51 protein-coding genes and 1 pseudogene are annotated in these 50,686 nt (G+C 74.4%); 28 read left to right on the top strand and 24 right to left on the bottom strand.

Annotation, left to right across the window (positions count from 1 at the left end):
- Positions 1-83: 83 nt before the first annotated feature.
- Complete coding sequence (locus WHI96_RS24330; RefSeq protein ID WP_345646842.1) at positions 84-1,625, bottom strand: SulP family inorganic anion transporter; 1,542 nt, start codon at positions 1,623-1,625, stop codon at positions 84-86.
- Between the two features lie 207 nt (positions 1,626-1,832).
- Here WHI96_RS24330 and WHI96_RS24325 point away from each other — a divergent pair, with 207 nt between their 5' ends.
- A complete protein-coding gene (locus WHI96_RS24325; RefSeq protein ID WP_349302447.1) occupies positions 1,833-3,218 on the top strand; it encodes a glycosyltransferase family 2 protein in 1,386 nt (461 codons plus the stop codon).
- Between the two features lie 4 nt (positions 3,219-3,222).
- On the opposite strand, the gene WHI96_RS24320 is transcribed toward WHI96_RS24325, so the two are convergent.
- Positions 3,223-3,453 carry an acyl-CoA dehydrogenase family protein gene (locus WHI96_RS24320; protein WP_345643468.1) on the bottom strand — a complete coding sequence of 77 codons (231 nt, stop codon included), beginning with the start codon at positions 3,451-3,453 and terminating at the stop codon, positions 3,223-3,225.
- 149 nt (positions 3,454-3,602) lie between these two features.
- On the opposite strand from WHI96_RS24320, the gene WHI96_RS24315 reads away from it, so the two are divergent.
- A complete protein-coding gene (locus WHI96_RS24315) occupies positions 3,603-4,019 on the top strand; it encodes a hypothetical protein (protein WP_345643465.1) in 417 nt (138 codons plus the stop codon).
- Here WHI96_RS24315 and WHI96_RS24310 read toward each other — a convergent pair.
- Positions 4,004-4,291: a DUF1540 domain-containing protein gene (locus tag WHI96_RS24310; protein WP_062399966.1), complete on the bottom strand. Its 288-nt coding sequence runs from the start codon at positions 4,289-4,291 to the stop codon at positions 4,004-4,006. The two genes, WHI96_RS24315 and WHI96_RS24310, sit on opposite strands and share 16 nt — an antisense overlap.
- Before the next feature lie 324 nt (positions 4,292-4,615).
- Here WHI96_RS24310 and WHI96_RS24305 point away from each other — a divergent pair, with 324 nt between their 5' ends.
- Positions 4,616-5,422 carry an SGNH/GDSL hydrolase family protein gene (locus WHI96_RS24305; protein WP_345643461.1) on the top strand — a complete coding sequence of 269 codons (807 nt, stop codon included), beginning with the start codon at positions 4,616-4,618 and terminating at the stop codon, positions 5,420-5,422.
- Positions 5,423-5,432: 10 nt separating this feature from the next.
- Here WHI96_RS24305 and bla read toward each other — a convergent pair whose 3' ends face one another.
- On the bottom strand, positions 5,433-6,338 hold the full coding sequence (gene bla / locus WHI96_RS24300; protein ID WP_345643458.1) for a class A beta-lactamase: 906 nt from the start codon (positions 6,336-6,338) through the stop codon (positions 5,433-5,435).
- Between the two features lie 83 nt (positions 6,339-6,421).
- Between bla and WHI96_RS24295 the strand changes: the two genes are divergently transcribed.
- Positions 6,422-7,291 carry a LysR family transcriptional regulator gene (locus tag WHI96_RS24295; RefSeq protein WP_345643455.1) on the top strand — a complete coding sequence of 290 codons (870 nt, stop codon included), beginning with the start codon at positions 6,422-6,424 and terminating at the stop codon, positions 7,289-7,291.
- Positions 7,288-8,187, top strand: a complete 900-nt coding sequence (locus WHI96_RS24290; RefSeq protein WP_345643453.1) for a serine hydrolase — start codon at positions 7,288-7,290, stop codon at positions 8,185-8,187. Before WHI96_RS24295 ends, WHI96_RS24290 begins: the two co-directional genes overlap by 4 nt.
- A gap of 6 nt (positions 8,188-8,193) precedes the next feature.
- Here the strand turns inward: WHI96_RS24290 and WHI96_RS24285 are convergent, their stop codons facing one another.
- On the bottom strand, positions 8,194-9,423 hold the full coding sequence (locus tag WHI96_RS24285; RefSeq protein ID WP_345643451.1) for an amidohydrolase: 1,230 nt from the start codon (positions 9,421-9,423) through the stop codon (positions 8,194-8,196).
- 177 nt (positions 9,424-9,600) lie between these two features.
- Between WHI96_RS24285 and WHI96_RS24280 the strand changes: the two genes are divergently transcribed.
- The 5 genes from WHI96_RS24280 to WHI96_RS24260 all read left to right on the top strand — a co-directional run bounded on the left by WHI96_RS24280 (position 9,601) and on the right by WHI96_RS24260 (position 15,119).
- Positions 9,601-10,794, top strand: coding sequence for a hypothetical protein (locus WHI96_RS24280; protein ID WP_345643449.1), 1,194 nt, complete (start codon positions 9,601-9,603; stop codon positions 10,792-10,794).
- A 49-nt stretch (positions 10,795-10,843) separates the two neighbouring features.
- On the top strand, positions 10,844-12,637 hold the full coding sequence (locus WHI96_RS24275; RefSeq protein ID WP_345643447.1) for a lipopolysaccharide biosynthesis protein: 1,794 nt from the start codon (positions 10,844-10,846) through the stop codon (positions 12,635-12,637).
- A 186-nt stretch (positions 12,638-12,823) separates the two neighbouring features.
- Positions 12,824-13,669, top strand: coding sequence for a 3-hydroxybutyryl-CoA dehydrogenase (locus tag WHI96_RS24270; RefSeq protein WP_345643445.1), 846 nt, complete (start codon positions 12,824-12,826; stop codon positions 13,667-13,669).
- A gap of 128 nt (positions 13,670-13,797) precedes the next feature.
- Positions 13,798-14,181 carry a hypothetical protein gene (locus WHI96_RS24265; protein ID WP_345643442.1) on the top strand — a complete coding sequence of 128 codons (384 nt, stop codon included), beginning with the start codon at positions 13,798-13,800 and terminating at the stop codon, positions 14,179-14,181.
- Positions 14,145-15,119 carry a molybdopterin-dependent oxidoreductase gene (locus tag WHI96_RS24260; protein WP_345643439.1) on the top strand — a complete coding sequence of 325 codons (975 nt, stop codon included), beginning with the start codon at positions 14,145-14,147 and terminating at the stop codon, positions 15,117-15,119. Before WHI96_RS24265 ends, WHI96_RS24260 begins: the two co-directional genes overlap by 37 nt.
- Here WHI96_RS24260 and WHI96_RS24255 read toward each other — a convergent pair.
- A complete protein-coding gene (locus WHI96_RS24255; protein WP_345643436.1) occupies positions 15,046-16,119 on the bottom strand; it encodes a tartrate dehydrogenase in 1,074 nt (357 codons plus the stop codon). The genes WHI96_RS24260 and WHI96_RS24255 overlap by 74 nt on opposite strands.
- A 104-nt stretch (positions 16,120-16,223) precedes the next feature.
- Here WHI96_RS24255 and WHI96_RS24250 point away from each other — a divergent pair, with 104 nt between their 5' ends.
- Complete coding sequence (locus WHI96_RS24250) at positions 16,224-17,162, top strand: LysR family transcriptional regulator (RefSeq protein ID WP_345643434.1); 939 nt, start codon at positions 16,224-16,226, stop codon at positions 17,160-17,162.
- On the opposite strand, the gene WHI96_RS24245 is transcribed toward WHI96_RS24250, so the two are convergent.
- Genes WHI96_RS24245 through WHI96_RS24235 form a run of 3 tightly spaced genes read right to left on the bottom strand, consistent with a single transcriptional unit; the run spans position 17,119 to position 19,290 of the window.
- The gene (locus WHI96_RS24245; protein WP_345643432.1) at positions 17,119-17,823 is read right to left on the bottom strand and encodes a YwaF family protein; all 705 of its coding nucleotides are present in this window, start codon (positions 17,821-17,823) and stop codon (positions 17,119-17,121) included. The two genes, WHI96_RS24250 and WHI96_RS24245, sit on opposite strands and share 44 nt — an antisense overlap.
- Positions 17,824-17,830: 7 nt before the next feature.
- Entirely contained in the window at positions 17,831-18,298 is a 468-nt protein-coding gene (locus WHI96_RS24240; RefSeq protein ID WP_345643429.1) for a cupin domain-containing protein, read from the bottom strand.
- 14 nt (positions 18,299-18,312) lie between these two features.
- On the bottom strand, positions 18,313-19,290 hold the full coding sequence (locus WHI96_RS24235; protein ID WP_345643426.1) for a DUF808 domain-containing protein: 978 nt from the start codon (positions 19,288-19,290) through the stop codon (positions 18,313-18,315).
- A gap of 133 nt (positions 19,291-19,423) precedes the next feature.
- Here WHI96_RS24235 and WHI96_RS24230 point away from each other — a divergent pair, with 133 nt between their 5' ends.
- Positions 19,424-20,680, top strand: coding sequence for a cytochrome P450 family protein (locus tag WHI96_RS24230; protein ID WP_345643424.1), 1,257 nt, complete (start codon positions 19,424-19,426; stop codon positions 20,678-20,680).
- Positions 20,681-20,683: 3 nt separating this feature from the next.
- Here WHI96_RS24230 and WHI96_RS24225 read toward each other — a convergent pair whose 3' ends face one another.
- The 4 genes from WHI96_RS24225 to WHI96_RS24210 all read right to left on the bottom strand — a co-directional run bounded on the left by WHI96_RS24225 (position 20,684) and on the right by WHI96_RS24210 (position 23,944).
- A complete protein-coding gene (locus WHI96_RS24225; protein WP_345643421.1) occupies positions 20,684-21,517 on the bottom strand; it encodes an ABC transporter permease in 834 nt (277 codons plus the stop codon).
- Positions 21,514-22,464, bottom strand: coding sequence for an ATP-binding cassette domain-containing protein (locus WHI96_RS24220; protein ID WP_345643418.1), 951 nt, complete (start codon positions 22,462-22,464; stop codon positions 21,514-21,516). Before WHI96_RS24220 ends, WHI96_RS24225 begins: the two co-directional genes overlap by 4 nt.
- 51 nt (positions 22,465-22,515) lie before the next feature.
- The gene (locus WHI96_RS24215) at positions 22,516-23,361 is read right to left on the bottom strand and encodes a DUF4097 family beta strand repeat-containing protein (protein WP_345643415.1); all 846 of its coding nucleotides are present in this window, start codon (positions 23,359-23,361) and stop codon (positions 22,516-22,518) included.
- A gap of 67 nt (positions 23,362-23,428) precedes the next feature.
- Entirely contained in the window at positions 23,429-23,944 is a 516-nt protein-coding gene (locus WHI96_RS24210) for a hypothetical protein (RefSeq protein ID WP_345643411.1), read from the bottom strand.
- Positions 23,945-24,084: 140 nt separating this feature from the next.
- Between WHI96_RS24210 and WHI96_RS24205 the strand changes: the two genes are divergently transcribed.
- The 3 genes from WHI96_RS24205 to WHI96_RS24195 all read left to right on the top strand — a co-directional run bounded on the left by WHI96_RS24205 (position 24,085) and on the right by WHI96_RS24195 (position 27,070).
- The gene (locus tag WHI96_RS24205; RefSeq protein WP_345643408.1) at positions 24,085-25,284 is read left to right on the top strand and encodes a cytochrome P450 family protein; all 1,200 of its coding nucleotides are present in this window, start codon (positions 24,085-24,087) and stop codon (positions 25,282-25,284) included.
- Positions 25,285-25,339: 55 nt separating this feature from the next.
- Positions 25,340-26,590 carry a PQQ-dependent sugar dehydrogenase gene (locus WHI96_RS24200; protein WP_345643405.1) on the top strand — a complete coding sequence of 417 codons (1,251 nt, stop codon included), beginning with the start codon at positions 25,340-25,342 and terminating at the stop codon, positions 26,588-26,590.
- Positions 26,591-26,800: 210 nt separating this feature from the next.
- On the top strand, positions 26,801-27,070 hold the full coding sequence (locus WHI96_RS24195) for a hypothetical protein (RefSeq protein ID WP_345643402.1): 270 nt from the start codon (positions 26,801-26,803) through the stop codon (positions 27,068-27,070).
- Between the two features lie 85 nt (positions 27,071-27,155).
- On the opposite strand, the gene WHI96_RS24190 is transcribed toward WHI96_RS24195, so the two are convergent.
- The 4 genes from WHI96_RS24190 to WHI96_RS24175 are packed head-to-tail and all read right to left on the bottom strand — an operon-like array spanning position 27,156 to position 30,143.
- Positions 27,156-28,163, bottom strand: coding sequence for a MerR family transcriptional regulator (locus tag WHI96_RS24190; protein ID WP_345643399.1), 1,008 nt, complete (start codon positions 28,161-28,163; stop codon positions 27,156-27,158).
- Entirely contained in the window at positions 28,157-28,816 is a 660-nt protein-coding gene (locus tag WHI96_RS24185; RefSeq protein WP_345643396.1) for a HEAT repeat domain-containing protein, read from the bottom strand. Before WHI96_RS24185 ends, WHI96_RS24190 begins: the two co-directional genes overlap by 7 nt.
- A 53-nt stretch (positions 28,817-28,869) precedes the next feature.
- The gene (locus WHI96_RS24180; RefSeq protein WP_345643393.1) at positions 28,870-29,454 is read right to left on the bottom strand and encodes a hypothetical protein; all 585 of its coding nucleotides are present in this window, start codon (positions 29,452-29,454) and stop codon (positions 28,870-28,872) included.
- On the bottom strand, positions 29,448-30,143 hold the full coding sequence (locus WHI96_RS24175; RefSeq protein ID WP_345643391.1) for a haloacid dehalogenase type II: 696 nt from the start codon (positions 30,141-30,143) through the stop codon (positions 29,448-29,450). Before WHI96_RS24175 ends, WHI96_RS24180 begins: the two co-directional genes overlap by 7 nt.
- A gap of 93 nt (positions 30,144-30,236) precedes the next feature.
- Here WHI96_RS24175 and WHI96_RS24170 point away from each other — a divergent pair, with 93 nt between their 5' ends.
- The 3 genes from WHI96_RS24170 to WHI96_RS24160 all read left to right on the top strand — a co-directional run bounded on the left by WHI96_RS24170 (position 30,237) and on the right by WHI96_RS24160 (position 32,523).
- Positions 30,237-30,779, top strand: coding sequence for a CGNR zinc finger domain-containing protein (locus tag WHI96_RS24170; RefSeq protein ID WP_345643388.1), 543 nt, complete (start codon positions 30,237-30,239; stop codon positions 30,777-30,779).
- Between the two features lie 459 nt (positions 30,780-31,238).
- Positions 31,239-31,700 (top strand): DUF5994 family protein, encoded by a 462-nt coding sequence (locus WHI96_RS24165; RefSeq protein WP_345643385.1) that lies wholly within the window; start codon positions 31,239-31,241, stop codon positions 31,698-31,700.
- 31 nt (positions 31,701-31,731) lie between these two features.
- Positions 31,732-32,523, top strand: coding sequence for a GAF and ANTAR domain-containing protein (locus tag WHI96_RS24160; protein ID WP_345643382.1), 792 nt, complete (start codon positions 31,732-31,734; stop codon positions 32,521-32,523).
- Here WHI96_RS24160 and WHI96_RS24155 read toward each other — a convergent pair.
- Positions 32,465-32,743: a sigma-70 family RNA polymerase sigma factor gene (locus WHI96_RS24155; protein WP_345643379.1), complete on the bottom strand. Its 279-nt coding sequence runs from the start codon at positions 32,741-32,743 to the stop codon at positions 32,465-32,467. The genes WHI96_RS24160 and WHI96_RS24155 overlap by 59 nt on opposite strands.
- A 245-nt stretch (positions 32,744-32,988) precedes the next feature.
- Between WHI96_RS24155 and WHI96_RS24150 the strand changes: the two genes are divergently transcribed.
- Positions 32,989-34,335 carry a PP2C family protein-serine/threonine phosphatase gene (locus WHI96_RS24150; RefSeq protein ID WP_345643376.1) on the top strand — a complete coding sequence of 449 codons (1,347 nt, stop codon included), beginning with the start codon at positions 32,989-32,991 and terminating at the stop codon, positions 34,333-34,335.
- Here WHI96_RS24150 and WHI96_RS24145 read toward each other — a convergent pair.
- The 3 genes from WHI96_RS24145 to WHI96_RS24135 all read right to left on the bottom strand — a co-directional run bounded on the left by WHI96_RS24145 (position 34,328) and on the right by WHI96_RS24135 (position 37,062).
- Complete coding sequence (locus tag WHI96_RS24145) at positions 34,328-35,371, bottom strand: isopenicillin N synthase family dioxygenase (RefSeq protein ID WP_345643374.1); 1,044 nt, start codon at positions 35,369-35,371, stop codon at positions 34,328-34,330. The genes WHI96_RS24150 and WHI96_RS24145 overlap by 8 nt on opposite strands.
- Before the next feature lie 111 nt (positions 35,372-35,482).
- Positions 35,483-36,157, bottom strand: a complete 675-nt coding sequence (locus WHI96_RS24140) for a class F sortase (protein WP_345643371.1) — start codon at positions 36,155-36,157, stop codon at positions 35,483-35,485.
- Between the two features lie 104 nt (positions 36,158-36,261).
- Positions 36,262-37,062, bottom strand: coding sequence for a GVDTG sorting domain-containing protein (locus WHI96_RS24135; protein ID WP_345643368.1), 801 nt, complete (start codon positions 37,060-37,062; stop codon positions 36,262-36,264).
- Positions 37,063-37,670: 608 nt separating this feature from the next.
- On the opposite strand from WHI96_RS24135, the gene WHI96_RS24130 reads away from it, so the two are divergent.
- The 5 genes from WHI96_RS24130 (at position 37,671) to WHI96_RS24110 (ending at position 43,631) form a co-directional block, all read left to right on the top strand.
- On the top strand, positions 37,671-38,324 hold the full coding sequence (locus tag WHI96_RS24130) for a helix-turn-helix domain-containing protein (RefSeq protein WP_345643365.1): 654 nt from the start codon (positions 37,671-37,673) through the stop codon (positions 38,322-38,324).
- A 419-nt stretch (positions 38,325-38,743) separates the two neighbouring features.
- Positions 38,744-40,114 carry a GDSL-type esterase/lipase family protein gene (locus WHI96_RS24125; protein WP_345643363.1) on the top strand — a complete coding sequence of 457 codons (1,371 nt, stop codon included), beginning with the start codon at positions 38,744-38,746 and terminating at the stop codon, positions 40,112-40,114.
- Positions 40,115-40,301: 187 nt separating this feature from the next.
- Positions 40,302-41,471: a serine hydrolase domain-containing protein gene (locus tag WHI96_RS24120; protein WP_345643360.1), complete on the top strand. Its 1,170-nt coding sequence runs from the start codon at positions 40,302-40,304 to the stop codon at positions 41,469-41,471.
- Between the two features lie 27 nt (positions 41,472-41,498).
- Positions 41,499-42,458 (top strand): alpha/beta hydrolase, encoded by a 960-nt coding sequence (locus tag WHI96_RS24115; RefSeq protein WP_345643357.1) that lies wholly within the window; start codon positions 41,499-41,501, stop codon positions 42,456-42,458.
- Between the two features lie 75 nt (positions 42,459-42,533).
- On the top strand, positions 42,534-43,631 hold the full coding sequence (locus tag WHI96_RS24110; protein ID WP_345643354.1) for a CdaR family protein: 1,098 nt from the start codon (positions 42,534-42,536) through the stop codon (positions 43,629-43,631).
- A gap of 199 nt (positions 43,632-43,830) precedes the next feature.
- On the opposite strand, the gene WHI96_RS24105 is transcribed toward WHI96_RS24110, so the two are convergent.
- Entirely contained in the window at positions 43,831-44,721 is an 891-nt protein-coding gene (locus WHI96_RS24105) for a LysR family transcriptional regulator (protein WP_345643352.1), read from the bottom strand.
- Positions 44,722-44,836: 115 nt separating this feature from the next.
- On the opposite strand from WHI96_RS24105, the gene WHI96_RS24100 reads away from it, so the two are divergent.
- Both WHI96_RS24100 and WHI96_RS27940 read left to right on the top strand, forming a co-directional pair.
- Complete coding sequence (locus WHI96_RS24100) at positions 44,837-46,144, top strand: APC family permease (protein ID WP_345643350.1); 1,308 nt, start codon at positions 44,837-44,839, stop codon at positions 46,142-46,144.
- A 44-nt stretch (positions 46,145-46,188) separates the two neighbouring features.
- A pseudogene (locus WHI96_RS27940) lies at positions 46,189-46,554 on the top strand (YqcI/YcgG family protein); the annotation flags it as partial.
- Positions 46,555-46,730: 176 nt separating this feature from the next.
- Here the strand turns inward: WHI96_RS27940 and WHI96_RS24095 are convergent.
- Positions 46,731-47,843, bottom strand: a complete 1,113-nt coding sequence (locus tag WHI96_RS24095; protein ID WP_345643347.1) for an AAA family ATPase — start codon at positions 47,841-47,843, stop codon at positions 46,731-46,733.
- Positions 47,844-48,613: 770 nt separating this feature from the next.
- On the bottom strand, positions 48,614-49,012 hold the full coding sequence (locus WHI96_RS24090) for a group I truncated hemoglobin (protein ID WP_345643344.1): 399 nt from the start codon (positions 49,010-49,012) through the stop codon (positions 48,614-48,616).
- 281 nt (positions 49,013-49,293) lie between these two features.
- On the opposite strand from WHI96_RS24090, the gene WHI96_RS24085 reads away from it, so the two are divergent.
- Both WHI96_RS24085 and WHI96_RS24080 read left to right on the top strand, forming a co-directional pair.
- On the top strand, positions 49,294-49,479 hold the full coding sequence (locus WHI96_RS24085) for a hypothetical protein (protein ID WP_345643342.1): 186 nt from the start codon (positions 49,294-49,296) through the stop codon (positions 49,477-49,479).
- A 156-nt stretch (positions 49,480-49,635) separates the two neighbouring features.
- Complete coding sequence (locus WHI96_RS24080) at positions 49,636-50,625, top strand: ferritin-like domain-containing protein (RefSeq protein WP_425571564.1); 990 nt, start codon at positions 49,636-49,638, stop codon at positions 50,623-50,625.
- Positions 50,626-50,686: the final 61 nt, after the last annotated feature.

Below are 50,686 nucleotides of genomic sequence, written 5' to 3'. Positions count from 1 at the left end.
GCATACCGTCCGACGAGGGCAACAACGGCTCGAGCCTGGCCCACTGGGCATCGGTCAGGACCGCGCGACGCGACACCTGATGATCATCGCGCAGTCCCGAGCGGCCGAGTTAGGAGACACGCCCTAGGCCCCGGTGGTCGGTGATCGCCGCCCAGGTGTCCGGCGAGCCGCTCGTGGCGGTCGCGGCTGTCGTCGTTCATCCCGGTGACGACGAGCGTGCGGCCGGACCGCGCGTAGCGGCGCCGCAGGTCGTCGAGGACGGCGACGGTCGAGGCGTCCCACACGTGCGCGCCGGACAGGTCGACGGTCACCTCCGCCGGGTCCGCGTCGGGGGCGAACGCCGTGCCCAGCTCGCTGCTGGAGGCGAAGAACAGCTGGCCGGTGACGCGGTAGACGACCGCCCCGCCGTCGCCGAGGGTGCGGTCCACCCGGACCAGCCGTGACACCCGGTTCGCGAACAGCACCGAGGCGACGAGCACGCCGGCGCCCACGCCGAAGGCCAGGTTGTGGGTGCCGACGGTGACCACGACGGTCGTCAGCATCACCGCCGTCTCGCTGCGCGGCATCCGGCGCAGCGTCGCCGGGCGGATGCTGTGCCAGTCGAACGTCCCGACCGACACCATGACCATCACCGCGACCAGGGCGGCCATCGGGACCAGCGCGACGACGTCGCCGAGGGCGACCACGAGGACCAGCAGGAACGAGCCCGCGAGGAACGTGGACAGCCGGGTCCGGGCCCCGGACGCCTTCACGTTGATCATCGTCTGGCCGATCATCGCGCAGCCGCCCATGCCGCCGGTGAAGCCGGTGACGATGTTCGCGACGCCCTGGCCCCACGACTCGCGGGTCGTGTCCGAGCCGGTCTGCGTGATGTCGTCGACCAGGCGCGCGGTCATCAGCGACTCGATCAGCCCGACCAGGGCGACGCCGAGCGCGTACGGCGCGACGATCCGCAGCGTCTCCCACGTCAGCGGCACCGCGGGGAGGTGCGGGAGCGGCACCGTGTCCGGCAGCGCGCCCTGGTCGCCGACGGTCGGCACGGCGACCGCGGCCGTCACCGTGACCACGGTCAGCCCGACGATGGCGACCAGCGGTGCCGGGACGACGCGGGTCGGCCGCGGCAGCCCGACGATGACCACCAGGCCCACGGCGACCAGCGGGTAGACCGCCCAGGGCACGCCGACCAGCTGGGGCACCTGCGAGGTGAAGATCAGGATCGCGAGTGCGTTGACGAAGCCGACCATCACGCTGCGTGGCAGGAAGCGCATCAGCCGCGCGACGCCGGCGGCGGCCAGCGCGATCTGCAGCACTCCGCCCAGCACGACCGCGGCGAACAGGTACTCGACGCCGTACTCCCGCGACAGCGGGGCCACGACCAGCGCGATCGCGCCGGTCGCGGCCGAGATCATCGCGGGTCGCCCACCGCAGACCGCGATGACCACGGCCATCGTGAACGAGGCGTACAGGCCGACCCGGGGGTCCACCCCGGCGATGATCGAGAACGCGATGGCCTCGGGGATCAGGGCGAGCGCGACGACGAGTCCGGCGAGCACCTCGGTGCGCACCAGGCGGGGTGTCCAGCGCGCACGCAGCGTGGCGAGGTCGGGCAGGGCGGAGCGGAGCACGATACGACGGTCGCTTTCACGTCGGGGGAGGGGCGGGGCCGCGGACCACGACGGCGGGAGCGCGCGAACGGCCAGACCGTACCCTCACGTGACGGGAGGGTCGGCGGTGCGATGCCCGGAACCCGTTCGGGGTGGTGCGCCCCACACTCCGTTGTCCCACAGGTCGATCTCAGCGTCGTCACAGCGACGGTGAGCACGATGGGGTCCATGGCGATGACTCCCGACGTTCCGACCTGGGTGGGTGAGCTCGACCGGCTCACCCCGGCCCGCGACCTCGAGGTCGACCGGCGGTTCGCCGCCGCACGGCTGCTGGTCACCGTCGGTGGCACCCCGCAGGGTCAGGTCACCGTGCCGCTGCGCGCCGGGCGTGCGACCGCCGCGGAGCTCGCGCTCGCCGTCGCCGCGCTGCCCGCGGCCGGCACCGTCGCCGTCGCGCCGTCCGCGGCCGACCCGGTGACGGTGGTGATCGCGACCCGCAACCGGCCCGAGTCGCTGGCCCGCTGCCTGCGCGCGGTGCTCGCCTCCGACCACCCGGCGCTGTCGGTCGTCGTCGTCGACAACGACCCGGACGACGAGCGGACCGAGCTGGCCGTGCGGGCCGCGGGCTCCGACCGGGTCCGCTACGTCCGCGAGCCCCGCCGGGGCGCGTCGGTCGGGCGCAACCGGGGTCTGGCCGAGGCCCGCACCGAGATCGTCGCCTTCACCGACGACGACACCGAGGTCGACCCCGCCTGGGCCTCGCGCATCGCCGGCGCCTTCGCCACCGACCCCGAGCTCGCCTGCGTCTCCGGCCCGGTGCTCGCCGCCCGCCTGGGCAGCCCCGAGGAGCGCGCCGCCGACGTCGCCCTGGCCTGGAACAAGGGCTTCACCCCGCGCCGGTTCACCCTCGCCGAACCCCCCGCGGACTCCCCGATCTTCCCGTTCGCCCCCGGGCTGTTCGGCATCGGCGCGAACCTCGCCGTGCGCGCCGGGGCCGCCCGCGCCGTCGGCGGCTTCGACGAGGCCATGGGCCCGGGCACCCCCACCCACGGCGGCGAGGACTGCGAGTTCCTCGTCCGCATGATCCTGGCCGGCCACGTGCTCGGCTACGCCCCGGGCGCCTACCTGTGGCACCACCACCGCCCCGACCAGGCCGCGCTGCGCAAGCAGATGGAGGGCTACGCCGTCGGACTGGGCAGCTTCCTGGCCAAGGTGGCGCTGTCCCCGCAGGGCCGGTCGGTCGCGCTGCGCCGGCTCCCGGCGGCCGTCGCCCGGCTGCGCCACATCTCCGACCGCGAGGCCGGGGCCGGCGACGCGATGCCCGACAGCGGGCTGCTGGATCGCGGCGGGCGGATCGCCCGCGGCGGCTGGGCCTACCTGCAGCGGTCCCGCGAGGTGCGGCGCAACGGTGGCGCGGTGCCGCCGATGCTGCTGCCCGCGCGCTCGGCGCTCGTCCCGGCGCACATCCGCCGCGCCGCCGAGGCCGCGCGGGTCCGGGCCGGGGCCGGCGCCCCCGTCGGCCCGTCGGCCGTCCCGGCCCCGCGTCCCGACCGGCAGGCCGAGGCCGCCGACGACCGCGGGGTCGCGGAGCTCGCCCGGAACTCCGCGGCCTGAGCCGCTACGGCCCGTAGGACTTCCCGATGACGTCGCGCTGGATCTCGCTGGTCCCGTCGTACGCCGTCGGGACGACGCCCTGGCGGAGCAGCCGCTCCATGCCGTACTCGGTGGCGTAGCCGTAGCCGCCGAGCATCTGCATCCCCTCCCGGGACAGGTGCTCGGCGAGCCCGGTGGCCGCCGGCTCGGTGGCGTTGTCGGTGATGCGGTGGCGCATCGCCTGGAAGCTCCCCACGGGGCGGCCGGACTGCGCCGCGCCGGCCCGAGCACGAGCCCGGCCAGGATCATCCGCTCAGCGCGAGTTGCGTGAGACCTACCGCAGAACCTTCACCTGACCGCGGTCGTCGGTTAGCCTCGCCTCAGTACCGGTGAGGGAGGGCTTCCATGTCTCTGCGTCTGCCGACCGGCAGCATCACGGTGCTGCTCGGGCCGTCGGTGCAGCGCCGCCGCACGATGAACCGGCTGGACGACGCGAGCGGCCGGTGTGCCGACGGGCACGACGCCGTGGTCCGCAGGCTGGGAGCCCGCGCGACCGAGTCGGCGGCGGACCGGCTGGCCACCGTCGACGCGGCCCGCCGGGGCCCCACCGCGATGGTCCTCGCCGACCGCCTGACCGACGGTCTCGACGCGCAGGACCGCAGCACGGTGCTGTCCGCGCTGCGGGCGGTCGCTGCGGACGGGGTCGCCGTCCTCGTCGACGACATCGACCCCGTCGCGGCCCTCGCCGTCGCCGACGGCGCGCTGCGCGTCGACGAGCGTGGCGAGGTCCGGGCGGAGGAGCTGGCCTACTTGGCCTCGTAGGTGAGGCAGTCGGCGGCGTCGGCTCCCGCGCCGATGTTCACCGACGACGCGGTGCACTCGAGCTTCTCGTTGAACCGACAGTCCGAACGGTGGCAGGCACCGACGAGACCGTTGCCGCTGCCGCCGCGGAACGAGATCTCGACGAAGGTGCCGCAGTGGGCGTGCTCACCGGAGATCGTGATCGCCCCCGCGCCGCAGCTGGAGTCGGAGTTGTAGGAGCAGCTGGTGGCGGAGCACTGCTGAACCTGGGGCATGTCCTGGGCCGTGGTCATGGCGCTCAGGTTGTCGGGGTCGGGCGGTGCGCGCCAGGCAACACAGGCTCGCCTGACCGGGGGTGCGGGCCGCCTCATTTGCGCCCTCCACCTGGGCGGTCGGTGCGGCAAACGCGGTGCGCATGTGTCGCGAATCACATTGCGCGCCCGTCGGACGGGTGATCCACGGCGGTCACGGAGGTGGCCGGCCGGTGACGACACCCGTCCGTCGTGCGGGGCCCGCCGGGTACGAGGGCGATGCCGGAGCCGTGCGCGGCCGCCGACCGGCGGTGGGCGATGATCCCCCCGCCGGACCCGGTGGACCCGGGCGGAGAGGGAGGCGACGTGGACGAGGACCTGATGGGCCGGCTCATCCGGTTCGCCGACCTGACCGCCTGGCCGGCGTTCGCGGCGTTCGGGGTGCAGGAGGAGTCGATCGACCGGCTGCTCGCGACGACCGCGGGCCTGGACACGTCGGCCGTCGCCGGGGTGCGGGCCGGGCTCGCCGGGCGGGTCCGCGCCGCGGCGCGGGCACTGCGGAACGAGCCGCCGGTCGCGGACGGCCTGCACCGCATGGCGCTGCGCCCCGGCGAGCGGATCGTGGTCGTCGGCGACTCCCTGTCCGCCGACCGCCTGAGCTGGGCACGGCTGTTCGCCGAGCTGGTCCCGATGGTCGAACCGGAGGCCTCGGTCGAGGTGCTCGCGCTCTCCGGCCGGACCAGCTCCGAGGCGCTCGCGCTCGGCCCGGTCCTGGTCTCCCGGGTGCCGACCCGGGTGCTGGTCATGCTGGGCACCAACGACATCCGCCGGGAGGGCGCGACCACCGGGATCCGGATGGTGTCGATCAGCGAGACGGCACGGAACCTGCGGGCGCTGCGCCTGCTGCTGGAGACCGAGAGCGGCGCCCGGGTGCGGTTCGTCGTCCCGCCGCCGGTCGACCCCGGACGGGTGGCCGCCACCCGCGAGCTCACCGGCGAGTGGTGGGACCCGGCCGACGTCCCCGGGCTCGTCGCGACGGTCCGGGAGGTCGACCCGGATGCGGTCGACCTGTCCCGGATGCCGATCCGGCCCGACTTCTGGGAGGACGACGGCCTGCACCCCAGCCCGATCGGGCAGGTCGCGATCCTGCGGGCGGTGCTGGCCCGGATCTGACCCGGCACGCTCAGCCGCGCAGCGCGGCGATCGCCGCCCGGGCCGCGGCGGCGACCGCGGCCTCCCCGCGCGCCCTGTCGGCCGGGTCGGCCGGGACCGTGAGGACCGTCAGGACCAGCGGTGCGCCGTCCGGCGGGTACAGCACCCCGGAGTCGTTGCGCTCCCCGAGCGGCCCGGAGCCGGTCTTGTCGCCGACGGTCCAGCCGGCCGGGACCGCCGCGCGGATCTGCCGGTCGCCGGTGGTGTTCGCCCGCAGCCAGCCGGTCAGCCGGTCACGCTGCGCGGGCGGCAGCGCGTCGCCGAGGACCAGCGTGCGCAGCGTGGACGCCAGCGCGGCCGGGGTCGAGGTGTCGCGCTCGCCGTCGCGGTCGTTCAGCGCGGTCTCGGCCCGGTCGGACCGGGTGACGGTGTCCCCGGTCGTGCGCAGCCACGCGGTCAGCTCGGCGGGAGAGCCGACCTCGCGCAGCAGCAGGTTGTGCGCGGTGTTGTCCGAGACGGTGACGGCGGCCTCGCACAGCTGTGCCACCGTCATCCCCGTCGCCAGGTTCCGGGTGGTGACGGGCGCGTACTCCAGCAGGTCCGCGCGCCCGTAGCGGACCGGGCGGTCGAGCAGGCCGGGCGCGGACAGCGAGCGGTGCAGCACGAACCCGGCCATCAGTGCCTTGCTCACCGAGCACATCAGGAAGCGGTCGCCGTCGCGGTGCCCGGCCGCCGCACCGGTGCCGGTGTCGAGCACGTGCACCCCGATCGTGCGGGCGTACTCGCGCTCGACGTCGGCCATCGCGGGGATCGGCGCCGGCCCGGTGCCCGGGCCCGCCGGGGCGGGCGCCGCGGGTGCGGCCGGTGCGCAGCCGGTCAGCGCGGCGCCGCCCAGTGCGGCACCGGCCAGGAGCAGGGAGCGACGGGTGATCCTCATGGGCGCACCGTGTCGCATCCGAACCGATAGCGCGAATACGATCGTCCTTCGCGTGTGATAGCCGTTCGATATGGGGCGAGCCGGTGGACCTGCTGCGGCACCTGACGTTCTTCGTCGCCGTCGCCGAGGAGCGGCACTTCGGGCGGGCCGCCGCCCGGCTCGACATGACGCAGCCGCCGCTGTCCCAGGGGCTGCGACGGCTGGAGGCCCGGCTCGGCACCCCGCTGTTCGACCGCGGACCCGGCGGCGTCTCCCCGACGGCGGCCGGTCGCGACCTGCTGCCCCGCGCCCGTGCCCTGCTGGAGGACGCCGAGGCGCTCGGCCGGGCCGCCGCCCGGCACGCGGAGGCGGCCCGGGTGCTGCGGCTCGGCGTCGTCGCCGACCTCGGCCCGGCCGCCACCGCCCGGCTGGCGGTCCGCGCCGCCGCCGCGACCGGCCTGCGGGTCGCGCCCACCGTGGCGGCCACCGTCGCGCTGGTCGACGCGGTGTCGGACGGGACGGTGGACGTCGCCGTCGTCGCGCACCCGACGGTGCTGGAGTCGGCGCGGGCCGGGCCGGTCGTCGCGCTGCCGACCGCGGTCCTGCTGCCCGCAGGCCACCCCGCCGCGGCCGGGCCGGGACCGGTGGTGCTGCGCACCCTGCGCGGGACGGCGCCGGCCACGGCGCCGCGGGCGCACGCCCCGGCCGCCCACGACCTGCTGCTCGACACCCTCGACGCCCGCGGGTGCCCGGCCGGCCCGGCCGACGCGGCGTCCCCGGCGGAGGCGCTGGCGCTGGTCGCCACCGGTGCCGCGTTCCTCCTCACCGCCGATCCCGACCTCGCCGGCGACGGCGTGGTCCGCAGGCCGGTGGCGGGCGAGCCGGTGCCCTACCGGGTCCGGGTGGTGCACCGCGACGGCGTCCCGGACGGCCTGGTCGGGGCGCTCGCCGACGCGCTGCGGGAGGGTGCGTGACCCCGGCCGCCGATGTCCGCGCGGTGTTCCGTGACGCCGGGGTGCGCGGCTGGCTGCACGCCCGCCCGGTCACCGGCGACGGGACCCGCCCGACGGCGCGCGAGGTCGGCGTCGGCGCGCACGTGCCGGTCGTGATGGCCTCGGTCTACAAGGTGTTCGTGCTGGTCGCGTACTGCCGGGCGGTCGACGCCGGCACGATCGACCCGCGCGAGCCCGTCGTCGTCCCGGTGCGGCGCACGCCCGGGATCACCGGGATCTCCGCGTTGGCCGACCCGGTCACGATGAGCTGGCGCGACCTGGTCACCTCGATGGTGACGGCCTCGGACAACGCCGCGGCCGACGTCGTCCACACCCGGGTGGGGCGCGACCGGGTGGCCGCGCTGCCCGCCGAGCTGGGGCTCACCGGCACCCGGATCCGGGGCGGCACCGACGACGTGTTCGCCGACCTGCTCGCCGACACCGGCACCGACGACGTCGCCGCGGCCTTCGGGGTGCTCGCCGACAACGACGTGCCGGTGCGGACCCGCGCCCTCAGCCCGGTCTACGGCTCCTCCACCACGGCGGCGGACACCACCGAGCTGCTCGGGCTGCTGTGGCGCGGCGAGCTCGCCTCGGACGGGTCCACCGCGTTCGCCCGCCGGGTGCTCGGCGCCCAGATCTGGCCGCACCGGCTGCGCGCCGGGTTCCCCGCGGCCGCGGCGGTGGCGGGCAAGACCGGCACGGTCGGCGCGGTCCGCAACGAGGTCGGCGTGGTGACCTACCCGGGGGAGCACCCGGTCGCCGTCGCCGTCTACACCCACGCCGCGCGCAGCGACGCCGCCGTCCCGCGTGCGGACGCGGCGATCGGGACCGCCGCGCGGGTCGCGGTGCACGCGCTGCGCGCCCCCGCCCTCTGACCCCGGTCAGCCGGCCGGCAGCCACTCCCGCGCCGCCGCGACCAGCGCCGCGACACCGACCGACAGCGTCGGCTCGACCACCGGCGCGTAGCGGGGGGAGTGGTTCGACGGCAGTGACGCGGTCCGCTCCCGGATCTCGGCGACGGTGCCCGCGCCCTCGAACGCGGCCGGGTCGGCCCCGCCGAGCAGCCAGTACACGCACGGCGCCCCGGCGGCGACGGCGAAGCGGCCCACGTCCTCGCTGCCGGTGACCGGCCCCGGGTCGACGACCGGGAGCGGGGTGACCGCGGCCAGCGCGGCCCGGGTGCGCTCCGCGGCGTCGGCGTCGTTGACGACCGGCGGGAAGGACTCCAGCAGCCGGACCTCGGGGTCGGTCGGCGCCCCGGAGGCCGCGGCCTCGCCGCGCACGGTGCGCTCGATCCCGGCGAGCACCCGGTCCCGGACCTCCCGGGTGTAGGACCGCACGGTCAGGCCCAGCTCGGCGGAGTCGGGGATGACGTTCTCCTTCGTGCCCGCCCGCAGCATGCCGACGCTGAGCACGGCGGTCTCGGTCGCGGCCACCTCCCGCGGCACGACGGTGTGCAGGCGCAGCACCGTCGCGGCGGCGAGCAGCACCGGGTCGACCGTCGTCTCCGGGCGCGAGCCGTGCCCGCCGGAGCCGTGCAGCGTCACCCGCACGGTGTCGCTGCCCGCGAACGCCGGGCCGGCGGCGAGGGCCAGCAGCCCCGCGGGCAGCGGCGCGACGTGCTGGCCCAGCACGACGTCCGGGGTGCCGAAGCGGGCGAACAGACCGTCGTCGAGCATCGCGTCGGCGCCGGCGCCGAACTCCTCGGCGGGCTGGAACACCACCAGCAGCGTGCCCCGCCAGGTGTCGCGGGCGGCGGCCAGCTCGGCGGCGGCACCCACCAGGCAGGTGACGTGCACGTCGTGCCCGCAGGCGTGGGCGACGGCGGTCTCCTCCCCGTCGCGGCCGGTGGCGCGGACGGTGCTGGCGTAGTCCAGGCCGGTCTCCTCGGCGACCGGCAGCGCGTCCATGTCGGCCCGCAGCAGCGCGGTCGGGCCGTCACCGTTGCGGAGGACCCCGACCACACCGGTGCGTCCGACCCCCTCGGTGAGGTCGTAGCCGGCGTCGCGCAGCCGGGCCGCGGCGATGCCCGCGGTGCGGGTCTCGGCGAAGGACAGCTCGGGGTGACGGTGCAGGTCGCGGTACAGGTCGGCGAGTTCGGCGCTGCTCACACGAGTGAACCTAGGCGGCAGGTGCCGGGCCCGGCTGGCCCGGACGAGGTCCCTCCGATGCCGTCACACGGACCGGTGGAACCGCCATCCGGACGACAACCGTAGGACCGGTCGGGTTAACCGCTTGTTCAGGAAGTCCTATCATTCGCTCATGGCGCAACCTTTCGGGACGAGCCGGTGACCCTCGAGCAGGTCCGGCCCACCGCACGGGCCGCGACGGACCGCTGGCGCGGTCTGGCCGTGTTCGTCGTGCGGTCGGCGGCGGCGCCCCTGCTCGACGAGGCCGTCGCCGGTGTCGCCCGCGGTCTGGAGATCCTCGACGTCGTCGTCCTGGACGACGCGCAGGTCGCCCGGGTCCGCGGTGCGCTGCCCGCCCCGTCGCCGCGCCCGGTCCCGGCGGGCGCGCCGTACGCCCTGATCGTCGCCTGCGACGTCGTCGCCCCGGTCGGGACGTCGGGCGTGCGGGCGGTCGCCGACCGGGTCCTCGCCGTCCTGGACTACACCGACAAGCGGGTCCTGCGCCGCGTCCCGCCGCGGGACCACTACCTGCCGGTACAGGCGTCGTCGTCGCCGGAGCACGCCCTCGCCCTGCTCGACGCGCTCGGCGACCCGGGGATCCTGCACCGCATCGCGGGACCGGTCGAGGACCTCGGCCACCGCTGCGCGATGCCCTTCCCGGTCGTGCGGATGCTCGGCGGCACCTCGCCCGGGTTCCGCGCCCGCGTCGCACTGGTCCACCACCCGGTGCACGGGCCGTCGGTGTGCAAGGTGTTCCGGCCGGGGGCGCACGAGGCCTACGACCGCGAGCTGCGCGCCCGCCTCGACCTCGGCGACCTGCCCGAGGTCCCGGAGCTGCTCGAGCACGGCCCGAACTGGCTGCTCACCCCGTTCTACGGCGACACCGGCCGGCACGTCGTCCGCCGGCTGCCCGGCGAGCTCGCCCAGCTGCGCCCGGAGGTCGTGCGGACGCTGCTGCGGTTCTGCCGCGACCTGCACGAGCGCGGCCGCTTCGTCCTCGACCTGTCCCCGCACAACCTCGTGTGGGACGAGCGCGCCGGGCTCAAGGTCCTCGACCTGGAGTTCGTCCTCGACTACCCGGGCGAGCCGCCGGCGTGGTCGGACTGCTGGAGCCTGCGCGGCGTGCCGCCGGCCTACCGCACCTCGGTCGAGGGGCTGCCCGACCTGGTGCTGACCCGTGGGGTCGGGAACTCGGTGTTCCACCCGGCGATCTCCGGGATGCGCCGCGCCCGGCTGCTCGCCGACCCCCGCCGCGGCGAGGCCGCGCACAGCGGAGCCACCCAGCTCGCCTGGTTCAGCGCCCTCGGTACCGTCGGACGGTTGCATCCCGCACTCCGCGGGAAGCGGCACTGACGACGCGCTCCCCGACGCGCCGACCCGCCCCGACGACCGGAGGACCCGCGTGACCGGACCCGGTGGCGACCTGCCCGACGACCCGACCCGGCCGCTGCGGCCCGTCCCCCCGGAGCCCGCACCGGCGTCCGGCCCGGGTGGGACGGGTCGGTCGGCATCGTCCGGGTCGTCGCTGACCGCGCGGACCGCGCGCGGGTTCGCGTGGGCGTTCACCGGCACCGTCGGACAGGCGGTGCTGCAGATCGGCGCGACCGTCGCGCTGGCCCGGCTGCTCACCCCGGAGGAGTTCGGTGCGGCCGCGGCCGCGCTGCTGATCGTCGGGCTGACCCAGCTGGTGACCCAGCTCGGGGTCGCCGCCTCCCTGGTGCACCGCAAGGACCTCGACGACCGCGACGTGACGGCGGCGTTCTGGTTCTCGGTGCTGGTCGCGGCGGTGTTCGCCGCGGTGCTGGCCCTCGGCTCGCCGGTGATCAGCCCGCTCGTCGGGCTCCCGGCCGACTCCGCGCTGCTGCCGCTGCTGTCGATCGCGCTGCTGTTCGCCGGGGCCTCGGCGACCCCGCTCGGCCTGCTCCAGCGCGACCTGCGGTTCCGCTCGATGGCCACGGTCGACCTGCTCGCGGCGGGCCCGGCGCTGATCGGGGTCGGCGTCGCCCTGGCCGCGGCCGGGTTCGGCGCCTCCGCGCTCGCGTTCGGCGAGATCGCCGCCGCCGTCGCCAAGTGCGCCGGCTACCTCGCGCTGACCCGGCCGCGGTTGCGCCCCGAGGGACCCACCGCGAGCTGGGGCCGGCTGCGGCCGCTGCTCGGCTACGGCGCCGGGTTCTCCATCGCCCAGCTCGGCAACTGGTTCGCGCTCAACGCCGACAAGCTCGTCGTCGCCAACGCGCTGGGCACCGGCCCGCTCGGTGTCTACGGCCGCGCCTACAACCTGCTCTCCGAACCCGCGAACATCATCGGCGGCGCCGCCGACAAGGCACTGTTCCCGGCGATGGCCCGGGTCCGCGACGACGGCACCCGCCTGCGCGCCGCCTACGTGCGCAGCGCGAGCCTCGTCGCGCTGGTCACCGCCCCGGCCGCGGTGCTGCTCTGCGTGCTCGCCCCCGAGGTCGTCCGGGTGCTGCTCGGGGCGCAGTGGGGCGCCGTCGTGCCGCTGGTGCAGCTGTTCGCGCTGGTCCTGCTGCCGCGCACCTCGTACAAGATCAGCACCTCGCTGACCAGGGCCACCGGCGCCGTCTACCGGGCGGCCTGGCGGCAGTGGTTCTACGCCGGCTACGTCGTCGTGCTCACCGTGACCGGCGGGCTGCTGTGGGGCCTGGTCGGCGTGGCGGCCGGGGCGTCGCTGGCGATCGTCGTCCACTTCCTGGTGATGCTGCAGTTCTCCGCGCGGGTCTCGCCCGGTCTGATGGGCGCGGTGCTGCGGATGTACCTCAGGCACGTCCCGGCGCTGGTGCTGACCGTGGCCGCGACCTGGGGCGTGGCCCTGCTGGTCCGCCCGCTCGGGATCGACCTGGTGACCCTGGCCGCCGCGGCCCTGGCCGGCGGGATCGCGTCGGTCGGGACGCTGGTCGTGCTGCGCGGCCGGTTCGCCGCCGAGCTGGCGGTGCTGCGCAGCCTGCGCGGGGGCGGCGTGCCGCGTGGCCCCGCCGCCCCGGACGCACCCACCGGGTCGCCGGTGGTCACCGGTGGCCCCGGCGGGCACGACAGCGCCGCCCGTGGTCCCGTCGGCGCCGGTCCGGCGGTGACCGGGGGCCACCGTCGCCTCCCCGACGACGCCACCGTGCAGCTGCCCGCCGTCGGTCGCGGGGACGCACCCCGCGCCGTGGGGCACCCGGCCGACCGTCGCTGAGCCGGCGGCCTGTGCCGGCGCGGGGCGACGTCCGGGACCACCGTACGCGTGCGCGGCCGCCGCACCGGCGGAGTGAGGCCGGGCACCCGTCGTCGCGCCGGGTTGTGCCCGCCCCCCGCCGACGGAAGTCTCGATGTTCGACCGCGTCCCGGAGATCCCGGGACGCGCAGAGGGAACGAGGTGCTCATGGAGCGCGTAGGCGTCGTCGGCTGCGGTCAGATGGGATCCGGGATCGCGGAGTGCGCGGCCCGGGCCGGGTACGGGGTGCGGGTCGTCGAGACCTCCGCCGCCGCGGTGGAGGCGGGCCGGGCCCGCCTGGAGTCGTCGCTGGCCCGGGCGGAGAAGCGCGGCCGGATCGACTCCGCCGAGGAGGTCCTGACCCGCCTGGAGGTCGTCGAGGGGCTGGACGCGCTGGCCGACCGGGAGCTCGTCGTCGAGGCGATCGCCGAGGACGAGGCGCTCAAGACCGGCATCTTCCGGGAGCTGGACCGGCTCGTCACCGACACCGGCGCGGTGCTGGCGTCGAACACGTCGTCCATCCCGATCATGAAGCTGGCGGTGGCGACGAAGCGACCCGAGCAGGTCGTCGGCATCCACTTCTTCAACCCGGTGCCGGTGCTGTCGCTGGTCGAGCTCGTCCCGAGCCTGATGACCTCCGAGGACACCCTGACCCGGGCGCGGAGCTTCGTCTCCGACGGTCTGGGCAAGAAGGCGATCGACTGCCAGGACCGCGCCGGCTTCGTCGTCAACGCGCTGCTGGTGCCGTTCCTGCTGTCGGCGATCCGGATGATGGAGTCCGGCTTCGCCACCGCCGAGGACATCGACGAGGGCCTGGTCCGCGGCTGTGCGCACCCGCAGGGCCCGCTCGCGCTGTCCGACCTGATCGGCCTGGACACCGTGCAGGCCGTCGCGGAGTCGATGTACGCGGAGTTCAAGGAGCCGCTGTACGCGCCGCCGCCGCTGCTGGCCCGCATGGTCGACGCCGGCCTGCTCGGCAAGAAGACCGGGCGCGGCTTCCACACCTACGCCTGACCGGGCGTCCCGGGGGGCGCGACTGTGCTCCCCGGGACACCGTCAGTGCTCCCCGTGCCACGACCGGCGCGCGGCGGGCGACCAGTCTCGTGGGCGACGCCATCCCACCACGAGGCGAGGGGGCACCCATGACCGCGACGCACGAGGCCCCGGCCACGCCGCTGACCGAGAAGGTGGTCGAGGCCGCCTGTCCCCAGGACTGTCCCGACACCTGCGCGATGCTGGTGACCGTCGACGGCGCGGGGACGGCGACCTCGGTCGTCGGCGACCCGGACCATCCGTACACCGACGGCGGCCTCTGCGTGAAGGTCGACAACTACCTCGACCGCGTCCACGACCCGGGCCGCGTGCTGTTCCCGATGCGCCGGACCGGTCCCAAGGGCAGCGGCCGTTTCGAGCGGATCACCTGGGACGAGGCCGTCACCGAGATCGCCACCCGGTTCACAACGCCGACGAGCACGGCCCCGAGGCGATCATGCCGGTCAACTACCTGGGCACCCAGGGCATCCTGAACGGCCTCAACGTCGGCGACCCCTTCTTCGCGAAGGCGGAGGGGAACGGCGCGAAGGTCGTGGTCGTCGACCCGATCCGCACCCGCACCGCGGCCGCCGCCGACCAGCACATCGCGATCCGCCCCGGCACCGACGGCGCGCTCGCGCCGGCCACGGCGCACGTGATCATCGCCGAGGGCCTCCCCGCGAGGAACGCCTGCCGGGTGCGTGGACCGACCTGCGCCGCCCCGAGCTCGCGCACGTCGACCGTGCGGGCGCTGCGCGCGGCGGGCAGCAGGGTCTGCGGGTTCATCGCGCCGGACCCCGCGGGACGGGGTAGGACGGGCGGCATGCCGCTCCCGGACCCCGCGCCGACCGAACCCGTGCTGTCCCCGGGGCTGCCGGACGCCGTGCCGCCGGACACCGTGCCGCCGGGCACCGTGCCGCCGGACACCGTGCCGCCGGGCACCGTGCTGCCGGACACCGTGCCGCCGGGCACCGTGCTGCCGGGCACCGTGCTGCTCTGGGACGCCGACGAGGTCGCCGACCCGCCCGCGGAGCCCTGCTGCCTGGCCGGGACCGCGGCGGGCGACCGGGCCGTGGTTTACCGGACCGGGCCGGGCGGCGGCGTCATGGCGCTGTTCGCGTTCACCGGTCCCGCCGAGCCGCACCCCGGCGGACGGCACGCGGCGGGCGTCGTCGTGCCGGTCGGACGGTCGGTGCCGCGGGCCGAGCTGCTGGCGGACCCGGTGCTCGCGCCGGTGTTCCGGCACCTGCGCGGCCGTCGCAGGCTGCCGCCCGACGCGGCCCGTCGCCTGGTCGCGCTCCTCGCGGGCCGAGCCGCGACGCCCGGCCGCCGGGGCGCGCCGGCCGGGACGGACGGGCTCATCCCCGCACGACCTCGGCGATCGCCGCCCCCAGCTCGGCGGTCGTCGCGGTGCCGCCCAGGTCCGGGGTGACGGTCGCGCCGCCCCGCCCGACGACGTCCTCGACCGCGGCCAGCACGGCCGCCGCGGCCTCGTGCTCGCCGAGGTGCTCCAGCATCATCGACCCGCACCAGATCTGGCCGACCGGGTTCGCGACGCCCTTCCCGGCGATGTCCGGTGCGGACCCGTGCACCGGCTCGAACAGGCTCGGGAACTCCCGTTCCGGGTTGATGTTCGCGCTCGGCGCGATGCCGATCGTCCCGGTGCAGGCCGGCCCGAGGTCGGACAGGATGTCGCCGAACAGGTTGCTGGCGACCACGACGTCGAACCGCTCCGGGCTCATCACGAACCGCGCCGCGAGGATGTCGATGTGGGAGGAGTCGACGTCGACGTCGGGATACTGCGCCGCCATCGCCGCGACCCGCTCGTCCCAGTACGGCATGGTGATCGCGATGCCGTTGGACTTCGTCGCCGAGGTCAGGTGCCGGTTCGGGTGGCGCCGCGCGAGCTCGAAGGCGTAGCGCAGGATCCGGTCGACGCCGGTGCGCGTCATGACGGTCTCCTGGATGACGACCTCGCGGTCGGTGCCGGAGAACATCCGCCCGCCCACCGACGAGTACTCGCCCTCGGTGTTCTCCCGGACGATCAGCATGTCGATGTCGCCGGGGGAGCGGCCGACGAGCGGGGCGGCGACGCCGGGCAGCAGCCGGGCCGGGCGCAGGTTGACGTACTGGTCGAAGCGGCGGCGGAACTGCAGCAGGCTGCCCCACAGCGACACGTGGTCGGGCAGCACCTCGGGCCAGCCGACGGCGCCGAAGAACAACGCGTCGAAGCCGCGCAGCTGCTCGAACCAGTCCTCGGGCAGCATCGTGCCGTGCTCGAGCCAGTGGTCGGCGCTCGCGAAGCCGAACTCGGTGAACTCCAGCCCGATCCCGAACCGCTCCGCGGCCGCGGTCAGCACGCGGACGCCCTCCGGGACGACCTCCTTGCCGATCCCGTCGCCCGGGATGACGGCGATGCGGTGCGCGGTCATGTCGTGTCCTCCTCGACTCGGTTGCTTCTATCCTGATCGGCGAACCGGGCGCGGTGAACCGTCGTCCGGGCCGGACAGTCTTTCCGCAGGGGAAAGGAGCAGGTGTGGAGCTGCCCGAGTTCGACGACCTGCGCTTCTTCGCCGGGGTCGCCGCCGCGGGCACGCTGACCGAGGTGGCGCGCCAGTGGGGCGTGTCGGTGTCGGCGGTCAGCAAGCGGCTCGCCCGCATGGAACGACGCCTGGGCGTCCGCCTGGTCAACCGGTCGACCCGGCGTCTCACCCTGACCGACGAGGGCCGCCGCTACGCCGAGGGCGCCCGCGACGTGCTGGGCCGGATCGACGACCTGGAGGACGAGATCGGCCGTCGTCGCTCGGGGCTGCACGGGCGGATCGCGGTGCACTCGTCGATGGGGTTCGGCCGGGCGCACGTCGCGCCGCTGCTCGGCACGTTCGAGGCGGCCAACCCGGACCTGCGCATCGACCTGGAGCTGTCGCACCTGCCGGTCGCGGTCGGCGGCTCGGGCTACGACTTCGCGGTGCGCGTCGGACCGCTGCCCGACTCGCGGCTGCACGCCCGGGTGCTGCACCGCAACCGTCGCGTGGTGTGCGCGGCGCCGTCCTACCTGGGCCGCCGCGGCGCCCCGCGCACCCCCGCCGACCTGGCCGGACACGACTGCATCGTGATCCGGGAGAACGACACCGCGTACGCCCACTGGCGCTTCGGGACCGACGCCGACGCCGCCGGGGTCCGCGTGACGGGCGCGATGACCTGCAACGACGGCGAGGTCGCGACGGCGTGGTGCCGGGCCGGGCGCGGGCTGGTGATGCGCTCGCTGTGGCAGGTCGCGCCACTGCTCGCGTCGGGGGAGCTGGTGCAGGTGCTGGCGGACATCCCGACGCCGTCGGCGGACCTGCTGGCGGTGCACGGGGCCGACCCGCCCCGGCGGGTCCGCGCGGTGCTCGACCACCTCGTCGACGGGCTGGCGGAGCGGCTGCCGGTCAGGCCGGTTCCCGCTCCCGCCGCCGCGTCCACGGCCACGTGATCACCGCCCACCCCACCGCGACCAGCACGAACTCGACGACCAGGTAGACCGGCCACGGACCCAGCAGGTCCAGCGCGGAGGCGTTGGTCGGCTTGTGGGCGAGGAAGCCGTAGTTGGTGCCCGCCGCCAGGTTGAACGGCAGCACCACCGCCGCCCAGGCGACCGTCGCCGCCAGCGTCACGCCCATCCCGCGCCAGGTCGGCCGCACCCCGGCACCCCAGGTCAGGTACACCGCGGCCCAGGTCACCAGCAGGTGCAGCGCCCAGAAGTGCAGGAACGCGACGTGCGGGAAGTCGGGGGCGTCGGTGGCCGGGGTGAGCAGCGCCTGCGGGGTGAGCGTGAGACCCCAGTAGTAGAGCGGCGCGCACGCCCACCAGCGCCGCGTCCACAGGGCGACCGCGGCGGTGACCCAGGACAGGTCCGACAGCTGCAACGGCAGCGAGATGTGGACGTCGAAGGTCTGCGGGGTCAGCAGCCGCAGCTGCAGCGGGACCAGCAGCACGACGACCACGACGGCGAACGCCCGCGAGACGCGCAGCTCGGCGGGGGTGCCGCGCAGCCGTCGTCCCAGGGCCACCAGCGCGACGGCGCCGAGGACCCCGACGGTCAGCGCGGCCCAGTGGGTCGCGCCGTAGGGCACGAAGACGCCGGTGTCTCCCATCGCCCGATCATGACGGACCGGGCAGCGCCGCGAGCAACCGCCACAGCGGGCGCTGCACCGCGTCGGGGATCCCCGCGAGGGAGAAGTCCAGGTCGTGGTCGACGTTGAGCCGCGCGAGCCGGCGCAGCGGCGGCAGCCGCCCGGCCGTCGCCAGGATCCGGAACTGCTCCTCCAGGGACCCGGCGGGGGTCTCGACGGTGCGCACGCGCACCGGGCCGTCGCTCCCGTTGGAGAACGAGTGCGTGACGCCGGGCGGCACCACGATCCCCTCGCCCGGGTGCAGCAGGCTGGTCCAGCCCCCGACCCGTACCCGCAGGACGCCCTCGAGCACGGTGAACGACTCGGTGGCGCCCCGGTGCCGGTGCGGCGGGGGACCGGCCACCCCGGGCGGGACGACGGCCTCGAACTCGAAGGCCGGTGCGCCGCTGTGCAGCACGTCGATGGTCTCGCCGGACGGCATCTCGATGCGGCTCACGGCGGCCTCCCGGATCAGGCGCCGGCGGTCCCGGCGGTGTCGGCGGTGTCGTTCTTCTTCTTCCGCTTCGGGATCAGGTGGGCCACGGCGACGATGACCGCGCCGACCACGACCCCGAGGATCGCCGAGCCGACGGTGTTGGTGAGCCAGCCCAGGAACCCGCCCAGCGCACCGGTCGCGCCGGCGACGGCCACCTCCAGATGGTGCACCAGGTCGTAGATCGGGGAGAAGCCCAGCTCGTCCATCCCGACGAGCAGGATGTGCCCGCCGACCCACAGCATCGCCGCGACCCCGACGACCGACAGCGTCGTCAGCACGATCGGCATGGCCTTCACCAGCCCGCGCCCGAACGACGCGACGGGCCCGGAGCCGCGCTTGGCCAGGGCCAGGCCGGCGTCGTCCATCTTCACGATGAGCGCGACCGCGCCGTAGACGAGCGCGGTGATCGTGACGGCGACGACGGCCAGGATGACCGCGCGGGACACGATGCCCTCGCCGGCCACCTCGTTCAGCGCGATCACCATGATCTCGGCGGACAGGATGAAGTCGGTGCGCACGGCGCCGGAGACGACCCGGCGCTCGTTCTCCCCCGGGTCCGCGGCGACCTTCTCGTCGCGCTCCTCGGGGTGCTCGGCGTGCCCGGCGAAGTACTCCCAGAGCTTCTCCGCGCCCTCGTAGGCCAGGTAGCAGCCGCCGACCATCAGGATCGGGGTCAGCAGCCACGGCGCGAACTGGGACAGGATCAGCGCGACCGGCAGGATGAACACGATCTTGTTGATCAGCGAGCCCTTGGCGATCCGCCAGATGATCGACAGCTCGCGCTCGGGCTTGAGGCCCTGGACGTAGCGGGGGGTGACCGCGGCGTCGTCGACGACCACACCCGCGGCCTTGGCCCCGGCGCGCCCGGCCGCACCGGCGACGTCGTCGAGGGAGGCCGTCGTGAGGCGCACCAGCGCCGCGACGTCGTCGAGCAGGGCGAACAGTCCGCTCACCGGGTCACCGTCCGTTGCATGGCCGAATCCGTGCGCACGCGAGGAGCTTACGGGGCGAGCGGGACGAACGGGACCGAACCCGCACGATCGCGGGGCTTGACCATGCCGCGACGGCACGGTGTCGACTGTCCGCATGGCTGAGGACACCACCACCGCGCCGGACACCGTGGACCCGTCGGACCCGGTCGCAGCCTTCTCCGGGATACGGGAGGTCGCCGCGGCCGTCGAGATCCCGCTGGAGGTGCCCGGGATGCCCACCCAGCAGGGGCTGATGGTCACCCGGCACGCCGAGGTCCGCGCGATGCTCACCGACGACCGCTTCCGGCACGACGCCGCCGCGGTGCCGGAGGCGGAGAACTTCCTGCGCAACGCCCAGACCGGCCTGATCGGGCTGCCCGAGGACCTGGAGCTGCTCCGCCGTCCGATGCTGGGCCGCGACGGCGAGGACCACGCGCGGCTGCGCCGGCTGGTGTCGCGCGCGTTCACGGTGCGCCGGGTGAACGGGCTGCGCCCCCGGGTCGGGGCGATCGTGGACGGCCTGCTCGACGACGTCGCCGCGGCCGGTGCCGACGGCACCCCGGTCGACCTGGTGGAGGCGCTGGCCTACCCGGTGCCGATCGCGGTCATCTGCGAGCTCGTCGGCGTGCCGGAGGCCGACCGGGACCGCTGGCGGGAGTTCGCCCGGCTGCTCGTCCAGCCCGACCCCGGGCGGATGCCCGACGTCGCCCGGGGGATGGTCGCGCACGTCCGGGACCTGATCGAGGCCCGTCGCCGGGAGCCGGCCGACGACCTGCTGTCCGGGCTGGTCGCGGCGCACGACGAGGACGGCGACCGGCTCTCGGAGCAGGAGCTCGTCGACATGACGGTGAACCTGACCGTCGCCGGGTTCGAGACGACCGCGCACGTGCTGGCCAAGGGCACCCTCGCGCTGCTCAGCCGCCCGGACGAGCTCGCCGCGCTGCGGGCCGACCCGCAGCTGTGGCCGACGGCGGTGCACGAGCTGGTCCGCACCTGCGGCCCGATCCCGGCCGGGGCCCCGCGCTACGCGGCCGAGGACCTGGAGATCGCCGGGACGCCGGTGCCCGCCGGGACCGCGGTGCTGCCCGGCCTGCTGCCGGCGAACTTCGACCCGCGCGTCGTCGACCGGCCCGACGAGCTGGACGTACGCCGCGACCCCGGCCGCGGTGAGGGGCACCTCGGGTTCGGGCACGGCGCGCACTACTGCCTCGGCGCCGCGCTGGCCCGCCAGGAGGTCGAGGTCGTGCTGTCGGCGCTGGTCACGCGCTTCCCGGGGCTCCGGCTCGCCGAACCGGCGGACGGCCCGTCGCGGCTGGGTTTCGAGCGGCTGCCCGCCCTGCCCGTCCACGTCGACCGTCCGCCGGGGGGCTGACGCTCAGCGCGCCGCGCGGGCCTCGTAGAGCCGGCGCGACCACAGCAGGCTCCCGACGGTGATCACCACGCACCAGCCGACGGCGAGCGCGGCGTCGGTGCCGAGCCCCGCCCCGCTGCCGGGCCCGGCGCCGAGCAGCCCGCGCAGGGTGTCGATGACCGGGGTGAACGGCTGGTAGGCGGCGAACCAGCGCAGCCCGGCCGGCAGCGAGTCCACGGGCACGAACCCGCTGCCCAGGAACGGCAGCAGCACCAGGAACATCGGTGTGTTGCTGGCCGTCTCCACGCTGCGCGCGGCCAGACCGAACGCGACGGTGAGCCAGGTCAGCGCGAGCGTGAGCAGCGCCAGCAGACCGGCGACGCCCAGCCACGCGAGCGGGCCCGCGCCGCTGCGGAACCCGAGCAGCAGCGCCACGCCGAGCACCACCACCAGGCCGGCCGCGGTCTGGACGAACGCGCCGCCCACATGCCCGGTGAGCACGCTGGACCGGGCGATCGCCATCGTCCGGAACCGGGCGACGACCCCCTCGGTCATGTCGGTGGCGACGCCGATCGCGGTGCCGAGCGCGACGCTCGCGACGGTCATCAGCAGCACGGCCGGAGTGATGAAGGCCAGGTAGGCGTCGCGGCCACCGCCCGGACCGGCCAGGCCGGCGCCCATCGTGGCGCCGAAGACGAACACGAACAGCAGCAGGAACACGATCGGCTGGCCGATCAGCATGATCGTCAGCGACGGGTAGCGGCGCAGGTGCCGGACCCGGCGGCGCAGCATCGTCGCCGAGTCGGCGACCAGCCGGGGACGGTCGAGGGTCGCGGTGTCCGTGACGGGGGCGCTCATGACGCGGCCACCTCCGGGGTGCTCGGGTGGCCGGTGAGGGCCAGGAAGACGTCGTCGAGGTCGGGTGTGTGGGTGGTCAGCTCCTCGGGCTCCACCCCGGTCCCGGCGAGGCGGTCCAGCAGGTCCCGCAGGTCGCGGGCCCCGGCGGCGGGCAGCTGCAGGGTCACCGCGGCCGGGTCGGCGACCGCGGCGGGCAGCACGGAGCGGGCGGCGGCGAGGGCGCCGTCGTCGGCGAAGCGCAGGCGCACGTGCCCGCCGGGGACCCGCGCCTTGAGCTGCGCCGGGGTGCCGCGGGCGACGAGCCGGCCCCCGTCCAGGACGGCGACGGAGTCGGCGAGCTGGTCGGCCTCCTCCAGGTACTGCGTGGTCAGCAGCACGGTCACGCCGCGGCCGACGAGGTCGCGCACGGCGTCCCACAGGTCGCGGCGGCTGCGCGGGTCCAGCCCGGTGGTCGGCTCGTCGAGGAACAGCACGGCGGGGTCGGCGACGAGGGTCATGGCCAGGTCGAGGCGGCGCCGCATCCCGCCGGAGTAGGTCCCGGCCCGCCGGTCCGCGACGTCGGCGAGGCCGAAGCGGTCGAGCAGCTCCCGGGTGCGGGCGCGGCCGGCGTCGCGGGGCAGGTGGTGCAGGTCGGCCATCAGTCGCAGGTTCTCCGCACCGGTGAGCAGGCCGTCGACGGCGGAGAACTGGCCGGTCACCCCGATCGCGGCGCGGACGCCGTCGGGATCGGTCGCCGGGTCGCGCCCGGCGATGCGGATGCGTCCGGAGTCCGGTGGCAGCAGCGTGGACAGGATCCGGACCAGCGTCGTCTTGCCGGCGCCGTTGGGGCCGAGCAGTGCGAGCACCGTCCCGGCGGGGACGTCGAGGTCGATGCCGCGGAGCACGGCGTGGTCGCCGTAGGACTTGTGGAGGGCGGCGACGGCGATCGCGGGCGGGGGTGTGGGCACGGTGGTTCCTCTCGGGGACGGGCTCGTGGGTGGGATCGCGGACGGCGCGGGTCAGGCGCGGCGGACGACGATGTCGCCCTCGCGGGACCGGGCGTGCACGGCGACGGTGTCGACGCCGTCGCCGTCCGGGGCCTCGCGCGGTGCGAGGTCGTTGCCGACCCGGCCGGTGGTGTCGAGGTCGAGCCAGGCGGCGCTGCCCTGCGCGACGCCGATCTCCAGCCGGCCGTGCGTGCTGGTCAGCGACACCTCGCCGCGGTGGACGCGGCCGAGCCGCACGGCGCCGTAGGCGGTGCGCACGCGGGCGCCCGCGCCGAGCTCGTCGACGTCGATGGGGCCGTGCGTGCCGGTCAGCTCGGCGTCGCCGGTCAGCTCGTCGGCGCGGATGCCGCCGTGCTTGCTGCTCAGCGTCGCGGTGCCGCCGACGCGGTGGATCTGCATGCCGCCGTGGTCGGAGCGGACCGTGGCGTCCCCGGTGACGGTGCCGCCGATCCGGACGTGGCCGAAGCCGGTGCTCAGGTCGGCGGAGGCGGCGTCGTCGACGCGGACGTCGCCGAAGCGGGTGCGGGCCTCGCAGGCCCCGAGCGGGCCCTCGACGACGATCCCGCCGTAGGTGGTGGCGGCGGTCAGCGCCGACCCGGCGGGCAGGGCGATCCCGACCTCGATCGAGCGGCCGGGGGTGCGCGGGGTGAGCTTCTGCAGCAGCCCGAGCGGCGGGCCGGTGACGCGCAGCTCCCGCCCGGTCAGCTCGACCCGGACCCGGTCGGCGTGGGCGCGGTCGGCGTCGGAGCTACGGACCTCGACGACGGTGTCGGTGCGGTCCGACGCGGTCACCCGCAGCTCGCCGATGGCGAGGTCGACGATCGCGGTGACGGGCTCGGGGGTGTCGTAGGTGGGCACGGGGCATCGCCTCCTCGGCGTCGCGGTGACGCCGTGGGTCAGGGGTGGGTGGCAGGGGTCGGGTGGCTCAGCCGAACCAGCCGACGCGGCCGCGGCGGGCGGCGTCGGGACGGTCGGGCGCGACGGCGGGGCGGTCCAGGGCGGCCGCGGCCACACGGGTCAGCCAGGTGTTCACGCTGAGGCCGTCCCGCCCGGCGGCCTCCTCGATCCGGGTCTTGAGGGTCTCCGGCGGCCGGAAGTTGATCCGGGCGACCGGCCCGGACTCGCCGTCTGCGCCCGCCGGTGCCGATGGCGCCACGGGTGGCGCCGCGGTCGTCGCCGGGGGTGCCGACGGTGCGGCCGATCCTGCGGTGACGACGAACTCGGGGTCGCTGCCGCGCAGTCGCACGTGCACCGACCCCGGTGCGAGCTCGAGGGTGATCTCGTCGGCCGCCGCGGCCAGCGCCTCGAGCAGGACCAGGCGGGTCGTCGACGTCAGGGGCGTGAGCAGCCGTTCCGCGGCCGCCCGCGTGTCCTCGCCCGCGGCCTCGCCCAGTGCGGCGAACTCGGTGCGCAGGCGGTCGACATATCCGTCCAACTCCATGGCGCAACGATGGCGCACGATGGCGCCACTGTCAAGCGTGTGGCGCCACGGAGGGCGACCGGCGCTGTGGGGCTTGACCCTGCCGCGACGGCACGGTGTCCGATGGACCGGACCTGCTGACACCGTCGGAGGAGTACGTCGTGGACCGCACCACCTGCCCGGTCGCCGCCTTCGGGCGCCTGCGCGAACAGGGACCCGTCGTCGCGATGCCGGAGTCGCCGATGGGCCCCGCGTCGCTCGTCACCCGGCACGACGACGTGCACGCCCTGCTGCTCGACCCGCGGTTCCGCAACGACCCCACCGGGGTGCCCGGTGCCGGGGACGTCATGGGTCCGCTCCTGACGGGGCTCGGGCTGCCGCCGGAGCTCGGCCACCTCGGCCGGGGCCTGCTCGTCCGTGACGGCGCCGACCACGCCCGGCTGCGCCGGCTCGTCTCGCGGGCGTTCACCGTGCGCCGGGTCGCCGCGCTGCGCCCGCGGGTGGAGCAGCTCACCGCCGAGCTGCTCGACGACGTCGCGGCCGCCGGTGCCGACGGCAGCCCGGTGGACCTGCTGCCCACGGTGTTCCGCGCGCTCCCGATCGCGGTGATCTGCGAGCTCGTCGGCGTCCCGGTGGAGCAGCGCGGACTCTGGCGGGAGCTGGCCGGGCTGCTCGTCGCGCCCGACCCGGAGCGGATGCCCGACGTGGCGCACGCCGTCGTCGCACAGATCCACGAGCTCGTCGCGGCCCGGCGGGCCGACCCGCGCGACGACCTGGTCGACGTGCTCGTCGCGGTGCACGACGACGGCGACCGGCTCACCGCCGACGAGCTGGACGTCCTGCTGTTCGACCTGGTCGTCGCCGGGTTCGAGACGACCGCGCACGTGCTGTCCCGGGCGGCGCTGGCCCTGCTGACCCGCCCCGACCAGCTCGCGACGCTGCGCGCCGAGCCGTGGCGGTGGCCCACCGCGGTGCACGAGATCGTGCGGACCTGCGGCGCCGTCCCGGTGAGCACGCCCCGGTACGCGAGCACCGACGTCGTCGTCGGCGACACCCGGATCGCGATGGGGGAGTCGGTGACGGCCGGGCTGGTCACCGCGAACTTCGACCCGCGCCGGCACGACCGGCCCGACGAGCTCGACGTCACCCGGGACCCGGGCCGCGGCGAGGGGCACCTCGGGTTCGGCCAGGGCGCCCACTACTGCCTGGGGGCCGCGCTGGCCCGCCAGGAGATCGAGGTGGCGCTGCACGCGCTGGTCGAGCGGTTCCCCGCGCTGCGGCTCGCCACACCGGCCGACGGGCCGTCGGACCTGGGGTTCGAGCGTCTCGGGTCGCTCGAGGTGCGGGTCGACGCGCCCTGACCGCCGGTGTTGCGCGACCACACCCGTGCTGCCGTCGTGCCCGGTTCCGGCCAGGATGACCGGTGTGACCCGTGACCCGCACCCCGCCCGTCTCCGCCGCGCCGGGACGGCGGCCGCGGCCGTCGCCCTGATGGTCGCCGCCGGGTGCGGCGCCGCAGCACCCGCGCCCGCCGAACCGGCGCCCGCGCCGCCCACCACCGACGCCCCGGCCGCCGCCGGGGACCTGGCGCCGGTCGTCGTCGCGGGCGGGCTCTCCCACGTCTGGAGCGTCGGGGTGCTGCCCGACGGGCGCGCGCTGGTCACCGAGCGGGACGGGCGCCTGTCGCTGCTCGCCTCGCTCGACCCGGGCACCGCGGTCACCCCGGTCGCCGCCGACCTCGGCGACGTGTTCGCCCGCGGCGAGGGCGGGCTGATGGGCCTGGCCGTGCACGCCGACTTCGCGACGTCGAACCGGTTCACCACCTGCCAGACCCACGCCGAGGGCGGGGACCCGGTCGACGTCCGGCTGGTCACCTGGACGCTGTCCCCGGACGGCGCCTCCGCGACCCGGGTCGCGGACCCGCTGGTCGGCGGCCTGCCGATCGCCTCGGGCGGACGGCACTCGGGCTGCCGGGTCGCCGTCGACGACACCGGGGCGCTCGTCGTCGGGACCGGCGACGCGGCGATGCCCGCCACCCCGCAGGACCTCACCTCGCTCGGCGGCAAGACGCTGCGGGTCGACCCGGCCACCGGCGGGCCCGCGGCCGGCAACCCCTTCGCCGACGCCGCCGACCCGGCCCAGCGGCTCGTGTACACCTCCGGGCACCGCAACGTGCAGGGCGTCGCGGTCGAGCCGGGCACCGGGCGGGTCTTCACCGCCGAGCACGGCCCCACCCGCGACGACGAGGTGAACCTGCTCCGCCCCGGCGGCAACTACGGCTGGGACCCCTCGCAGGGCGGCACGGTGACCACCTACGACGAGTCGGTCCCGATGACCGACCGGGACCGCTTCCCCGACGCCGTCCCCGCCGTGTGGGCCTCCGGCAGCCCGCCCGAGGCGCCGGCCGGCATCGCGTTCCTCGACGGCACTGCCTGGGGGCAGCGGAACGGGATGCTCGCCGTCGCCGCGCTGCGGGGGCAGAAGCTGCTGCTGATGCGGGTCGGCCCGGAGGGCACCGACGGCGCGGTCTCCGACGTCGAGATCCCGGCGGCGCTCGACGGGGACCCCGGCCGGCTGCGCGGGGTGTACGCCGTGCCCGGCGGTCCGCTGCTGGTCACGACCTCGAACGGCGACGACGACCGGATCCTGCGGATCGACCCGAGCTGACCCGCACCGTCGCCGCCGCGGGGTCGGTCACCGAGGTGGGCCGACGTCTGCCCCGGACCTGCGTCGGCGCTTCGCTCACCTCGCGCACTGTCACGCGGTGCCGAACGTCATCGGTCCTGGATCCGGGTCCGACAAGGCGGACAGGACGCACACACAAGGGAAGCCCGGAGGCCTGAACCGCCCGGAACCGGGTAGGCGGCGCGGATGGTCGTGCCCGAGGAACCCGTGACGGTGTCGCTCCCGGCCGGGGCGGCGCTGTCCGGGCTGTCCGCCTACGACGTCTGGGTCCGCTACGCGGGTCTCGGCGGCACCGGCACCGAGCACGACGTCGCCGTCATGCTGACCGACCCGGTCGCGGGTGCCCCGGCCGACCGGGTCCTGCTCGCCCGGGTGCTCGACGCGCACCTGGTCGTGCTGGGGTGCCGCCGCCGGGTGCACCCGGACACCGGCGACGACCCGGCCCCGCCCGCCATGTCCTGACCCCGCGGGCTCAGCCGCGCACCGACCGCGGGGTCGGGCCTGTCCGAGCGACCGGGTGGACCGGCGGCCGCGGCGGCGGTGCCGCTCAACCCGGACGCCCCACGAACGCCGTCGCGACCAGGGCGACGGTGCGGTCGTCGTCGTGGGTGAGCCGGAGCAGCGCCTCCCGCGCCGCGGGCCCCGGCTGCTCGACCAGCGCCTGGGCCAGCCGGATCCGTGTGGCCGGGTCGGCGCCGTCGAGCGCGCCGTCGAGCGCGTCGAGCACCTGCTCGGAGGTGGCGGGGTCGGCGTCGGACAGCGACGCCAGGACCTCCGCGGCGGCGACGTCGTCCACTCCCGCGACGACCAGCGCGACCAGGGCGGGCACGGTCGCGGTGACCCCGAGCCGGCCCGCGGCCAGCACGGCGCGCCGGTGCACCTCCGGGTCCGGGTCGTCGACGGCGTCGACGAGCGCCGCGGTCGCATCCGGTGCCCTGCCGGTCTCGGCGAGCGCGGCCACCGCGCGCCGCCGGACCGCGACGTCGGCGGACCGCAGGCCCGCGGCGAGCGCCGCCGCCGCGGTGCCGTCCGGGTCGCCGGAACGGGCCAGCGCCCACCGCAGTGCCCCCGCGACGTGCGGGTCGGGCTCGGCCAGCGCGGTGCGGGCCAGCAGCTCCGCGGGCAGCGGGGCGTCGGCCGTCGCGGCCAGCGCCGCCTGCTGACGGCGGCCGGCCGCGGGGGAGGCCAGCGCCCGCAGCAGCCCGACGACGTCGAGCACCTCGCTCCAGCTCCCCGGCTCCGCGGCGTCGACGCTGCGCAGCCGCGCGAGCAGGTCCCGGTCCCGCGCCAGCCGGTCCTCGGTCGCCCGGACCAGGTCCGCGACCAGCTCCGACGGCGCGAACGCCGGGTCCGCCAGCGCCCGCCCGACCTGGGCCAGCGACAGCCCGAGCGTCCGCAGGCCCTCCACGTGGAGGAGCCTGCGGACGTCGGCGGGGGAGTACTCGCGGTAGCCGCCGACGGTGCGCCCGGTCGGCCGGACCAGCCCGACGGCGTCGTAGTGGCGCAGCATCCGGGCGCTGAGCCCGCTGCGCCGCGCCACCTCTCCGATCAGCACCCGGCCATCGTCCCGTGGGCGGGGCCGAGCGCCACCACCCGCCGGGCCTCCGCGACGGCGGCGTCGAACCCGGCGTCGGGGTCCGCGCGCAGCGCGACCGTGGCACGCGCGTGCGCGGCGACCGCCGGATCGGGGTCCTCCGAGGCCCGCGCGAGCGCCGCGGTGGCGGCGTCGCCGAGGTCGACCAGGGCCCGGCTCAGGCTGAGCCGGACGTCGCGGTCGCCGCGGCCGAGCAGCCCGGCCAGCTCCCCGGCCAGCGCGGCACGCTCTGCGGCGGGGGCGAGCACGACGGCGGTGCGCCAGGCCGTGCGGGCCACGTCGTCGTCGGGGTCGCGGAGCAGGTCGCGGGTGACCCACGGCCACGTCGACGGGGCGGCGATCTTCGACAGCGTGTGCAGCGCCTGTGCCCGCGCCCGGGGCCGCGGCGCGCCGAGCTCGACGCGCAGGCGGGGCAGCACGTCGGCGGCCGGGAGCCGGGTCAGCGCCCAGGACAGCATGTCGCGGACGAAGGCGTCCGGCTCGGCCGCGCACCGCTCGACCAGGAGCCCGGCGAGTGCGGGGTCGGGGGCCGACCCGGCGGCGAGCGCCGCCCGCAGCCGGGTCGAGGCGCCGTCGGCGGCCAGGGCTGCGCGGAGGTCCTGCGGTGTCGTCATGGGCACCACCCCAGACCCTGTCACGGTGTGAGGGTCAAGCCCCGCGCGCAGGTTCAGGCCCGCTGCTCCAGCCACGGCCGCAGGTACTCACGGTCGTAGGGGACCTCCGGCGGGATCAGCGCGACCAGCCGCCGTACGCGCTCGGCGGCGTCGCGGGTCAGCCGGACGTCGTCGTCGCGGGTCAGGGGCTGCTCCGGGCCGAACCGGCGGGCCGCCTCCACGATCTGCCCGACCGCGGCGTGCAGGTCGTCGAGGTCGTCGGCGGCGACGGCCGGGTCCAGCCCGGCCTCGCGCATCCGGTCCGCGGGGCGGCGCAGCCGCTCCTCCAGCCGGCCCCAGGGGTCCGCGGTGAGGGCCTCGCAGAACACCCGGTCACTGGGCTCGACGCCGTCGAACGACGGGTGGACGTGCGCGGCCGCCCACTCGCCCGGCCGATCCTTGCGGTCGAAGAGGTCCGCCCGCCGGAACGGCCGGTCCACGACGAGCCGCTGCCCCGCGGACTCGCTGCCCCGGTGCGGCTGCGGGTCGAGCAGCAGCAGCTCCACCCGGTCCCCGCGCTCCATGGTGGCGTCGGCACCGATCTCGAACCAGCGCCGGACCTGCACGGCGAGACGGGTGAAGGAGAAGGTGATCAGCACGGTCGTACTCCCGTTCGGGCGAGCCGGTCGGCGAGATCGGTCAGGTCCGCGGCGTGCAGGTCGAACCGGTCGTGTGCGCCCGGCGGGTCGCCGCCGGGCCGGTCGACGTACGCGGTGCGCATCCCGGCCGCCGCCGCACCCCGGAGGTCCCACGCGTGGGCCGCGACCATCAGGAGCCGATCGGGCGGGACCGCCGCGGCCTCGACCGCGAGCCGGTAGACCTCCGGGTCGGGCTTGTACGACGCGGCGCCCTCCGCCGACAGTGCGAGGTGCCAGCGCAGCCCCGCCCCGGCGGCCAGCCGCAGCAGGGTGGAGCGGCTCGCGTTCGACAGCCCGACCACCGGGAACCGACCGGCGAGCCGGGCGATCCCGTCGGCCGAGTCCGGCCACGCCGGATGCCGCGCCCCGGCGCCGGCCAGCGTCGCGACGACCTGCGGGTCGCCGACACCCGCCCGCCGCGCGACGGCCGCCGCGGCCTCGGCGTCCAGCACGTGGCCGGGCACGAACGCCCGCCCGCCGGCGACGATGCGCTCCTGCTCGCCCGCGACGTGCGCCTGCCACCGGCCGGCCAGGTCCGCGGCGGTGTCGCGGTCGGTGCCGGGCACGGCCGCGACGACGGCGTCGCGCAGGCCGGACGGCTCGTCGACCAGCGTGCCCAGCACGTCGAACACGACGACGTCGATCGTCATCAGCGGCTCCCCGGGATCGTCCGGCGACGGCGTCACCGGTTCGACTGGTGACGCAGTTTGCGGGACCGATGCGTCACCGGTCAAGATGGTGACGTGGGTTTCGCGTTCGTGAGCGGCAGTGCGGCGCTCGACCTGGTCGGCACCGTCACCTGGCGGCGCACCGACCCGACCGAGCTGCTCACCGGGCCCGCCGACCTCGCCCGCTGGTTCGACGCCTGCGCCGGCCTCCCGGACGGCGTGACCGTGACCCCGGAGGCCCTCGGGCGCGCGCGGGACCTGCGGGAGGCGGTCCACCGGCTCGCGACCGACCGGCTGGCCGGGCGGGCGTTCGACCCCGCCGCGCTGGCCGTCGTCAACGGCACGGCCCGCGGTCCCGGCCTGACCGTGCAGCTCGACGATCACGGCACCCGCCGCACCGGCGACGCCGACGCCGTCCTCGCGGAGCTGGCGCGCGACGCCGTCGCCGTCCTCGCCGACCGGGACACCCCGGTGAAGGAGTGCGGCCGGCCCGCCTGCACCCGGCTCTACCTCGACCGCTCCCGCGGCGCGCGGCGCACCTGGTGCGGCATGGACGAGTGCGGGAACCGGGTGAAGGCGGCCGCCTACCGCGCTCGCAGGAGGACGGTCACCGGCTGAGCTGTCAGGGCGAGTGGATCATCACGTCGCACCGCCGCCTCGAGGATCGACGTCCGCGGTGCGCCGCGACCGCGCGAGCTCGCCGAGCTCGTCCCGGTGCCCCGCGTCGCGAAGGTCGTTGACACCCGCCCGGCCGGCGGGGAGCCTCGGAATCGACGTCAGCCCCAGCCCCCGGCCGATGACATCGTGTCACCGGGAGGAGGGCTGTGAACACGGAACGTCGCGTTCGGGCCCGCGGGGGCCGCCCGATCGGAGTACGGTCGGCGGTACGGCCATGTGCTGCTGGACAGCCGGATGCCCCCACCACCTCGGGGCACGCACGATCCGGAGGATCCGCCGGGGTTCCCGGGTCTGCACGGCGAGGCGTCCCGCTCCGCCGTGACCACGCCCGCGTCCCTCCGGACGGCCGCCCTGCAGGGTGCCGTGCGGCGGTCCGCGGCGGCCGAACGGAGCCATACCGTGAGCGCACCGCGCACCCCGTCACCCACCCGCCCCTCCCCGCCGCAGCCCTCCGCGGCGCGCGTCGCGCTCAAGGAGGACCCGAGGCCGGTCGGGGAGGTCGACGGGGCCTGGTGGCCGCGCTCGCGCGTCCTGGTCGACGAGCTGCGCGAGCTGAGCGCGGGCGTCGACGACCGGCTCGGCCCGGTGACCCGGGTCGGGTACAACCTGCGGACCTGGCCGTCGGTGCCGCGCCGGACCACGACCGACGGGCACCTGGTCCGCCTCGGCGGCTTCGCCAGCACCCCGCCCGACGTCGTCGACGTGTTCGGGGCGCACGGCCGGTTGTGCCTGCTCGTCGTGCCGCCGGAGAGCTCGGACGCCGACGCGCGGCGCTGCCTGGACCGGGCGTCGGGGGCCGGGAACGACGACGACGTCGCAACGCTGCTGGCCGGAGCAGGAGGAGAGCGCACCGACGCCTGAGGGAGACGACGGCCCCACCGGAGGGAGGCGCGTGAGCGCCAGCGACGACCACGCCGTGCGTACTGCCCTGGTGCGTGCGGCCACCGGCCTGACCGCTCCCCTGACCGACGAGTCGGGGGACACGTCGTGGGAGCGGCGGCTCGTCCAGCTGACCCGGGTCGCCGCCCGCACCGTCCCCGGGGCCGATCTGGTCGGCCTGACGCTGCGGGACCGGTACGGCGTCTGCACCACGCCCGGCGGGGGCCCCGCCGAGCTGGACCAGCTCCAGATCGGGCTGCGCGAGGGGCCGAGCCTGGACGCGATCCGGGGCGGGGTGCCCGCCGTCGTCACCGTCGGCGACCTCGACGACGAGCGCGACCGGTGGCCGCGGTTCGCGCCGGCCGCGGTGCACCGGGGCGTGTACGGCGTCCTGTCCGTCGCGCTGGTGCGGCCGGGGGTGGTCCGGGGCGCGGTGACCGTCTACTCACGGACCCGGCACGGCTTCGACCCCTCCGCGACGGCCATCGCCGACGCGTTCGCGCTGCAGGCCGCCGTCGCGCTGCACGGGGCCATGAAGGCCTACCACCTGGAACGGGCCCTGGAGACCCGCGACCTGATCGGGCAGGCCAAGGGCATCCTGATGCACCGGCACGGGATCGACGCCGACCGCGCCTTCCGCATGCTGGTCGGCGCGTCGCAGGCGACGAACATGAAGCTCCCGGACGTCGCCCGGTGGCTGATCGCCGACGCGGAGGCCCCCGTGGAGGTCCCGCCCGGGGTCGGGGTCACGGCCCCCGCGGATGGTCCTCCAGCTCCTGCCGCACCGCGCGCAACAGGAACGTGAGGGCGCAGGGGTGACCGGGGTCGAGGGCCGGCGCCGTGCGCCACACCCACAGGAAGCAGCGTTCCGTCGCCTCCGCGGCCCGGTCCTGGTCCCGCAGCGCGGTGCTCAGGAGCCCGAAGACCAGCGTTCCGGTCCCGTCGTACAACCGGCGGAGCGCGTCGAGGTCCCCGTCGCGGATCGCGCGGAGCAGCGCGGCGAGCTCCCGCGAACTCGGGACCATGCCCTCCGGTCCCCGTCGCAGCTCTGCCGGACTACGCATGTCGCCGTCGTGACCCACCATTGCTCCATCACCGTCGGAACGTCGCCGGGGTCAGGGGCGGCGGACGCCTCTCTCGTGCGGTCGGGAGACCGTGGTGCGAACGTTACCGTCGTGTCCGGTGAACCGCATGATCCGTCGACGCCGCCGGGTCCCGCCGACCGGTACGGTCCGGGTCGGTCGCCCGCACCGGTCCGGAGGTGACAGCAGTGACCGAGGTCCCCGTGCAGCGCCCCGCACCGCTGCACTCCGTGTCGACGGCGCGCCGGTCGGCGGAGCGGCTGCGCGCCGTCGACCGGGCCGGGCTGTCGGCCGATTCCGACGACCGGGTCCTGTCCGACCTGTGCGACGTGGCCCGGGAGCTGGCCGGCGGCGGCTACGCGACGGTGTCGGCGACCGACGGCGTGACGTCGTGGATCTGTGCGGCGAGCGGTGACGGGCCGGAGGCGGGGACGGTGGAGGGCGCGGGCGGCGCCGTCGAGCACGCGGTGGTCGACTCCGGCGTGCCCCTGGTGCTGGACGCCCTGCCCGACGCCCCGGCCGACGGCGACCCCGCTGCGGACACCCCCGGCCGGCCCGGCTCGGTGTGCAGCGTGCCGGTCTTCGGCGAGGCGGGCCACGTCGTCGCGGCGCTGCGGGTGGCGCGCACCGGCTCCGGTGAGTGGACGCCCCGCACGGTACGGCTGCTGACCGCCCTCGCCCGGACCCTCGGCGCGCACCTGCGGATGGCCGGGTCGATGCGGGTCAGCCAGGACCTCGCCGACCGGCTCGGCGCCCGGCTGGCCCGGTCGGAGTCCCAGCAGCAGTCGCTGTCGGACGAGCTGGGCGACTCCCAGCGGCGCACCGACCTGCTGGAGTCGGGGCTGCTGCCACCGGTCCTCCCGGAGATCGTGGGCGCCGAGGTCGCCGCCGTCTACGTCCCCGGTGCGGTCGGCGAGCACGTGGTCGGGGACTTCTACGACCTGTTCGCCGTCGGCGAGCGGTACTGCCTGGTGATCGGCGACGTCTGCGGGAAGGGCGTGCAGGCGTCGCAGATCGCGGTCGTGGCCCGGTACACGATCCGCGGCGCCGCGGCGCGGGACCTCGAGGTGGGGTCGATCGTCGCGAGCGTCGACGGGACCGTCCGGACGATGGACGAGCGGGCGATGCTGACCGTCGTGGTGGTCGTCCTCGAACACGACCCGGACGGCGGGCTGCGCGCGGAGATCGCCAGCGCCGGACACGAGCCCGCACTGGTGCTCCGCGCCGACGGCGCCGTGGAGCGCTACGGCACCGGCGGCACGATGCTCGGCCTCCCGATCCCGTGCCGGGTCGCCACCGACGTGGTCCGGCTCGGCAGCGGCGACGCGCTGCTGCTCTACACCGACGGCGTCACCGAGGCCCGGCCCGTCGCGGGCGCCGACCTGTTCGGCGACGACCGGCTCACCGACCTGTTCCGCACGTGCGCCGGGCTCGACGCCGCGGGCACCGTCGCCGCGGTCCACCGGGGCGTGTCCGCCTACGCCCGCGGGATGACCAAGGACGACACCGCGATCGTGGCGCTGCGGGTCACCTGACCGCCGGCGGGGCGGCCCGTCGCGCCAGCACGTCGGACCAGTGCCGCTGCGCGACCCGGGGGTGGGAGCGCAGCCATCCGGTGAGCGCGTTCTCCCCGTAGCGGGCGTCGAGCGGGTTGTCGGCGTCCTCGCTGATCCCGCGGGCGTCCGCGGCCAGCTCGGCCGGCAGGTCCAGCGGCGCGACGACGGCGTCCAGGCGCGGCGCGAGGAAGAACGGCACCGAGATCCGGTCGACCCCGGGCGGCGGCGACACCACCCGGTGCCGGGTCGCGGTGAGGTAGCCGCGGGTGGCGATCTCCAGCATCTCGCCGATGTTCACCACGAACGCGCCCGGCACCGGGACGGCGTCGATCCAGCCGCCGTCGGGGCCCTCGACCTGCAGCCCGCCGACGACGTCCTGCTGCAGCAGCGCGAGGTAGCCGTAGTCCTTGTGGGCGCCGACGCCCTGGTCGGAGCCGGGGGCCGGGCGACCCGGGTAGCGCACGATCTTGAGGTGCAGCGAGGACTCCTCGTCGAACCAGCCGTCGAAGTAGCCCTCCTGCTGGCCGAGCGCGGCGGCGAGCGCACGGAGCACCTCGCGGGAGACCCGCAGCGCCTCGGCCTGCCAGCGCAGCACGACCCCGCGCAGCTCGGGCAGCGCCGTCGGCCACTGGTTCGGCCCGATCAGCCGCAGCCAGTCCGGCTCCCCGGGCCCGGGCTCGACCGCGGCGCGCTCGGGCCCGATGTCGATCTGCTCGCGCCAGTCGGCGGTGCCGCCGGTGTGCTCGGTCCCGGCCCGGGTGTAGCCGCGGAACTGGGGGGAGTGGACGTTCTCGATCGCGAGACGCTCCTTCAGCGGCAGCGCGAAGAAGCGGCGGGCGAGCGCGTCCATGCCGGTCAGGACGTCGTCGGGGACGCCGTGACCGGTGACGTAGAAGAACCCGACCTCGCGCGCGGCGCGACGAAGCTCCGCGAGGAAGGCGGCCCGCTCGTCCGGGCCGGCGCGGAAGCGGGACAGGTCGACGACCGGGAGCCGGTCGGTGGCGAGGGGCGTCATGGTGCCTCCGACGGGGTGGCGGGCGGGCACCTCGGACGTGGTGCGCCGGGCGCACCAGCCAACCCGGCCGTCGGAGGGGGCGTCAAGGCGCCGGCCGCGAACCGGTCGTGGTCAGCCGCGGCTGCTGCCGACGAGGTGGGCGAACACCACGGTGTTGTCCCGGTAGCTCCGCGCGCCCGGGTCGAAAGATCCGCCACAGGTGATCAGACGCAGTTCTGCGCGGCCGACGTCGCCGTACACGGAACCGGTCGGGAACTCGTTCTTGGGAAACGATCGGACCTCGTCGACGCGGAACGTCGCGGAGATCCCGTCGGCCCGCGTCACGGTGATCTCCTCGCCGGGACGCATCCGGCCGAGGTCGTAGAACACCGAGGGTCCCTCGGCGGCCGAGTCGACGTGACCGAGGATGACCGACGGGCCGCGGAAGCCCGGCGCCGACGACCCCCGGTACCAGGACGCCCGGTCGTAGCCCGGCCCCGGGGCCGGGACCTCGAGGGTGCCGTCCGCTGCCAGACCGGACTGGTCGACGACCGACTCGACCCCGATCGACGGGATCGAGATCGACCGGGGCGGGGAGGGCGGGAGCACCTCGCCCACCGGCCGGGCACCCGCGGGCGCGGTGCCCACCACGGCCGGTCCCGCCGGGCCGGCGGCCGCGGCCACCGGCTCCGGGGGACCGCCCGCGGTCAGCGCCAGCACGAGCACGACCACACCCGCGACGCCCAGCAGGAGCGCGCCCGAGGGGGCGAGCAGCCGCCGGAGGCGGGACGGGTGTGGTGCGGTCATCGGGTACTCCGGTCCTGGTGCCGATCGGGGACCGGTCGTGGTGGTCCACCACGACCGGAGCCGGGGGCGCCGCCCGCCTGTGCGGACGGCACCCCCGGTGCGGATCAGTGCCCGCGGACGCCGCGACGGCGGACGACGAGCACCAGCGCGGAACCGGCGAGCAGCGCGACACCGGTCACGACCAGCGCCGTGTCGGTGCCGGAGGTGCTGCCACCACCGGTCTCGACGCCACCCTGCGGCATCGGCATGGTCCCGCTCGTCGTGTTGACGACGATCGTCGCGATGCCGATGGTGGTGCCGCCCTTGAGGGCGTCGGTCTCGAAGGCGCCGTTCAGGGCCTCGGCGGCCCCGGCGTTCAGGGTGACGGTCGTGCCGGTCAGCGTCGCGGTGCCCGCCGACTCGTCGATCGTGATCGGCTTCAGGGTCGAGCCGTTCAGGTCGAACAGGGTGGTCGACTCGGCGACGGTCTGGCCGCCGGCGCGGACCCGGCCGGTGAGCACGGCGGGGTCGCCCGGGTCGATCACGAAGTTGTCGAGCGTGACCTCGGTGTCGCCCTTGGTCAGGGTCAGGCCGCTGCCCATGTGCTCGATCCGGCCCTGTACGTAGGGCAGCACCTCGTTCGGCTTGTAGACGGTCACGTTGCCGCCGGTGATCGGGAACGACGCGCTGCCGTCGGCGATCGAGGCGGACCCGAACGGGCCGGGGGTGACGTCGAGCGAGGTCAGCGCGTCGGTGAAGCCCTTGTCCAAGGCGACCGAGGTGCTCTTGCCGGTCAGGTTGGAGATCATCGCGACCGGCGGAGGGGTCTCCTGCGCGGAGGCGACGCCGGCGCCCAGCGCGGTCGTCGCGGCGGCGACCAGGCCGATCGTGGCCAGGCCGATCACACGTCGTACGGAATTCGCCATTGTGGTTCTCCTTGGATCGCACCGACCGACGGGCGATTCCCGGCGACCTTTGCTCCTGTGTTCGACGGCCGGAGCGCGGGGGTTCGGAGAAATGCGGGAAAAATGTCCCGGGGCCCGGATATCACCGCGGGTGACGTGTTTCGGGCCCTGGGCAGCGGAGCGTGTGCGGCGGCGCTCAGCTCCCCCGGGGCGGTCGAGCCCGTGGTGCCGGATGCGGGCCTTCATCTCGGCGACGCCGTCGGCGAACCGCCCCTCGTGGACCTCCTCGACGGCGGCCGCACCGGACGCGGTGACGCTCCCGTCGGCGTCGATGAGGCCGGGGCGAGCAGGTGCCGGGCTCCACCGGCAGGCGTCGACGCCCCGATCCTCGCCGCGGCCCGGGCCGCGCTCGCCGCCGTCGGAGCACTCGCACCGCGAAGGTCCGGGCCCCGCCGGGGCGAGTCGTCGTCGACGCCTCGACACCGCCAGATGGCGGACTCCGACTCCGGTTCTGCGAGCAAGCGTCGGTTTCGTCCCGAAGGGTCGGTCTGTCAGCGTGTCGCCTCGACACGGCTCGACGATGACCAACGGAGGTCGCCGGATGCGCGCGCCCGAGGATGCCGAGCCGCATGGCTGACGCGGTCGCCGTCGGCGTGCTCGTGGACGACGCCCGTGCGATCGACACGGTTGTCGACGAGTTCAGTCACGTGCTGCCGTTCTTCGTGCACACGGTGATCCCGCCCGGCGGCACCTGCATCATGCTCGCGCCGGAGCCCGGGTCTCCGCACATGCGGGCCGTGGACGACGCTTCCGTCGCCTACGTCGCGCGCGGTCTCGGTGCGCTCGTGCGTCAGGTCGTCGTCGTGGATCACGGGCCCGCAGTCGCCGGAGCCGACGACGGGGTACGCATCCTGCATTTCATGGAATGGCTCCGAGCGCGGGGGAGACCGGGCCTGGTGCGGTCGTCCGACCTGTGGAACCACTATGTGGTGGCCCGCCTCAAGGGCATGCTGGTCGGCGAGACGGACCTGTTCGACGGCAAGGTGGCGGTACTCGACCAGCTCGACGCGACCAGTCGGTCGGATTATGTCGCCAGTCTCGAGGCGCTGATCGACAGCAGCGGTGACGTGGCGGCGGCCGCCGAGTCGATGTTTCTGCACCCCAACACACTGCGGTACCGCCTACGGCGGATCGCCGAGATCACCGGTCTCGATCTGAACGACCCGGTCGACCGGTTCGTGGTCGAGCTGCAGATCCGTCTGCGGTTCTCGCGCTCCCGTTGACCGCGCCGTCGGTCCGTGCGGCGGCGTGGCGGACGGATTCATTTTCCGCGTGATCACATCACGCGATCCTGGTGTCAACGTCCGCGGGGCCGCACCACACTTCCGAGTGGCGCTCTTGTTCTCCCCGACATTCGGCCCTTCGTCGTCGTGGCCAGAAGTTGTCGATCGAGACGAAGCCGACGTCCGGTCCGTACCTGCGGAATCGTCCCCTTCGTTCTCCGGGCAGCACGCGACGCATTGATCGCGGGCATCAGCCCCCTCCGTCCGATCCCGTCACATCGAGGGGCAGCGGTCCTTCCGCAGACCGGACGGAGGCGGCATCAACTGGAGTCGACAGTCGAGGAGGACTGACGGTGACCACGGAGTGGCAACGGTCGCGAACGCGACGACGCCGATGGGCGACGGTGACGGGAGCGGCGGTGGTCGTCGCGGCACTTCTGGCGGCGCCGGTCGCGATGGCAGGCCCGGACTCGAACACGCACGGGTCGGGAGACCAGCACACCCACCAGGCCGGGAACGGTGACGACGGCAACTGGGTGTCGGCCTGGTCGGCGTCGCCGCAGGGGCCGCCCACGCTGGGCAAGTTCGGCATCGAGACGCTCAGCGGCGACTCGCAGGTGCAGATCGCGCAGCAGATCGTGCCGCCGCCGACGGCGTTCGAGGACGAGACGATCCGGCAGGTCATGTACCTGCACCACGGCGGCAGCGCCGTGCGGATCCAGGTCGCGAACGACTACGGCACCGGTGACACGACGATCCCGTCGGTCACCATCGGCAAGCGGGCCGGCGACTCCGGCGCCGCGGTCGAGGGCGAGCCGCTGCCGGTCACGTTCGACGGCAAGGAGTCGGTGACGATCCCCAAGGGCGAGCGCGTGCTCAGCGACCCGGTGCCGCTGACCACCGAGGCGCTGCAGCACGTCGTCGTGAGCATGTACCTGCCGGGCGGGCAGGGGCCCGCCACGGTGCACGGCAACGCGATGCAGACGTTCTTCACCTCGGCGGGGGACCAGACCGACGCCGTCGACGACGGCGCGTTCGCCGAGCGCGGCATCGTGAACAACCCCTACACCTCGACGTTCACGACCGCGACGTACTACGCGACCAGCATCCAGGTCGAGGGCGAGCCGGGCGACAAGACGATCGTCGCGCTCGGTGACTCGATCACCGACGGCTTCTTCTCCGAGGGCAACACCGACGGCCGGTACCCCGACGTCCTGGCCCGCCGGCTGAAGGCGAACCCGGAGACCGCGCACCTGTCGGTGACCAACCAGGCGATCAGCGCCGGCCGGGTCCTGCGCGACGACGTCGGCCCGTCGACGCTCAACCGCCTCGAGAACGACGTCCTGAACCAGCCGAACCTTGGCGGCGTCCTGTTCCTGCAGGGCATCAACGACATCGGCAACACCCTGTTCCAGGACCGTCCGCGTACCGCGGACGAGCTCATCGAGGGCTACAAGGAGCTGGCCCAGCGCGTGCACGCCGCTGGCGTGCCGATCTACATCGGCACGCTGACGCCCGCGGGCAACCTGGCGCGCCCGACGCCGTTCGGCATGTACTCGCTGCCCGGGCCGGTCGCCGAGCGCAACAAGGTCAACGAGTGGCTCCGGACCGAGGGCACACAGTACTTCGACGGCATCGTCGACCACGACAAGACGATCCGTGACCCGCTGGTCCCGGACTGGATCGCCCTGCAGTACGACGCGCTGGACAACCTGCACCCGAACCAGCTCGGCTACAAGACGATGGCCGAGACCATCCCGCAGGAATACCTCGACGAGATGGCGGGCTGATCCCGTCCGATCGTCGTACCGATCCCGTCGCCGGGTCACGCAGGGAGCGGTGACCCGGCGGCGGGGGGCTCCCCGGCCCGACCCGCCATCTGGCGGGTCGGGCCAACCAAGGTGCGCATGATCGTCGGTGGCGCCGCGGCGCCGGGCCCGCCATCGTCGCCGCAACCACCAACGACGGAGGTCGACAATGAGCAAGTCCATCGATGGCGCCGCGATCGACAGTGTGCTGCGGTCTGCGGTGGAGGCCGGCGCGGTCCCGCACGTCGCGGCGATCGTCGCCGACCGCGACGGCGTGGTCTACGAGGGCGGCTACGGTCCGCGGGTGGCGGGCGAGTCCGGCGACGTGTCGACCTCGACGCACTTCCGGATCATGTCGATGACCAAGATGGTCGCGACGACGGCGGCGCTGCAGCAGCGCGAGCGCGGCGAGCTGGACTTCGACGCGCCGGTGGAGAACTACGTCCCCGAGTTCGCCGACGTGCAGGTCCTCGACGGCTGGGACGGCGACACCCCGAAGCTGCGCGCCCCGAAGACCAAGGCCACGGTCAAGCACCTTCTCACCCACACCTCGGGCCTGGCGTACTGGTTCTGGGACTCCGACATCGTGGCGTTCGAGCAGGCCACCGGAACCCCCAACGTCGTGCCGGGGGACATGGCCGCGTTCGGGGCGCCGATGGTTCACGACCCGGGTGAGCGCTACACCTACGGCATCAACACCGACTGGCTCGGGCGCGTCGTGGAGGCCGTGGCGGGCCAGACCCTCGATGTGGTGGTGAAGGACAACATCACCGGCCCGCTGGGGATGGACGAGACGATGTTCGCCCTCGACGACGCCCGGCAGGGCAACAAGACCCCGGTGCACGTGCCGGGCGAGGGCGGCGGCTGGGGCTCGGCGGGCAACATCCTGCCCGACGACCCGCAGTGGTGGGCCGGTGGTCACGGGTTGCACTCCACGCCGCGTGACTACGTGCGGTTCACGCAGATGCTGCTGCGCAACGGTGAGCTCGACGGCCAGCGGATCCTGCGCTCGGAGACGGTGGACGAGGCGTTCACCAACCAGATCGGGGACCTGGACTTCCCGCACGCGATCCCGACGGCGGACGCGGCGATCACCGGGCCGTTCGACCTGGGCCCGGGCTGGAAGTGGGGCTGGGGCCTGCTGCTCAACCAGGACGATGTGCCGGGTGGACGCAGGGCCGGGACCGGTGCCTGGGCGGGTCTGTTCAACACCCACTTCTGGGTGGACCGCACCACCGGGATCACGGCGTCGATCTACACGAACTCGCTGCCGTTCATCACGCCGCAGGCGCTCGGGCTCTACGGCGACTACGAGCAGGCCGTCTACGCCTCGCTCTGACGACCGGAGTACGGGGACAATGACGTCGTGTCCGTGACGAGACCGCAGTACGACGCTGAGCTGAAGGCCGGCCTGGCCGTCGTCGGCGGGGTGTTCCCGCCGACGATCACGCCGGACCTGATCGGTTTCATGCGGCGTTCCTACGCCTCGCCGCCTCTCGAGGCGGTCATGCGGGAGCGCGGGATCGCACGGCAGGACCACGTGATCGCCGGCCACGGCGGGGACCCGATCGAGGTGTCGGTGCTCCGCCCGGCCGGCGACGCCGATCGCCGGCCCTGCGTCGTCTACGTTCACTCCGGGGGACTGATGTTCGGCGACCGCTTCAGCGGCGCCGACACGGTGCTCGACTGGGTCGACGGCATGGGCGTCGTCCTCGTGACCGTGGAGTACCGGCTCGCCCCCGAGTTCCCCGACCCCTACCCGCGGGAGGACTGCTACCGGGCGCTGGAGTGGGTCGCGGCGAACACCGTGCAGCTCGGGATCCGGCGTGACCGGATCCTGCTCGCCGGGGCGAGCTCGGGCGGCGGCATCGTCGCGGGGATGGCGCTGGCCGCGCGCGACCGCGGCGGGCCCGTCGCCTGCGGTCAGGTCCTGGACTACCCGATGCTCGACGACCGGGGTCTCACGGCGTCGACCGGCCAGTTCGACGGCGTCGGGGTCTGGGACCGGATCAGCAACGAGACCGGGTGGACGGCGCTGCTCGGCGAGCGTCGCGGCGGACCGGACGTCTCCCCCTACGCGGCGCCCGCCCGGGCGCACGACCTGGCCGGCCTGCCGCCGGCGTTCCTGGACGTCGGCGCTGCCGAGATCTTTCGCGACGAGGCGATCGCCTACGCGGACCGGATCTGGACCGCGGGCGGCGACGCGGAGCTGCACGTCTGGTCGGGCGGCTTCCACGCGTTCGACATCTTCGCCCCGCACACGGTGCTGAGCCGGGGGATGGTGCGGACCCGCAACGCGTGGGTCGAGAAGATCCTGCTGGACTGACCGTCCGGCGCAGGCACCGTGGCCCGTGGTGAGCTGCGTTACTAGGATGGGTGTCGACCGAGGATGGTGAGCCGCGTGCAGGAGCTCCTGGGTCGTCTGTCCGCCCTGGACCCCGAGGCCACCGTGGGCCTCCGTGTCATCGCGTGCTTCGACGAGCTGGTGATCGGGAACGTGAACACACGCGGCCTGTTGAGCGCCGCCGCGTCGCTCGCCGGCTGCAACGCCGGGTTCCGCCAGGACGTCCCGCACCGGTCGCTGCGCGTGACGCCGCGCGGCGAGCTGCTCCGCGAGTCCGGCGCCGGGCCGTCGCCCGAACCCGGACCTGCCTCGGCGAAGTTGGACGGGATCACCGTCTGGATCGAGCGGACAGGTCCGGCGCACGCCAACGACGACATCATCCTCGAGCGGCTCGCCCTCGCGGTCCGCATCCGGCACGGCAGCGGTCGTCGGGACCTGGAGAACCGTCGCGAGCTGGGCCTGCTGCTGGACGGGACGGTCCCGGCCGAGGACCGCAGGACTGCGGCGTGCCGCATCCACCTCACACCCGGGCGGGCCTACCGGGTCGTCGCGGCGCCGCTGTTCGCGGTGTGGGACGAGCACCCGTCCGGCCCCGAGGACGTCGTCGCCACGCCGCACGGCCTGATCCACGCGCTGGTTCTGCCGGCCGAGCACGAGTCGGTCTCGGCCCGCCCGGCGGGCATCGGGGTCGCGACCGAGCTGGAACAGCTGCACCGGTCGTTCGTCACCGCGGTCGTCGCACTGCGGTTGTGCGACCAGCCGGGGACGACCTCCGTGCTGGCGGACACCTATGGCGGGCTCGTCGGCCTCCTCGCGGACATGCCGACCGACGCCGACCTGCCCGACGTCGACACCCTCGGCTCCGTGATGGCCCACGCCTGGGGCCCGGCGACGGTGGACGCACTCGTCCGCGCCGGGTCCGTCCGTCATGCGTCCCGGATCGCGGGCGTTCATCACAGCACGCTCCAGGCGCGGCTCGACGCGATCGGCGAGGCGATGGGTTTCGAGCCGTTCGACGACGGCATCGGCCGCTCCCGCCTCGGCATCGCCTACCTGGTGTGGCGCCTGCGCAACTCGCGCGTGCTGGACCTGCCCGCCCCGGCCGCGAGCGGCGCGTCGGAGGCCGACCGGGACCGGTCGGCCGAGCGCTCCTGAGCCTTGGTGATCACCGCAGTGACGGTCGAAGGTCGCTCTCGGAGCGAGATGTCCCAGGTGTCCTGACAGGTGGGGTGCACGAGGAGGATCCGACCGGTCTCGTCGAGGACCGATGCGCCTGCGGCGACGCGGGGAGTGGCGAACGTTTCGCCCGGGTCGGACACGCTGCGAGCACACGGCCGCCGAGGCGGGGACGTGGTCAGTCCGGGGCGACGACCAGTGCTGTGAGCGCGGCTCGGAGGGCCGGTCGCTGATCGCCGCCTGTGCGCCAGACGGCCTGGACATGTCGTTCGACCGTCGGCCGGAACGGCAGGAACCGCACCGCTGCGGGGACCTCTCCGCGACCGAGGCGGGGCACGACGCCGACCCCCAGACCGGCTGCGACGAGAGCGAGTTGGGTGGGGTGCTCGGCTGCCTCGTGGGCGATGCGGGGCTCGATCCCGTGACCGCGCAGGACCCCGAGCAGCCACTGGTGGCAGCTCGATCCTTGCGGCCAGCTGATCCAGCGCTCGTCGTGAAGGTCGTCCACGGTGACGGAGCTCTGCTCCGCCAGGCGATGGCCCGCGGGCACCGCCAGGTCGACGGTGTCGACCAGCACGGTCTCACCGGAGAGCCCGTCGGGCAGGACGAAGGGGTTCGAGGGACAGTACTGGTTGACGACGAGATCGACGGCGCCCCGGAGCAGCTGGGGCAACGCACGATGGGGGTCGTACTCGACGATCCGGACGTTCAACCTCGGATACCGGGTGTCGAGCCGGGCCACCGCGTCGGGGATCAGTCCGCGTACTGCGGTGGCGAACGCGGCGATCGTGAGATCGCCGTGCACCGTCCCCCGGTGTCTCTCGACCTCCGCTCGTGCGCGTTCCACCGACGCCAGGATCTGCTCGGCATGACGGGCGAGCAGCTGCCCGGAGTCGGTCAGCCGCACTCCGCGCCCGTCACGTTCGAGCAACCGGTCGCCCATCTCGCGTTCCAGCTTGGACAGCTGTTGTGAGGCGGCGGAGGCGGTGATGCACAACGCCTGTGCGGCGACGGAGATCGAGCCGTAGGTCGCCACCGCGTGCAGCGCGCGGAGCCGCTCCAGGTTCACATAAGAGACACTAACGTTCTGGGGCTGAGAACTCTTGATTTTCTTCGCGATCGCGCGCCGGTACAGATGGGGGTGTGGCACACACGCTCAGTCACCAGATGATCGAGAACGGCTGATGGAGGGCTCGGACGGACAGGCCCCCGAGGCGGCCGAGGAGGCTGTCGCCGATGACGACTCCCGGCTCGGGCGCCATCTGACACCGGGCCCCGCCCTCGCGCTCGCGGTGACCACCGTGATCGGCGGAGGCGCGTTGGCGCTGCCCGGAGTGGCGCTCGACGGAGCGGGCGACGACGCGGTGCTCGGCTGGGCTCTGGCCGGACTGATCACCATCCCGTTGCTGGTCGTGTTCTCCCGTCTGGGCGCCCGCTATCCGACGGCCGGTGGCATCGCCGGGTTCGTCCAGCCGCGATTCGGACGCCGGGCCGCGGCCGGGGTCGAGATGGTCCTGCTCGGAACCGTGAGTCTGGGGATGCCGGCCATCGCGTTGAGCGGCGGCGGCTACCTGGCAGCGGCCGTCGGTGCATCTGCGGACACCGCGTGGGTGGGCGCGATCGCGCTGTTGCTGCTGGTCACCGGCACCCTTTATGCAGGTGCGGCCCTCTCGACCCGCCTTCAGACCGCGCTGGCCGTCGTCCTGACGATCGCTCTCCTCGCTGTCGGCCTCGTGGGTCTTCTGTCGCCGGCGGCGGAGTTCACTCCACCGTCGTTCACCGCGGCCGGTTGGGGGAACGCCTTCGGGGTCGTGGGGGTGCTGTTCTTCGGGTTGACGGGCTGGGAGATCGTCGCCTTCACGCTGGGGGAGTACGAGAATCCGAAGCGGGACTTTCCTCGTGTGGTCGCTCTGAGCTTCGTCATCGTCATCGGCGTCTATCTGGTACTGGCGGCCGGCATTCAGGCGATCCTTCGTCCGGGGGACGCGACGAACGAGACTGCACCCGTCGCCGAGCTGGTCAGCCGGGCGGTCTCTCCGGAGGCGGCCGTGTTCGTCTCGGTCCTCGGGGTCGTCATCCTCGCGGCGAACCTGGTCGGGGCCATGTGGGGTGCGTCCCGACTGGTCTACTCGAGCTCCGGGGAAGGGCTGCTCCCACGAGGTCTGTTCCATGTCGCAGGCGCCAGTCGGACTCCTCGCCGTGCCGTCCTGGTGGTCGGAGGCGCCTTCGTCCTCCTTGTCGGTGCCTCGGCGCTGGGGCTGATCAGCGTCACGACGATGTTCGAGGTCGCCGGCCAGAACTTCTTCCTGCTCTACGTGGTGACCGCCGCCGTCTACGGAGTCGAGGCGCGCAGCCGGGTCGCTCGATGTTTCGGGTTGCTGCTCGCTGCCGCTCTCGCGGCGGTTGCTCTTCTGGGGTTCGACCCTCTCGCTCTGTTCTATCCCGCAGTCCTGTTCATGATCGGTTCTCTGATCTTCCGGTCGCGAGCCTGAGTCGCAACACTGCTCTCCCTTCTACTTTCGGCCACCGACCTTGAATGTCAACGAATAGTGGCACGTCCTCGGCGTGTCGCGACAGCGGAGCGTCGACGGTGTGGCACTCAGATGTCTTGCGAGGCTGCGATGTCCGTCCGAACGATGTGACCGGCGTAGGTCTTTCATGTCCGCTTCGACATCCACCGAGCAGACTCGCTCACTTCCTCCTCAGGGCCAGGATGCTGACTTCAGCTCTCCCCTTTCCCTGCATCTTCGGTGGTTCGTTCTTCGTCGTGGCGAACGCCCCGTTTCATGCGCAGCGGTCGAGTCGCTTCTTCGAGTATATGGCGATCACGTTTCGGTCACGCTTCGTCCCTGACGACATCGCTGAGAGCGCGCCTGCCGGAAAGAACGCTCGGAAGATCATTCGGGGCCGACCGGCCGTTCATTCCGCCCGTGCTCGGCGCTTCCTGTGCAGAGGGACGGTCACCGCACCAGGGGGCTTCGCAACAGCGGGTCGCACCGGCTGGGAATGTCCGCTCCGTCCGGCCCCGGGTGACGTTCTGAAGTGGCCCCGGTGGTCGGGCGCCGGGCGTCTGCTGTCTCAGGCCAGCGAGCTGATCATCTTTTCGGCGATTTGTCGTTGGTCGAGGTCGCTTGTGTCGATCGTTCGGGCTCCGCGTGGGCGCGGGTCGTGCCGGCTCTCGTGGACGGCCGCGGCGATCGCGTCGGCCAGCGCATCGTTGGTGAGGCCGAGGCGGTGGTCGCCCTGGATGACCGGGCCGCCGCCTTGAGCCCGAGCGGTGATCCGTTCGGCGAGGGCGGCCGCGGAGGCGTCCAGCCAGAACAGCGCGGGTGAGTCACCGCTGTCAGGGTCTTCGTGCTGGGCATCGAGCAGCAGCGCGATGGTGCGGGGATCGCCGGTGATGACGACGGTCGCCGCGCCGCCGTGTGCCAGGCAGCCGGCGACCGCACGGGCGTTGGCGGCGCGTAGTGGCCCGAGGTGATCTCCGCGCACGTGTCTTCCGAGGAACCCGAGCTGGTGGGCGTCGAGATAGCCGACCGGCTCGCCCGCTCTGGCCAACAGCGAGAACGTCTGGAACCCGGCGGTGGACACGCCGACTCCTCCCGGCCCGGTGATCACCACAAGGCGGCGTGGTGGTGTCGCGGTTGTGGGCGGACGTCGGGCCGGCGTGGCGAGGTGCCCCGAGCTGGTCTGTTGAATGTGGGTCAGTGCGGCGTCGGTGACGTGGTCAGCGAGCTCGGTGGGAGTCCGTCCCGTCGTGTTCAGGCGCAGGTCGGCGAGCTCGGGGGCGATCCGGTGGGCGTAATCCACCGCGTCGTCGGCGAGCTCGGTGAGCCAGCCGCGGCGGTCCACCCGCTCGCGGATGGTGTCGCTGTCCGCCTCCAGATGGATGGCCAGGACGCGTGAGCGCTCGACGTCAGGGAGCAGGCGAGTCAGGTGATCGGTGTCGTCGAGGAGTCCGGCGACGATGAGGGCGTGTGCTCCATGGGCCTGATAGTTGTGGATCAACGAGGGAAGCGCGGCAGCGATCAGGTCAGCTTCGGTGGCCCGGGTGCCGCTGGCCAGCCGGAGCTGGTCGGCGTCGACGAACGCTGCCGTCACCCCGGCGGTGGCCAGGTGGGTCAGCGTCCGGTAGCCGACGGTGGACTTCCCTACCCCCGATGTCCCGAGAAGCCAGATGATCGGCAGCACGTTCGCACCGTAGGAGCGACCCACCGCGGGGAGGAACCGGATTTCGGGGCCGTCTCCGGAAGGCATACGGGAGATCCGCGCCCTTGGTGACCGCGCGCGGGTGACGGGCGACCTCACGACGGCCGTCGACCACGATCACCTCGCTCGCGTGCAGGGAGCACCCGCACCCCTCGCCTGATCGGTCGCGCCGGAACCGAGTAGCGGCACTGGCGGGCGGTGACCCGGGCGTGCTGGTCGACCCGCGGTTCAGCATCAGCCCGGGCTCGAACGCCTCGTTCGGCAGGGGGCGCAGCATGGTGGCGTCGGTGGCGAAGTCGTGGCCGACAGTGCGGACTCGGTTGGCGATCCGGCGGGCGTCGTCGGCGTCATCGAACGCGGTGAGGTGCTCGTTGAGCTCCGAGAGCGACGCGATGCGTGGGACGGGGACGAGATGGGTGCGACGGAACCGGCCGCCCTCGCCCAGCGTTGCCACTGTCGTGCGCCACGAGGTCGAGACACGGAGCGGGCGTAGCGGCGACTCACTCCACGTCCAGGTCCACGACCACCAGTCAAAGGATCGTCGTTGTGCCTCTGACCTGCGTGCCCCCGGCAGGATTCGAACCTGCGGCACCCGCTTTAGGAGCTTTCACCTACCTGTACTGATAGCTGTTGAACAGGGATTCTAGTGGCAGATTGCCCGGTAAACATGGCTCCACGGGTGTGAGTGGGCACGAATTCGCGCCACGAATGGCTCCACGCGGTCGGGCTGGTTCGCAGCCGGCGGGCGCGGCTCAGGCGGCCTTCGGGCGCTGCTCGACGACCTCGGAGCGGTAGCTCTCGATGATGTCCATGAACTCGGTGTGCTCGGCGGAGGGGACGCCGCAGAAGTTGAGTGTGGACGCGATCTCCATGGCGACGGCGTCGAACTGCTCGTCGGTGATCTTCAGGGTTTCGTGGGCCTTGACCATGTCGAGGCCGGGGTAGCACGGTGGGCCGCCCGCGGCCTGTACGGACCAGGCCGTGACCAGGAACTTGTAGCCGGGCGCGTTCGCCGGCACACCGTGGTGGGCGTGCACGCCGTCGTTCGCGTTGACCGAAGCGTTCTCGAAGAGCCGGTCGACGAGGATGTCAACCGCGCCGGCGATGCCGTAGACGCCGCCGAGGCGTTCGTACAGGGACTGCTCGGTCATGACGTTGCTCCACTCCGGTGTAGGGCGCGTGTTCGGTGCGACCGCGTGATGACGATCACTCCCTACCGTCCCCGAGCGAGGGGGTCTGGTCAATAGTGCACAACCGATTGGCTTGAGGGCTGTGCCCGGGGCCGCGGTGGTTGACAGGTGCCCTTGGCGCGGCGGGTCCGGTTGCGCACTGTGGAGTAGCTTCGGGGGCTCATTCGACTGCCGTGGTCGCCTGGCCCCTGTGTTCACGAACGTCGAGCGTGACGGCGGTGCGCCTTCGGCAGGGAGAGACCGTGGCGGAAGACGAGATCTCGCTGGAAGCCCACATCGCGCTGGTTGAGCAGCTTCCTTACCGCCTCGCGACCGTGGTTGCTGTCGGAGCACTGACGTCGTCGGAGGCGCAGGACGTCGTGTCGCGAGCCAGGCTGTTGTTGCAGGCGAGAGTGGCGGTCGGTAACGCCGCCGGAGTCCAGGCCTGAGACCTCGCCGCCTGCGCCCCCCATTTGGGGGATTACCGCTGTGATGGGCGTGTCGTTGTCCGGGGTAGGGGCTCCGGAGCGGCGCCCCACGAATCCCGACCTCGGAGATGCGGCCCCGGACCCGGTCGCCCCGTCGGGCCGACACGAGGAGACCTCGTGTTCCACGGTTTCACCAAGAAGTTCCTGAACGACTCGATCGAACGCAGCACCGACAACGCGATGGACCGTCGTCGCTTCCTGCGCGCGGCCGGGCTCACCGGTGCGGGGGTCGCCGGTCTCGGTGTTCTCGGCAGCGGCATCGCGTCCGCGAGCGAGGGCGGCCTGCTGGGCGGGCTCGGTCTCGGTGACAGCGGCAGCGGCAGCGACGACGGCGGCGTCTCCGACGCCGCTGTCCTGAACTTCGCGCTCAACCTCGAGTACCTGGAGGCCGAGTTCTACCTGCGCGCAGTCACCGGCGAAGGTCTGAAGGACTCCCAGATCGACGGCAAGGGGGACCTGGGCGGCGTCACCGGCGGCTACAAGGTCCGATTCGAGACGAAGATCGGCCGTCAGTACGCCGAGGAGATCGCCCAGGACGAGCGGGCGCACGTCGACTTCCTGCGCTCCGCCCTCGGTGAGGCCCGCGTGGCGCGTCCGGAGATCAATCTGCAGGAGGCGTTCACCGCAGCCGCGCAGGCCGCCGGGGTGATCGGCAAGAACGAGACGTTCGACCCGTTCAAGGACGAGACGAGCTTCCTGCTCGGCGCCTTCATCTTCGAGGACGTCGGCGTCACCGCCTACAAGGGCGCGGCGCCGTTGGTGTCGAACAAGACCTTCCTGGAGGCGGCCGCCGGCATCCTCGCCGTCGAGGCCTACCACGCAGGTCTGGTGCGGACCCTGCTGCTCCAGGGTGGTGCGGCCGACGTGGTCGGGAAGATCTCCGACGCCCGGGACTCGCTGGACGGGCCGTCCGATCTGGACCAGGGGATCGTCGACGGCAACGGCAACGCCAACATCGTCCCGGCCGATGAGAACTCGATCGCGTTCTCTCGGACCCCGGGTCAGGTTCTCAACATCGTCTACCTGAACCCTCAGGCCGTTACCTCGGGAGGGTTCTTCCCGGAGGGCGTCAACGGGGCGGTCGACACCAGCGACGCGAACGGCTGACCTCGCGAGACAGGTCCCCCCGACACACAGAGAAGGGGGGGGGGGGGGGGGCGGGGGGGGG

This window comes from Pseudonocardia tropica (assembly GCF_040105315.1).
In the GTDB taxonomy this organism is placed as follows: domain Bacteria; phylum Actinomycetota; class Actinomycetes; order Mycobacteriales; family Pseudonocardiaceae; genus Pseudonocardia; species Pseudonocardia alni.
The sequence above is the reverse complement of the archived record's forward strand: the minus strand, read 5'-3'. Positions and strand labels throughout refer to the sequence as shown.

Excerpts from the sequence above, each read along its gene's own strand:
- WHI96_RS24325 (WP_349302447.1), top strand. The coding sequence starts at position 1,833 with ATGGCGATGACTCCCGACGTTCCGACCTGGGTGGGTGAGCTCGACCGG.
- WHI96_RS24315 (WP_345643465.1), top strand. The coding sequence starts at position 3,603 with ATGTCTCTGCGTCTGCCGACCGGCAGCATCACGGTGCTGCTCGGGCCG.
- WHI96_RS24310 (WP_062399966.1), bottom strand. The coding sequence starts at position 4,291 with ATGACCACGGCCCAGGACATGCCCCAGGTTCAGCAGTGCTCCGCCACC.
- bla (WP_345643458.1), bottom strand. The coding sequence starts at position 6,338 with ATGAGGATCACCCGTCGCTCCCTGCTCCTGGCCGGTGCCGCACTGGGC.
- WHI96_RS24270 (WP_345643445.1), top strand. The coding sequence starts at position 12,824 with ATGGAGCGCGTAGGCGTCGTCGGCTGCGGTCAGATGGGATCCGGGATC.
- WHI96_RS24265 (WP_345643442.1), top strand. The coding sequence starts at position 13,798 with ATGACCGCGACGCACGAGGCCCCGGCCACGCCGCTGACCGAGAAGGTG.
- WHI96_RS24260 (WP_345643439.1), top strand. The coding sequence starts at position 14,145 with ATGCCGGTCAACTACCTGGGCACCCAGGGCATCCTGAACGGCCTCAAC.
- WHI96_RS24255 (WP_345643436.1), bottom strand. The coding sequence starts at position 16,119 with ATGACCGCGCACCGCATCGCCGTCATCCCGGGCGACGGGATCGGCAAG.
- WHI96_RS24245 (WP_345643432.1), bottom strand. The coding sequence starts at position 17,823 with ATGGGAGACACCGGCGTCTTCGTGCCCTACGGCGCGACCCACTGGGCC.
- WHI96_RS24230 (WP_345643424.1), top strand. The coding sequence starts at position 19,424 with ATGGCTGAGGACACCACCACCGCGCCGGACACCGTGGACCCGTCGGAC.
- WHI96_RS24225 (WP_345643421.1), bottom strand. The coding sequence starts at position 21,517 with ATGAGCGCCCCCGTCACGGACACCGCGACCCTCGACCGTCCCCGGCTG.
- WHI96_RS24210 (WP_345643411.1), bottom strand. The coding sequence starts at position 23,944 with ATGGAGTTGGACGGATATGTCGACCGCCTGCGCACCGAGTTCGCCGCA.
- WHI96_RS24200 (WP_345643405.1), top strand. The coding sequence starts at position 25,340 with ATGACCGGTGTGACCCGTGACCCGCACCCCGCCCGTCTCCGCCGCGCC.
- WHI96_RS24185 (WP_345643396.1), bottom strand. The coding sequence starts at position 28,816 with ATGACGACACCGCAGGACCTCCGCGCAGCCCTGGCCGCCGACGGCGCC.
- WHI96_RS24175 (WP_345643391.1), bottom strand. The coding sequence starts at position 30,143 with ATGACGATCGACGTCGTCGTGTTCGACGTGCTGGGCACGCTGGTCGAC.
- WHI96_RS24155 (WP_345643379.1), bottom strand. The coding sequence starts at position 32,743 with ATGGTCCCGAGTTCGCGGGAGCTCGCCGCGCTGCTCCGCGCGATCCGC.
- WHI96_RS24145 (WP_345643374.1), bottom strand. The coding sequence starts at position 35,371 with ATGACGCCCCTCGCCACCGACCGGCTCCCGGTCGTCGACCTGTCCCGC.
- WHI96_RS24140 (WP_345643371.1), bottom strand. The coding sequence starts at position 36,157 with ATGACCGCACCACACCCGTCCCGCCTCCGGCGGCTGCTCGCCCCCTCG.
- WHI96_RS24135 (WP_345643368.1), bottom strand. The coding sequence starts at position 37,062 with ATGGCGAATTCCGTACGACGTGTGATCGGCCTGGCCACGATCGGCCTG.
- WHI96_RS24130 (WP_345643365.1), top strand. The coding sequence starts at position 37,671 with ATGGCTGACGCGGTCGCCGTCGGCGTGCTCGTGGACGACGCCCGTGCG.
- WHI96_RS24120 (WP_345643360.1), top strand. The coding sequence starts at position 40,302 with ATGAGCAAGTCCATCGATGGCGCCGCGATCGACAGTGTGCTGCGGTCT.
- WHI96_RS24100 (WP_345643350.1), top strand. The coding sequence starts at position 44,837 with ATGGAGGGCTCGGACGGACAGGCCCCCGAGGCGGCCGAGGAGGCTGTC.
- WHI96_RS24090 (WP_345643344.1), bottom strand. The coding sequence starts at position 49,012 with ATGACCGAGCAGTCCCTGTACGAACGCCTCGGCGGCGTCTACGGCATC.